This is a genomic window from Nocardiopsis sp. CA-288880, assembly GCF_050955985.1.
GTDB lineage: Bacteria > Actinomycetota > Actinomycetes > Streptosporangiales > Streptosporangiaceae > Nocardiopsis > Nocardiopsis tropica.
This window is the reverse complement of record NZ_CP192105.1, coordinates 7,406,609-7,459,956: the sequence shown is the minus strand read 5'-3', so window position 1 is coordinate 7,459,956 and position 53,348 is coordinate 7,406,609. Positions and strand designations below refer to the sequence as shown.

General features: G+C 69.1%; 66 protein-coding genes (1 of these 66 cut by a window edge). 22 read left to right on the top strand and 44 right to left on the bottom strand.

The genetic code is table 11. The features are described from left to right. Positions 1 to 69: 69 nt before the first annotated feature. The 3 genes from ACQPYD_RS32285 to ACQPYD_RS32275 all read left to right on the top strand — a co-directional run bounded on the left by ACQPYD_RS32285 (position 70) and on the right by ACQPYD_RS32275 (position 3,681). Complete coding sequence (locus ACQPYD_RS32285) at positions 70 to 732, top strand: TetR/AcrR family transcriptional regulator (RefSeq protein WP_433699136.1); 663 nt, start codon at positions 70 to 72, stop codon at positions 730 to 732. A gap of 48 nt (positions 733 to 780) precedes the next feature. Further along, a complete protein-coding gene (locus ACQPYD_RS32280; RefSeq protein ID WP_433699135.1) occupies positions 781 to 3,309 on the top strand; it encodes an MMPL family transporter in 2,529 nt (842 codons plus the stop codon). 177 nt (positions 3,310 to 3,486) lie between these two features. Next, entirely contained in the window at positions 3,487 to 3,681 is a 195-nt protein-coding gene (locus ACQPYD_RS32275) for a hypothetical protein (RefSeq protein WP_433699134.1), read from the top strand. A gap of 422 nt (positions 3,682 to 4,103) precedes the next feature. Here ACQPYD_RS32275 and ACQPYD_RS32270 read toward each other — a convergent pair whose 3' ends face one another. Next, positions 4,104 to 5,105 carry an HNH endonuclease gene (locus ACQPYD_RS32270; RefSeq protein WP_433699133.1) on the bottom strand — a complete coding sequence of 334 codons (1,002 nt, stop codon included), beginning with the start codon at positions 5,103 to 5,105 and terminating at the stop codon, positions 4,104 to 4,106. Positions 5,106 to 5,358: 253 nt separating this feature from the next. Continuing rightward, positions 5,359 to 5,565, bottom strand: a complete 207-nt coding sequence (locus tag ACQPYD_RS32265; protein WP_433699132.1) for a hypothetical protein — start codon at positions 5,563 to 5,565, stop codon at positions 5,359 to 5,361. Between the two features lie 553 nt (positions 5,566 to 6,118). Between ACQPYD_RS32265 and ACQPYD_RS32260 the strand changes: the two genes are divergently transcribed. Then, the gene (locus tag ACQPYD_RS32260) at positions 6,119 to 6,991 is read left to right on the top strand and encodes an SLATT domain-containing protein (RefSeq protein ID WP_433699131.1); all 873 of its coding nucleotides are present in this window, start codon (positions 6,119 to 6,121) and stop codon (positions 6,989 to 6,991) included. A gap of 210 nt (positions 6,992 to 7,201) precedes the next feature. Further along, positions 7,202 to 7,600 (top strand): hypothetical protein, encoded by a 399-nt coding sequence (locus ACQPYD_RS32255; protein ID WP_433699130.1) that lies wholly within the window; start codon positions 7,202 to 7,204, stop codon positions 7,598 to 7,600. Here the strand turns inward: ACQPYD_RS32255 and ACQPYD_RS32250 are convergent. Next, positions 7,597 to 8,346 carry an XRE family transcriptional regulator gene (locus ACQPYD_RS32250; RefSeq protein WP_433699129.1) on the bottom strand — a complete coding sequence of 250 codons (750 nt, stop codon included), beginning with the start codon at positions 8,344 to 8,346 and terminating at the stop codon, positions 7,597 to 7,599. The genes ACQPYD_RS32255 and ACQPYD_RS32250 overlap by 4 nt on opposite strands. 973 nt (positions 8,347 to 9,319) lie before the next feature. On the opposite strand from ACQPYD_RS32250, the gene ACQPYD_RS32245 reads away from it, so the two are divergent. The 3 genes from ACQPYD_RS32245 to ACQPYD_RS32235 all read left to right on the top strand — a co-directional run bounded on the left by ACQPYD_RS32245 (position 9,320) and on the right by ACQPYD_RS32235 (position 10,778). Further along, entirely contained in the window at positions 9,320 to 9,517 is a 198-nt protein-coding gene (locus ACQPYD_RS32245) for a BldC family transcriptional regulator (RefSeq protein WP_433702197.1), read from the top strand. 213 nt (positions 9,518 to 9,730) lie between these two features. Further along, a complete protein-coding gene (locus ACQPYD_RS32240; RefSeq protein ID WP_433699128.1) occupies positions 9,731 to 10,216 on the top strand; it encodes a GntR family transcriptional regulator in 486 nt (161 codons plus the stop codon). 124 nt (positions 10,217 to 10,340) lie between these two features. Next, positions 10,341 to 10,778, top strand: a complete 438-nt coding sequence (locus ACQPYD_RS32235; protein WP_433702196.1) for a phosphohydrolase — start codon at positions 10,341 to 10,343, stop codon at positions 10,776 to 10,778. A gap of 4 nt (positions 10,779 to 10,782) precedes the next feature. On the opposite strand, the gene ACQPYD_RS32230 is transcribed toward ACQPYD_RS32235, so the two are convergent. Together ACQPYD_RS32230 and ACQPYD_RS32225 are read right to left on the bottom strand one after the other, a co-directional pair. Further along, the gene (locus tag ACQPYD_RS32230; RefSeq protein ID WP_433699127.1) at positions 10,783 to 11,256 is read right to left on the bottom strand and encodes an NUDIX hydrolase; all 474 of its coding nucleotides are present in this window, start codon (positions 11,254 to 11,256) and stop codon (positions 10,783 to 10,785) included. A 14-nt stretch (positions 11,257 to 11,270) separates the two neighbouring features. Next, entirely contained in the window at positions 11,271 to 12,008 is a 738-nt protein-coding gene (locus ACQPYD_RS32225; protein ID WP_433699126.1) for a DUF5919 domain-containing protein, read from the bottom strand. 285 nt (positions 12,009 to 12,293) lie between these two features. On the opposite strand from ACQPYD_RS32225, the gene ACQPYD_RS32220 reads away from it, so the two are divergent. The 8 genes from ACQPYD_RS32220 (at position 12,294) to ACQPYD_RS32185 (ending at position 19,749) form a co-directional block, all read left to right on the top strand. Next, entirely contained in the window at positions 12,294 to 12,698 is a 405-nt protein-coding gene (locus ACQPYD_RS32220; protein ID WP_433699125.1) for a plasmid replication, integration and excision activator, read from the top strand. Positions 12,699 to 12,805: 107 nt separating this feature from the next. Beyond that, positions 12,806 to 13,057, top strand: coding sequence for a hypothetical protein (locus ACQPYD_RS32215; RefSeq protein ID WP_433699124.1), 252 nt, complete (start codon positions 12,806 to 12,808; stop codon positions 13,055 to 13,057). Continuing rightward, positions 13,057 to 14,484 carry a cell division protein FtsK gene (locus ACQPYD_RS32210; RefSeq protein ID WP_433699123.1) on the top strand — a complete coding sequence of 476 codons (1,428 nt, stop codon included), beginning with the start codon at positions 13,057 to 13,059 and terminating at the stop codon, positions 14,482 to 14,484. The genes ACQPYD_RS32215 and ACQPYD_RS32210 overlap by 1 nt, the downstream gene beginning before the upstream one ends. A 228-nt stretch (positions 14,485 to 14,712) precedes the next feature. Beyond that, positions 14,713 to 16,395 (top strand): replication initiator, encoded by a 1,683-nt coding sequence (locus ACQPYD_RS32205; RefSeq protein WP_433699122.1) that lies wholly within the window; start codon positions 14,713 to 14,715, stop codon positions 16,393 to 16,395. Then, positions 16,392 to 16,589, top strand: a complete 198-nt coding sequence (locus ACQPYD_RS32200; protein WP_433699121.1) for a helix-turn-helix transcriptional regulator — start codon at positions 16,392 to 16,394, stop codon at positions 16,587 to 16,589. The genes ACQPYD_RS32205 and ACQPYD_RS32200 overlap by 4 nt, the downstream gene beginning before the upstream one ends. Before the next feature lie 21 nt (positions 16,590 to 16,610). Continuing rightward, complete coding sequence (locus ACQPYD_RS32195) at positions 16,611 to 17,810, top strand: tyrosine-type recombinase/integrase (protein WP_433699120.1); 1,200 nt, start codon at positions 16,611 to 16,613, stop codon at positions 17,808 to 17,810. Between the two features lie 389 nt (positions 17,811 to 18,199). Continuing rightward, a complete protein-coding gene (locus ACQPYD_RS32190) occupies positions 18,200 to 18,439 on the top strand; it encodes a hypothetical protein (RefSeq protein WP_433699119.1) in 240 nt (79 codons plus the stop codon). Beyond that, positions 18,436 to 19,749, top strand: a complete 1,314-nt coding sequence (locus ACQPYD_RS32185) for a DUF2637 domain-containing protein (RefSeq protein WP_433699118.1) — start codon at positions 18,436 to 18,438, stop codon at positions 19,747 to 19,749. The genes ACQPYD_RS32190 and ACQPYD_RS32185 overlap by 4 nt, the downstream gene beginning before the upstream one ends. Before the next feature lie 168 nt (positions 19,750 to 19,917). Here the strand turns inward: ACQPYD_RS32185 and ACQPYD_RS32180 are convergent, their stop codons facing one another. Together ACQPYD_RS32180 and ACQPYD_RS32175 are read right to left on the bottom strand one after the other, a co-directional pair. After that, positions 19,918 to 20,106 (bottom strand): DUF397 domain-containing protein, encoded by a 189-nt coding sequence (locus tag ACQPYD_RS32180; RefSeq protein ID WP_433699117.1) that lies wholly within the window; start codon positions 20,104 to 20,106, stop codon positions 19,918 to 19,920. 20 nt (positions 20,107 to 20,126) lie between these two features. Continuing rightward, positions 20,127 to 20,960, bottom strand: coding sequence for a helix-turn-helix domain-containing protein (locus ACQPYD_RS32175; protein ID WP_433699116.1), 834 nt, complete (start codon positions 20,958 to 20,960; stop codon positions 20,127 to 20,129). A gap of 416 nt (positions 20,961 to 21,376) precedes the next feature. On the opposite strand from ACQPYD_RS32175, the gene ACQPYD_RS32170 reads away from it, so the two are divergent. The 3 genes from ACQPYD_RS32170 to ACQPYD_RS32160 all read left to right on the top strand — a co-directional run bounded on the left by ACQPYD_RS32170 (position 21,377) and on the right by ACQPYD_RS32160 (position 22,214). Next, positions 21,377 to 21,724 (top strand): hypothetical protein, encoded by a 348-nt coding sequence (locus ACQPYD_RS32170; RefSeq protein ID WP_433699115.1) that lies wholly within the window; start codon positions 21,377 to 21,379, stop codon positions 21,722 to 21,724. Between the two features lie 66 nt (positions 21,725 to 21,790). Further along, positions 21,791 to 21,931 (top strand): hypothetical protein, encoded by a 141-nt coding sequence (locus ACQPYD_RS32165; RefSeq protein ID WP_433699114.1) that lies wholly within the window; start codon positions 21,791 to 21,793, stop codon positions 21,929 to 21,931. 22 nt (positions 21,932 to 21,953) lie between these two features. Continuing rightward, positions 21,954 to 22,214 carry a MerR family transcriptional regulator gene (locus ACQPYD_RS32160; protein WP_433699113.1) on the top strand — a complete coding sequence of 87 codons (261 nt, stop codon included), beginning with the start codon at positions 21,954 to 21,956 and terminating at the stop codon, positions 22,212 to 22,214. Here the strand turns inward: ACQPYD_RS32160 and ACQPYD_RS32155 are convergent. Further along, entirely contained in the window at positions 22,211 to 23,029 is an 819-nt protein-coding gene (locus tag ACQPYD_RS32155) for a phosphotransferase (protein ID WP_433699112.1), read from the bottom strand. The genes ACQPYD_RS32160 and ACQPYD_RS32155 overlap by 4 nt on opposite strands. Positions 23,030 to 23,534: 505 nt before the next feature. On the opposite strand from ACQPYD_RS32155, the gene ACQPYD_RS32150 reads away from it, so the two are divergent. Continuing rightward, a complete protein-coding gene (locus ACQPYD_RS32150; protein WP_433699111.1) occupies positions 23,535 to 24,083 on the top strand; it encodes a hypothetical protein in 549 nt (182 codons plus the stop codon). A gap of 70 nt (positions 24,084 to 24,153) precedes the next feature. On the opposite strand, the gene ACQPYD_RS32145 is transcribed toward ACQPYD_RS32150, so the two are convergent. From ACQPYD_RS32145 to ACQPYD_RS31970, 36 genes are all read right to left on the bottom strand, one after another. Continuing rightward, positions 24,154 to 24,393: a hypothetical protein gene (locus ACQPYD_RS32145; protein ID WP_433699110.1), complete on the bottom strand. Its 240-nt coding sequence runs from the start codon at positions 24,391 to 24,393 to the stop codon at positions 24,154 to 24,156. A 2-nt stretch (positions 24,394 to 24,395) separates the two neighbouring features. Next, a complete protein-coding gene (locus ACQPYD_RS32140) occupies positions 24,396 to 25,088 on the bottom strand; it encodes a peptidoglycan-binding domain-containing protein (RefSeq protein ID WP_433699109.1) in 693 nt (230 codons plus the stop codon). A 62-nt stretch (positions 25,089 to 25,150) separates the two neighbouring features. Further along, complete coding sequence (locus tag ACQPYD_RS32135; RefSeq protein ID WP_433699108.1) at positions 25,151 to 25,564, bottom strand: hypothetical protein; 414 nt, start codon at positions 25,562 to 25,564, stop codon at positions 25,151 to 25,153. After that, positions 25,561 to 26,076, bottom strand: a complete 516-nt coding sequence (locus ACQPYD_RS32130; protein ID WP_433699107.1) for a hypothetical protein — start codon at positions 26,074 to 26,076, stop codon at positions 25,561 to 25,563. The genes ACQPYD_RS32135 and ACQPYD_RS32130 overlap by 4 nt, the downstream gene beginning before the upstream one ends. Before the next feature lie 13 nt (positions 26,077 to 26,089). Next, positions 26,090 to 29,791 (bottom strand): hypothetical protein, encoded by a 3,702-nt coding sequence (locus ACQPYD_RS32125; RefSeq protein WP_433699106.1) that lies wholly within the window; start codon positions 29,789 to 29,791, stop codon positions 26,090 to 26,092. A 12-nt stretch (positions 29,792 to 29,803) separates the two neighbouring features. Further along, positions 29,804 to 30,184, bottom strand: coding sequence for a phage tail fiber protein (locus tag ACQPYD_RS32120; RefSeq protein WP_433699105.1), 381 nt, complete (start codon positions 30,182 to 30,184; stop codon positions 29,804 to 29,806). A 26-nt stretch (positions 30,185 to 30,210) separates the two neighbouring features. Next, positions 30,211 to 32,529, bottom strand: a complete 2,319-nt coding sequence (locus ACQPYD_RS32115) for a phage tail protein (RefSeq protein WP_433699104.1) — start codon at positions 32,527 to 32,529, stop codon at positions 30,211 to 30,213. Between the two features lie 26 nt (positions 32,530 to 32,555). Further along, positions 32,556 to 32,888, bottom strand: a complete 333-nt coding sequence (locus ACQPYD_RS32110; RefSeq protein WP_433699103.1) for a phage tail assembly protein T — start codon at positions 32,886 to 32,888, stop codon at positions 32,556 to 32,558. Then, entirely contained in the window at positions 32,885 to 33,274 is a 390-nt protein-coding gene (locus tag ACQPYD_RS32105) for a hypothetical protein (protein WP_433699102.1), read from the bottom strand. The genes ACQPYD_RS32110 and ACQPYD_RS32105 overlap by 4 nt, the downstream gene beginning before the upstream one ends. Positions 33,275 to 33,285: 11 nt before the next feature. Then, complete coding sequence (locus ACQPYD_RS32100) at positions 33,286 to 33,702, bottom strand: phage tail tube protein (protein WP_433699101.1); 417 nt, start codon at positions 33,700 to 33,702, stop codon at positions 33,286 to 33,288. Between the two features lies 1 nt (position 33,703). After that, entirely contained in the window at positions 33,704 to 34,105 is a 402-nt protein-coding gene (locus ACQPYD_RS32095; RefSeq protein WP_433699100.1) for a DUF3168 domain-containing protein, read from the bottom strand. After that, positions 34,105 to 34,479 (bottom strand): HK97-gp10 family putative phage morphogenesis protein, encoded by a 375-nt coding sequence (locus tag ACQPYD_RS32090; RefSeq protein WP_433699099.1) that lies wholly within the window; start codon positions 34,477 to 34,479, stop codon positions 34,105 to 34,107. Before ACQPYD_RS32090 ends, ACQPYD_RS32095 begins: the two co-directional genes overlap by 1 nt. Next, complete coding sequence (locus tag ACQPYD_RS32085; protein WP_433699098.1) at positions 34,479 to 34,820, bottom strand: head-tail adaptor protein; 342 nt, start codon at positions 34,818 to 34,820, stop codon at positions 34,479 to 34,481. Before ACQPYD_RS32085 ends, ACQPYD_RS32090 begins: the two co-directional genes overlap by 1 nt. Further along, on the bottom strand, positions 34,817 to 35,410 hold the full coding sequence (locus ACQPYD_RS32080; RefSeq protein ID WP_433699097.1) for a hypothetical protein: 594 nt from the start codon (positions 35,408 to 35,410) through the stop codon (positions 34,817 to 34,819). The genes ACQPYD_RS32085 and ACQPYD_RS32080 overlap by 4 nt, the downstream gene beginning before the upstream one ends. A gap of 2 nt (positions 35,411 to 35,412) precedes the next feature. Then, positions 35,413 to 35,679, bottom strand: coding sequence for a hypothetical protein (locus ACQPYD_RS32075; protein ID WP_433699096.1), 267 nt, complete (start codon positions 35,677 to 35,679; stop codon positions 35,413 to 35,415). 2 nt (positions 35,680 to 35,681) lie between these two features. Next, positions 35,682 to 36,548 carry a coat protein gene (locus tag ACQPYD_RS32070; protein ID WP_433699095.1) on the bottom strand — a complete coding sequence of 289 codons (867 nt, stop codon included), beginning with the start codon at positions 36,546 to 36,548 and terminating at the stop codon, positions 35,682 to 35,684. Between the two features lie 18 nt (positions 36,549 to 36,566). Then, on the bottom strand, positions 36,567 to 37,313 hold the full coding sequence (locus ACQPYD_RS32065) for a hypothetical protein (RefSeq protein ID WP_433699094.1): 747 nt from the start codon (positions 37,311 to 37,313) through the stop codon (positions 36,567 to 36,569). A gap of 99 nt (positions 37,314 to 37,412) precedes the next feature. Next, on the bottom strand, positions 37,413 to 37,598 hold the full coding sequence (locus ACQPYD_RS32060) for a hypothetical protein (RefSeq protein WP_433699093.1): 186 nt from the start codon (positions 37,596 to 37,598) through the stop codon (positions 37,413 to 37,415). Between the two features lie 10 nt (positions 37,599 to 37,608). Then, complete coding sequence (locus ACQPYD_RS32055) at positions 37,609 to 39,528, bottom strand: hypothetical protein (RefSeq protein WP_433699092.1); 1,920 nt, start codon at positions 39,526 to 39,528, stop codon at positions 37,609 to 37,611. 18 nt (positions 39,529 to 39,546) lie between these two features. After that, positions 39,547 to 41,010 (bottom strand): phage portal protein, encoded by a 1,464-nt coding sequence (locus ACQPYD_RS32050; RefSeq protein ID WP_433699091.1) that lies wholly within the window; start codon positions 41,008 to 41,010, stop codon positions 39,547 to 39,549. Between the two features lie 15 nt (positions 41,011 to 41,025). Beyond that, positions 41,026 to 42,660, bottom strand: a complete 1,635-nt coding sequence (locus tag ACQPYD_RS32045) for a hypothetical protein (RefSeq protein WP_433699090.1) — start codon at positions 42,658 to 42,660, stop codon at positions 41,026 to 41,028. Further along, complete coding sequence (locus ACQPYD_RS32040; protein ID WP_433699089.1) at positions 42,644 to 43,093, bottom strand: hypothetical protein; 450 nt, start codon at positions 43,091 to 43,093, stop codon at positions 42,644 to 42,646. The genes ACQPYD_RS32045 and ACQPYD_RS32040 overlap by 17 nt, the downstream gene beginning before the upstream one ends. Positions 43,094 to 43,307: 214 nt before the next feature. Further along, on the bottom strand, positions 43,308 to 43,673 hold the full coding sequence (locus tag ACQPYD_RS32035; RefSeq protein ID WP_433699088.1) for an HNH endonuclease signature motif containing protein: 366 nt from the start codon (positions 43,671 to 43,673) through the stop codon (positions 43,308 to 43,310). Between the two features lie 10 nt (positions 43,674 to 43,683). Next, complete coding sequence (locus ACQPYD_RS32030) at positions 43,684 to 43,914, bottom strand: hypothetical protein (RefSeq protein ID WP_433699087.1); 231 nt, start codon at positions 43,912 to 43,914, stop codon at positions 43,684 to 43,686. 946 nt (positions 43,915 to 44,860) lie between these two features. Further along, complete coding sequence (locus ACQPYD_RS32025; RefSeq protein WP_433699086.1) at positions 44,861 to 45,064, bottom strand: MerR family transcriptional regulator; 204 nt, start codon at positions 45,062 to 45,064, stop codon at positions 44,861 to 44,863. Beyond that, the gene (locus tag ACQPYD_RS32020) at positions 45,061 to 45,723 is read right to left on the bottom strand and encodes a hypothetical protein (RefSeq protein ID WP_433699085.1); all 663 of its coding nucleotides are present in this window, start codon (positions 45,721 to 45,723) and stop codon (positions 45,061 to 45,063) included. The genes ACQPYD_RS32025 and ACQPYD_RS32020 overlap by 4 nt, the downstream gene beginning before the upstream one ends. Before the next feature lie 63 nt (positions 45,724 to 45,786). Then, positions 45,787 to 46,185 (bottom strand): hypothetical protein, encoded by a 399-nt coding sequence (locus tag ACQPYD_RS32015; protein WP_433699084.1) that lies wholly within the window; start codon positions 46,183 to 46,185, stop codon positions 45,787 to 45,789. Positions 46,186 to 46,278: 93 nt separating this feature from the next. Then, positions 46,279 to 46,614, bottom strand: coding sequence for a hypothetical protein (locus ACQPYD_RS32010; protein WP_433699083.1), 336 nt, complete (start codon positions 46,612 to 46,614; stop codon positions 46,279 to 46,281). Next, positions 46,611 to 46,802: a hypothetical protein gene (locus ACQPYD_RS32005; protein WP_433699082.1), complete on the bottom strand. Its 192-nt coding sequence runs from the start codon at positions 46,800 to 46,802 to the stop codon at positions 46,611 to 46,613. Before ACQPYD_RS32005 ends, ACQPYD_RS32010 begins: the two co-directional genes overlap by 4 nt. Next, positions 46,799 to 47,146, bottom strand: a complete 348-nt coding sequence (locus tag ACQPYD_RS32000) for a hypothetical protein (RefSeq protein WP_433699081.1) — start codon at positions 47,144 to 47,146, stop codon at positions 46,799 to 46,801. The genes ACQPYD_RS32005 and ACQPYD_RS32000 overlap by 4 nt, the downstream gene beginning before the upstream one ends. Beyond that, positions 47,143 to 47,400, bottom strand: coding sequence for a hypothetical protein (locus ACQPYD_RS31995; RefSeq protein WP_433699080.1), 258 nt, complete (start codon positions 47,398 to 47,400; stop codon positions 47,143 to 47,145). The genes ACQPYD_RS32000 and ACQPYD_RS31995 overlap by 4 nt, the downstream gene beginning before the upstream one ends. Beyond that, positions 47,400 to 47,684, bottom strand: a complete 285-nt coding sequence (locus ACQPYD_RS31990; RefSeq protein WP_433699079.1) for a hypothetical protein — start codon at positions 47,682 to 47,684, stop codon at positions 47,400 to 47,402. Before ACQPYD_RS31990 ends, ACQPYD_RS31995 begins: the two co-directional genes overlap by 1 nt. Positions 47,685 to 47,914: 230 nt before the next feature. Further along, positions 47,915 to 49,012: an AAA family ATPase gene (locus ACQPYD_RS31985; protein WP_433699078.1), complete on the bottom strand. Its 1,098-nt coding sequence runs from the start codon at positions 49,010 to 49,012 to the stop codon at positions 47,915 to 47,917. After that, positions 49,009 to 49,950 carry a bifunctional DNA primase/polymerase gene (locus tag ACQPYD_RS31980; RefSeq protein ID WP_433699077.1) on the bottom strand — a complete coding sequence of 314 codons (942 nt, stop codon included), beginning with the start codon at positions 49,948 to 49,950 and terminating at the stop codon, positions 49,009 to 49,011. The genes ACQPYD_RS31985 and ACQPYD_RS31980 overlap by 4 nt, the downstream gene beginning before the upstream one ends. Before the next feature lie 81 nt (positions 49,951 to 50,031). After that, a complete protein-coding gene (locus ACQPYD_RS31975) occupies positions 50,032 to 50,625 on the bottom strand; it encodes a hypothetical protein (RefSeq protein WP_433699076.1) in 594 nt (197 codons plus the stop codon). A 116-nt stretch (positions 50,626 to 50,741) separates the two neighbouring features. Next, positions 50,742 to 50,858: a hypothetical protein gene (locus ACQPYD_RS31970; RefSeq protein ID WP_433699075.1), complete on the bottom strand. Its 117-nt coding sequence runs from the start codon at positions 50,856 to 50,858 to the stop codon at positions 50,742 to 50,744. Between the two features lie 693 nt (positions 50,859 to 51,551). On the opposite strand from ACQPYD_RS31970, the gene ACQPYD_RS31965 reads away from it, so the two are divergent. Next, positions 51,552 to 52,349 carry a helix-turn-helix domain-containing protein gene (locus tag ACQPYD_RS31965; RefSeq protein ID WP_433699074.1) on the top strand — a complete coding sequence of 266 codons (798 nt, stop codon included), beginning with the start codon at positions 51,552 to 51,554 and terminating at the stop codon, positions 52,347 to 52,349. Continuing rightward, positions 52,333 to 53,348, top strand: partial view of a tyrosine-type recombinase/integrase gene (locus ACQPYD_RS31960; protein ID WP_433699073.1) — the 5' portion only. Its footprint extends 241 nt past the window's final position; only the first 1,016 of its 1,257 coding nucleotides appear in the window; it begins with the start codon at positions 52,333 to 52,335; its stop codon lies off the right edge, out of view. Before ACQPYD_RS31965 ends, ACQPYD_RS31960 begins: the two co-directional genes overlap by 17 nt.

The following is a 53,348-nucleotide window of genomic DNA, read 5'->3' as shown; positions in this document are numbered from 1 at the left end:
CCCCGAGTGTGACTAGGTGCACCCAGTGCTTCGTTGCACTTAGTGCACGCTGATGTCTAGCGTGAAACCGTGAACGACCAGCACCGACAGCCCTCACGCGACCGGCGTGCGGCCCTCAAGTCGCGCCACCGTCGCGCCATCGTCGAGGCCGCCGCCGCGCTGATGACCGAGAGCGGCGGGACCGGATTCACCGTCGACCAGCTCGCGGAACGGGCCGACGTCTCCCGCCGGACCGTGTTCAACCACTTCAGGTCCCTGGACGACATCGTCCTCGAGGTGTTCGGCCAGATGCTGGAGGCGATCATCGACAGCATCGAGGCCAACCTCACCGCGGCGGACGCCGACCGCCCGGGGAGCATGTTCGACGAGTTCGCCGCGGCGATACGCAGCACCGACCTGCTCACCCCGATCACCCGGCTCAAGCAGTTCCTCAAACAGGAGGGGCACGAACCGGCCCCGAGCCGTGCGGCGCTGTTCGAGCGGGCGATGAACGACGTGAGCGCCCGCCTGGCGGCGATCATGACGCGCCGTCACCCGCGTGTCGACCCGCTCGTGGTCGACCTCATGTGCGCCGCGCTCATCAGCGGCGGCGCGGTCACGGTCCAGCGCTGGGAGCAGACCACCGGGGGAGTCGTCACCGCGTCCTCCCGCCGGGTCTGGTCCGAGCTGCTGGACCGCATGATCGCCGTGAACCGGGACGGGTACGGCTCGGTCGGCCCCGCCTCCTCCTGAGCGCACGACGCGCTCCCACCACCCATCTCCGTTTGGCAGACAACAACCATGGCTGAATTTCTCTACAGACTCGGGCGCGCGTGCGCACGCCGCGCCAAGACCGCCATAGCGATCTGGCTGGCACTGCTCGTGGCGGCCGGTACCGCCTTCTTCCTCTTCTCCGGGGAGCTGGAGGACAGCTTCTCCATCCCGGGGACGCCCACAGACGAGGTGGAGCAGCTCCTGTCGCAGGAGTTCTCCGGTATGGGCGGCGGCGCGGGCACCGTCGTCTACCAGACCGAGGACGGCTCGGCCTTCACGGAGGAACAGCAGGACGCGATCGCCGACCGCGCGGAGGAGGCCGCAGAGGTCTCCGGCGTCGAGGCGACGGTGGACCCGTTCGCCACCGAGGACCAGCGCGCCGACCAGCAGCAGGAGCTGGAGGACGGCCGCGAGGAGCTCGAGTCCGGTCTCCAGGACCTCGAAGCCGGCCAGGCGGAGCTCGACGCGGGCCGCGCCCAGGCCGAGGCCGCCGGGATGCTCGACCAGGCCGAGGCCGGGCTCGACGCCGAACAGGCCGTGATCGACCAGAACCTCGAGGAGATCGAGACGGGCCTGGAGGAGCTCGAACGGGGCGAGGCCATGCTGGAGATGGCCTCCGGGATCCGCACGGTCTCCGAGGACGGCGGCACCGCCCTGGTCAACATCGCCTTCACCGACAGCCAGACGGAGATCTCCCAGGAGACCCGCGACGCCGTCATGGCGGTCTTCGAGAGCGACCCGGTGCCCGGCACCACCGTCGACTTCGGCAACGACATGGCCATGGCGATGCCCAGCCTGGTCAGCACCGCCGAGGTGATCGGCGTGATCGTGGCCGGCGTGGTGCTGGTGGTCATGCTGGGAACCCTGGTGGGCGCCGGCCTGCCGATCCTGACGGCGCTGATCGGCGTCGGTGTCGCCACCCTGATCGCTATGTCGCTGTCCGGGGTGCTGGAGATGGCGTCGGTGACGCCGATCCTCGGCCTGATGCTGGGTCTGGCCGTCGGCATCGACTACGCGCTGTTCATCGTCAACCGCCACCGCCGCCAGCTCAAGCAGGGCGCCGATGTCGGTGAGTCCATCGGCCTGGCCAACGGGACCGCGGGCAACGCCGTGGTCTTCGCGGGAACGACCGTGCTCGTCGCGCTGCTGGGGCTGAACCTGACCGGGATCGGTTTCCTCGGCCTCATGGGCAGTGTGGGCGCGATCTCCATCGCCGTCGCCGTGTTCATCGCGATCACGCTCGTCCCGGCGCTGCTGTCGCTGATCGGCATGCGCATCCTGTCGCGCCGCGAGCGCGGACGCCTCGCGGAGAACGCCGCCGCGTCCGCCGGGGGCGGGAACACGGGCGGGTCCGAGAGCGTCCGGCCGATGTCGACCGGCCGGGCCGTGCTCCAGGCCGCCGTCGCCGTGATCGCCCTGGGCCTCATCGCCCTGCCCGCCCTGGGCCTGCGACTGGGCATGCCCGACGGCTCCGCGGAGCCCACCGACTCCACCCAGTACCGGGCCTACACCGCTGTGGAGGAGAACTTCGGGGCGGGACAGAACGGCACGCTCCTGGTCGTCGCCGAACTCACCGGCGGACCGAACGACGAGGCCGCCGAGCAGAACGCCCTGGACGAGCAGGCGCAGGTCGCGGAGGAGCTCTACTCCCACGACGACGTCGCGGCGGTGGCGCCCATCGGTATCTCCGACGACCACACCCTGGCCATCTTCCAGGTCGTGCCCGAGGACGGCCCGTCCAGCGAGACCACCGAGGAACTCGTGCACACCCTCCGCGACATGGAGCCGATCGACGGCGCCGGGCCGCTGGGCGTCGCGGGCATGGCCAGCGGAAACATCGACATCTCGGAGACCCTGAGCGAGTCGCTGCCGACCTACCTCACCGTGGTCGTGGGCCTGTCCCTGGTGATCCTGCTGCTGGTGTTCCGGTCGGTCTTCGTGCCGGTCGTGGCCACGCTCGGGTTCGTGCTGTCCTTCTTCGCCTCGCTGGGCGGAGTGGTGGCCGTCTACCAGTGGGGATGGCTGGGAGGCCTCTTCGGGATCGAGAACACCGGGCCGGTGCTGAACTTCCTGCCCACGCTGCTGGCCGGCATCCTGTTCGGCCTGGCGATGGACTACATGCTCTTCATCGGTACGGGCATGCGCGAGGCATACGTGCACGGCGACCCCGCCCGGGTGGCCGTGGTGCGCGGGTTCCACGCCGGCCGCGCCGTGGTCACCGCCGCGGCGATCATCATGATCTCGGTGTTCGGCGGGTTCGTCTTCTCCCACAGCGTCATGATCAGCTCGATCGGGTTCGCGCTCGCCTTCGGCGTGCTCATCGACGCCTTCGTCGTGCGCATGGCGCTGATCCCCGCGCTCATGCACCTGGCGGGGAACGGCGCGTGGTGGCTGCCCAAGTGGCTCGACCGGATCCTGCCCGACATCGACGTGGAGGGCGCCGCCCTGGAGAAGCGCCACCCGCACGAGCGGGGGGCCGAGGACGGCGACGCCGCCGAGGACGCGGGCTCCACCCCGGAGAAGGAAGCCGACGAGGTGTCCTCCCGACGGGGCTGAGGCACCTGTCCCACCAGGGCCCGGAGGCGGTCACCGCCTCCGGGCCCTCGTCGCGTCCGGTCCGGGAAACCGGCCTGCGGCCGGGCGCGATGTCGCCGGGCGCGTTGCCGGAGACGTGCACCGTCCGCGCCCTAAGCTGGCATGACTGTGCGTTCGACGAGAACACCGGGGGTAGCGATGGGGTTCACGGACACCGGGATCGACCACTTCGTGGACAAGGCGGTCGCGGCCGAGGAGAGGGGAGACCTGGAGAGTGCCCGGTTCTTCGCCTCCCTGGCGAACGCCAAGGCCCTGTCCGACATCTCCAGGGCCCTGCGCGGCCTGAACCTGGAGCCGGTCGGACGGTTCACCGACGGCCAGGTCGACGACTAGGGGCGCCCGCCGGACGCGCCCCGGTGGCGCGGTCCCGGAGGGCTCCGAGGCCGACGGAAGACGGTCCCGGCCATGTGCGCTGCATGTGCAACGTGCCCCCGACGGGGCTCTTCGGGGCAGGCGCACAAAAGAGAGCGCCCGGCCTGTGGTTAGCAGGTCGGGCACGAGTTGTGGGGACACAAAGAAGCTGCCGACCCGTTGGTGGCGGGTCGGCAGCTTCTCCACTGTCTCAAGGTGGTGCACTCGGGAGGACTCGAACCCCCAACCTTCTGTTCTCCCGGTGGGGGCTCCTGGCTTGCTGACGAGACCTCGAATCTCTCCCTGACCTGCACGAATGTTCCCGTCGCTTCCCAGCGCTTCTGAGCGCTCCCCGAAGCCATGTGCACTGAATGTGCACTGACCCCGGGGCCCGGGGTCTGGGGTCAGTCTTCCTTGGGGCGCTGCTTCGCCACGAGGGTTCTCAGCTGGTCGACGGTCAGCCAGGGTTTGGCCACGTGGACCATGCAGTGGCAGTTGGCGCACAGCAGGGCGAGATCCGCAAGGCGTGTCGTGCTCTCCCCTGCGTGGTGGAGAGGGACGATGTGGTGCACCTCGATGTAGCCGTCTCCGCGGTCGCCGTAGATCTCGGCGAAGTCGAAGCTGCACGCCTCGCAGGCGATGGGCTTGCCCTGAGCGCGGATCTGCTTGATTTTCTCTGTCCGAAGCGTGCGGCTGCGTTCGCGGGCGTAGTGCTTGCGGATGAGAAGACGGCCCTCGGAGGCACTGATCTCCTCCTCTGTTTCCTCCTCGAAGGGGGGAAGCTCGGCAAGCTCCCCGGAGAGAGCGCCTTCGCGGATGCTCCTGGCCGCGGCGTGCATCCGCTCGGGGTCTTCCGCGAAAGCCTGGTAGATCTTGCGGTCCAGGGTGCTGCCGTTGGTCTTCTTGTTCGTGTTGACCTTGTACCAGTTGCGGATGTTGGCCATCTTCAGACGGACACTGGAGGGGCTACGGAAGTTGGCGGGGCGCTTCTCTTGCGGGTGCAGGGGGAGGAGTTGCAGGATCCTGGACAGCTCGACCACTTCGGGCCTGGCGGTGTCCAGCGGCGTCCAGTCGTGTTGGGCCAACAGGTCGCAGGCCAGGATCAGCTCGTCCCAGGCCCAGGGGATGCTGGGATTAGAGCGGACCTCGAAGCCGAGTGCGTTGAGTTTTTTCCCTACGGTGGCCGCGCCACCGGAGAACTCCGCGGCGGGGAGTGCCTGTCCGGAGACGTATTTGTGGGCGACGCCGCAGATGGCTTTGGAGTCGTACGTCCTGCCGTTGTGGACGAGGTCGTAGGAGACAGCGCGCTTGAAGCCGTAGGTACTGAGGAAGTGGTCCTGGCCGAGGGCGTCGTACTCCGCGATCGCCTGGAGGACCGCGTCCCGGGTGATGTCCGTCAGGGGCATGGCGTCAGCCTAGAGGCGGTAGAGGACACCTGAAGATGTGCACCTGGGCCGCATGCGCTACCGCGTGCCATGGTCTTTCGAACGTGTCTACGTAGGCCGCCCCGGGATCTGAGCACGTCCTCAGCTTGGGAAGCCGAGAAGGCTCCGAACGACTGACCTTGTACTACGTCTACCTGCACGTTTGCCGTCCGGCTTACCGTGATTCCCCGGTGTTGACCGCCCGGTGTGGCACGTGTGTGTGGCACGGCAACGACTACGAGTAGAAGCCGTCCCAGTAGTCACCGAGGCTCACCGTGAAGTCTTCGGGGCGGGTAGCGCGCAGGTGCTCGAAGCGCTCGCTCAGAGCCTCGATGGTGGCCCGTAGGGGCATGGGGCCGAACTGCTCCCTGATCGCGTGCGCCGCCTGGATCGTGTGTCCGTGGAAGAGAAGCTCGTCGATGCGGTCCCACTCTTCGGGCACGGTCACTCCTTGGTGTTCGGTCGGCACGAGGGCTCTCCTCGGGCGGGGGCCGGTGCGCTCAACCTGTACACCACCACAGCGGCCATCTGGGGCGGGTCACCACGGTTATGGTCCCGCGCGGGTTCTGGCGCGATCGGGCGGCACTTCCGCACGTCCTGTGTCGCGCCAGGTCCCGTGCGGGTTCGGGGGGGCCAGGGGGCGCGAGCCCCTTGGTACCACCAGTCCCTGACCGAGTCCGCTGATCGCGTGCGGTCGTTGTAGAGGCCAGGAGGATACGGCTGCCGACCGAGCGAGGGACCGGGCGGCAGCCCGCAGCCCTCGCCGGCGGCGAGCCGCCGCGACGGCGCTCGCGCCGTCGCCTTGATTCCATACAGCCCAACTCGGCAACGGGTTTGTGCACTTGATGATGGTTAGTCGGTGATGTTCAACGAGAGTCCAAGGCCAGGTTCGAGGGGTGCGATCCAGGAGCCATCTGTCCGGATGTGGCCAAGGGAATTCGCCAGTAAGGCCAACAGGCGATAGATGACTCCTATAGCATGTCAAATATTTCGCAATGTACTTAAAGGAGATAATTGTGGATTCGGGCAAAAAGGATATCGCCAAGCTCAATGAAGAGATCGTTCTCATTAGAAGCTACATTGATTATGCAAATAGCAAGGCGCGCTACAGCATCTTGCTAATTTCGATTGGCATACTCGGTGGGCTGGCTTATCTTGTTGACTATTTTGGATTCCAGTGGGATGGCATTGCGCCTTATGTAAAACTGTTGATGCTTGCTGTTTCTGTTCTTCTGTTTCTCTGGGGGGTTTTTCTTAGGTTTGTGCCTGGGGTTGAAGTTCAGGAACAATCAATCATTGACGACATGGTGACGTCTGGTGGGTCGGGGTATAGGACTGTCGGTCAACTTGAGATTGAACTACGTAGGATTCGCGATAGCAAAAAGAAGGAAATTTCTGAGGAGGCTCAGGGAGACGCGAAAGACAGAAGGAAGGCATACAGGGAAGATGCGGTTTTCTACGTCGAGGAACTTCGAAAAGAGAGCGACTTTTACAGGAAGGTGAGTAACATTGTCCAGGGGGTGGTAATTGTTGGATCGCTGATCGGTTCTTTTGCTGCGGCAAGCTCTTTTTTTGTCAGGGAGTATTCTTGGTTTGTTGCTGCCAATAGTCTGGCAATTGGGATTGCTTCAGGTTTTGCTGGTTACTGGAAGTATAAAGAGCGTAGTTTCTATTCCCAACAGACGGCTGATCTAATTGAGCATGAGATTGAGTCCTTTGATCTGGAGGTCGGGAGGTACAAGGAAGGAGAAGAGGAGAAAAATATACTTGCTTTTTCAAAGGAAATCTTGAAGCTGAGGCAGGATCAGAAAATGAGGCAGCAGAACCTCGATCAGCCCTCTTCTGGGGGGGAGGATTCGAGGAAATGAAAATGAACCATGTAGGTATACCCGCAGCGTTCCTTTCTGTGCTGTTTCTGGCAAGTTGCGCTTCCTCTTATGGAGATAAAGTCGGTTATCTAGAGGAAGTAGCTCAGCGGGGGGTGGAAGTCCATAAAATCATTGAAGACCTGGAGGGTGAGGAGGCTAGTGAGGAGCAGTGCGCTGAATCTAGCAGGTTGCTGAATACGGATCTTCCCCGTGTTGATCCTGATGAAAGAGAAGACTGGGAGAATCTTGTGGAAGGAGTTTTTGTCAGTGCTTGCGTTTCGGGAAGGTACTAATAAATCTGGGTTTGGCAAGCTGCTATTCACTCGGTTTTTTATTTCTTTTGTACTAATATCTTTCGCATCGGGCTGTGCGGCTGACTACGAGGAGAGGAATGATTACCTGTTGGAAATGGCCCAGAGGGGGGTTGAGGTGAATAAACTATTTCGGGGTCAAGGTCAAGAAATCACAGACGAACTGTGCATTTCTGCAAATCTTGCCTTGAATGATGATATTCCCTCAAATCGTTCCTGGGGGTACGGTCCGTCAGAGGAATGGGAAGAGCTTGTTCGAGAGACTTTTGTGAATGCCTGCATTTCGGGTGAATATTAAAGAGTTTGAATTCCTGGAATGGTGGGGTTGGAGTTTAACCAAACTCGGTCGAAGCTGCGTGCGTAGGTCTCGGCCATGTCGGGGGACAGCTCGCGGTTAACCTCGACCACGGGGGACTTCGCCGCTGGCACTCCATAAATGTGCTGATTGACAAGGAGTCTCTTCTCCGTCAGGTAGACGGAGTTGTACAGCACGGTCGAATGGGTTCGGAGTTCGAGACCGTCGACGTCCAGGAGCGTTCGGAATAGCAGTAGGGCGTTGCTAGCTCTTGCGGACAGGGCCTCTCCGATCCGCTCGTCTCTCCCGCGCTGTTTCACCGGCTCTGACTCCGGATCTCCGAGGAGGATGCGGACGCTCACACCTTCGCGTGCCCGCGCTTCGAGGAGACGTAGGATTCCCGCGTCGTCAGCGAGAAATAGGCCGCTGTAGACCAGGATGCCGATCTCCTGTTCCGCTTCGCTGAACAGGTCATGCCAGACCTCCCGGGGCACCTCCCAGCGGTGCGGATAGACGCGGCAGGCATGCTCGGAGAACGGGGCTCGCTCCTCGGTGGGCTGGCTGGCCTGCGACCAAAGACGGTTCTCCTGGACCTGGAGGAGGTCAGCCAACGCCCAGCGGTGTCGGGGGTAGGGCCGTTGGCCGGAGAGCCAGCGGCGGACGGTCTTAGGGTCTACGCCGAGGTGCGCGGCCACATCGGTCTCGGTGAGTTGGGCTGCGGCTAGTGCCTTACGCAGTGCAGCGTTCACGTCGGTGCCCTCCGGAGTGCGGGAACCCGACGATAACAGAAGACGTCCCTAGACGTCCCTCAAGTTGTCCGATACGTGGTACACATGTCCGCTCACTCAGAGCATCGTTTCCGCATGTACGAGGGCTCCGGAGCATCCCGCGATGTCGCCGTGAGCCTCACCCGATCTCAGCGGGGAGGAACATGCGGAACCTGATCCCACACCTTTGGACACGCGGGCCGACAGGACGTCGGGGCGTCAGGCTCGTGAAGCTGCCCGTGACGGAAGCTGCTGCGCCATGAGCGCGCGCTACCTGAACCCCTCGACCCTGCTGGCAGTCCGCTTCCTGGCCACGGAGACGTTGCGCCACCGCCGACCTCGTCGGGCCTCCAGAGTGCGGGCCTACAGCAACTCGTCCCCCGCACTCCGTTCGACTCCAACCGAAGGTGTGTTGGGCGCGGTCCTGGAGGGTCTACGCGGCCTGGAGGTGTCCTGGTGATGCCACCCCTGTGTTCAGAGAGCCGCCTGGACGAATCCGGATGCCGCTGCACCTGCGTCCTTGAACGAGGCCACGAAGGTGACCACCAAGACCTCAAAGGTGAGTACTGGGAACCGCCGGGGCTAACCCTGGCGAGGTTGAACCAGACCTGGGGGCGTACCCACCAGATCGCTTGGACGGGGTCGTTCTGGGTCGCCACCGCCCACTCGCGCGCCTCGCCTTGGCGCACCGAGGTCGAACCCACGCCGGCCCAGCTGGAGGAACGGCTACGCACCAGGGGAAAGGTTCAGCCCGCGGTTCCGACTCCTCGAAGGTCGTTGTGATCAGCCCCGATGACGCACCCCTAACCGCTGAGGAGGCGGCGGCTGTGGAGCAGCAAGGCTGCTATCTGAGCTGGCAGAACGAACAGGACATACGTCGCACCCGCTCGGCCCAGACCAGAGACACCAAGCTTCCCAAGGAGGGTGAGAGCACGTGAGCGAGCCGCCGCCGCTGATGTCCACAGCTGAAGAGTTGCTTACCCCGGGAGAAGTTGCCCGGATGTTCCGGGTGGACCCTAAAACGGTCCGCAAATGGGGTCAGCTGGGGAGGTTGACCTCGGTACTCACTCCAGGCGGGCATCATCGCTACCGCGAGAACGAGGTCCGCGCCCTGCTCGACCACGGCAGGACCACCGTCAACAACCCCAGCTGATCCCAACGACAACCAGGCTCATGCGCGGTCGAAGGCCCTTGGTCTCTCCTCGTCTCTTCGGCCGCGCGCAGCCGGGCCTGCCTCTCGCGCAGCTTCAGGAAGGTCCTCAAGTCTGGCTGACACTGGTGGACGTTTGGAGCAGCCATACTTTTGGTGCAGCCATATAGAGAGCGCATCTATTGCTCCGCTGTAGACCTTCCTGGAGGAACACGTTTGAGTCCGCGAACCCCGTGGGGGACGTACCACCAGATCGCGGACGCCCTGCGCTCCCGCATCACCAGCGGGGACCCGGCACCGGGTGACGGGCTTCCCTCCGAGGCTGCTCTGGGTAAGGAGTTCGGCGTCGCTCGCACCACCGTGCGCCGGGCCCTGGCCGAACTGGAGTCGGAGCGGCTGATCAAGGCCGTCCCGGGGACCGGCCGCGTCGTGTGCACCACCGAGGAACGCGAGAGCACACCCGGCGACGGTCCGCCTCCCTCCCAGTACCGGCGCATCGCCGCCGAACTACGGGAAAAGATCGCCGCCGGTGACCTCGCCCCCGGAGACGCCCTGCCCAGCGAGGCCGCCCTCGTCCGCCAGTACCGCGTCTCCCGGGGAACGGCCCGCCAAGCCCTCTCCGAACTGGAGGGAACCGGGCTCGTCATCGCCGTCCACGGCAAGGGCCGGTTCGTCCAAGGGCCCGAAACGCCCACAAGCTAGCCTGGTACATGTGGGACATGTTCACTGGGCGCGGGATCTCGCGCGAGAACTGCTCGAAGGACCCCTTCCCCGTCGCTGGGCGCACTCCCAGGGGGTAGCCGAACAGGCGCGCTCCCTGCGTCCGGTGCTCGGTGATGACGCCGACCTGGTCGAAGCCTCCGCCTGGCTGCACGACATCGGGTACTCCCCGGACCTGGCGACGACGGGCTTCCATCCCCTCGACGGCGCCCGGTACCTGCTCCACGTCCAGGAGGCAGACGAATCCCTGGTCTCCCTGGTCGCCTATCACTCCTGCGCCGTGGTCGAAGCCGAGGAACGCGGACTGCTGGCTCTCCTCAAGGACGAGTTCGCCGCTCCACCGGATGACCTGTTGGACGCCCTCACCTACTCGGACATGACCACCGGCCCAGACGGCACACACCTGCCTGTAGAGCGCCGACTGTCGGAAATCCTGGAGCGCTACGCCCCCGAGGACCTGGTCCACCGCTCCATCACCCGCTCCTCACCGCTGCTGACGACGTCGGTGCGATCCGTGGAACGGCGCCTGGCCGAGGTTCGGTGACCGCTCACCCGATGTGGGGAGGGCCTCCGGCAAGGAAGTGCTCGACGCGCAGCCGCATGGACCGGTCCATCCGGTAGCCGGTCAGCTCGTGCTTGGGCACCCAGACGACCTCCCTGGACTCGTCGCTCGGTGTGGGTTCACCGGAGAGCGGGCGCGCCGCGAACACCAGGGAGAACTCCTGCCGCGCTTCGCCGTCGCTCGTGTAGTAGATGATGTGCCTGGGGTCGCTGTAGATGCCGATGGTTCCGGTGATCTCGCAGTGGATCCCGGTCTCCTCCAGCGTCTCCCTCACCGCTGCCTCGGGAACGGATTCGCCCAGGTCCAGTGCGCCCCCGGGCACCGCCCAGTTGTCGTTGTCGGTGCGGCGGATCATCAGCACCTCGTCGCGCTCGTTGACCACGAACACGTTCACCGATGGGACGAGGCTGTTCGCCGCCGGGGCCCCGGGGTCGTCGTAGTAGTCAATCCGCTTGCCCATGCGTTCAGCCTTCCTCAGTCGAGCGGGGTCGCCTGCCCCCACACCTTCTCGTAGCTCTCCAGGTAGGTGCCGAACAGGGTCCCGCCGGGGATCTTGCGCAGGTGGAAGACCGGGGCCTCGGACGCCATGGCGCCGTACACGTGCGTGTTGACGATGAGTTGGTCGTCCGCACGGTAGAGGGAGTTGTACAGGGTCGTCCTGTGCAGGCGGAACTCCGTACCCTCGACGGCGCGCAGCGACCGGTACAACAGGATCACGTTCCGGATCTTCGCGGCCAGAAGTTCGTCTATGCCCTCGTCCCGTCCGCGCTGGGCGACCGCTTCGCTCTCGGGGTCCCCCAGCAGGAAGCGCACCCGCACGCCGGCCCTGGCCTTGTCCGCCAGCAGTTTGATCATGCTGGGGTCGTCCGCGAGGAAGAACCCGCTGAAGACGAGGACCGAGATCTCCTGCTGGGCGTTCTCGAAGACGCGCTTCCACAGGTCCTGCGGGACGCTCCACCGGTGCGGGTAGATCTCCACGATCTCGCTCTGTGAAGCGGCCTTGCTCTGGTCCGGGCTGAGCGCCTCCGGCCAGATGTAGGTCTCCTCCACGCCGAGGAAAGCCGCGACCGCGTAGCGGTGACGACGGTAGGGGGTGCGCCCCTGTGTGATCCAGCGCTCCACGCTCTTGGCGTCCACGCCGACCTCGTCGGCCACATGGGCCGGGGTGACCCCCCGCTGGAGCAGCGCGGCTCGCAACCTCTCGTTCGGCATGTACCTCAGGTTCGCAGGATGTCTGGGGACGCGCTCACATTATCGAGACGTCCTGAACACGTCCAGCCATGTAGTGATCTCGTCCCGGCCCTGCGGGCCACAGTGGGACCGTACCGATAACCCGTCCAGGGGGCGGAGACGACAACAGCAGACCACGGCGTCCGGTGAACTCTGGTCGCCAGATTCGATACATGCTATACATGTATCGATTCCTGGTCGGGGGAGTCGGATCTGATTCCGACCAAGGGTCATGACCTGCGTGAACGATGAGAAAGGACTGGCCAGATGGCTATTCAGGGTGCGTTGCCGGTGGCGTTCGGGGCGGTGTTCCCGCACGGTGCGTTCGCGTTGGGGGTGGAAGCGATCACCGACTTCGAGACCAAGCGTCCGCAGACGGACAAGGACTCGGGGTTGCCGCTGTGGGCGGTGGACGTGATCGACGCCGACCCCGAAGCGCGCGGTAAGGCCAAGTCGGTGAAGGTCAAGGTCGCCGCCGAGGTGTGCCCGACTCTGCCGGACGAGGTTCCGGGGCTGCCGTTCCGCCCGATCGAGTTCGAGTCCATGGCGGTCATGCCCTACGTGGACGACTCCGGTCGCCGCCCCCGGGTGGCGTACTCCCTGCGCGCCCGTGGCGTGAAAGCTCCCGGTGCTGGTGGTCGCCGTGCTGTTCCGGCCAAGGAAGCCGCCTGACCCTGGCTCAGATGTGAAAGCGGGGCGGCCTGGTGCGCCAACACCGAGCCGCCCCTGTGAACCCCTACCCGAACCCTGCGAAAGCTTCGTGAAGAGGTGTCTTCAGTATGTCCGATTACCCCCGTGACCTGTCCGGCCTGAGCGGCCCGGAACTGGTCCGCCTGCTCCTGGATGCGACCAACCCCCCGCCCACCACGGACGCCGAACGGGCGGACTTCTTCGACTTCAAGGCACGGGTGTTCGCGACCCTCGCCCACCGGGAGGAGAACCCGACCGCCGAGGCGATCGCCGCCCGTGCCCGCTCCGACCGTGACCGGCTCCTGGCCCGGCTCGAGGACCAGAACCGGAGTGGTCGGTGATGCCTCAGTCCAAGGTGGGCTCCGCCCAGACCTCTCCGACCCTGCCCACCCCCGCCCACGGGGTGCGGTGGACGACCCCGATCGTGGAAACCCCCGGCATCGTGGTGCTGGGCTCATGGATCTGGCGCCTGATCCGGTTCCTGGTGACGCTGCCGTTCCGGTTCCCCGTCATGGTCGCTTGCCTAGCCTCCTCGGCTGGGGCCTGGTGGTGGTTCGAGTGGCCCGGACTCGCCACCCTGTGGGGCCTGGCCGCTGCTGCCTCCCTGGCGTGGTGGCGCGTCTGGCCCGACTCCTACCGGCCCTGGGTCACCCTGCGCCTGCTGGCCTGGTGGCGGCACGTGTTCGTCTACCGGCGCCACTGGCAACCCGTCCTGGTCATCTCCGGCCTGGCCGAGTCCTACCAGGAGCGCCGCTACCTGCCCAGGATTCGTCGCGTCACCTGCTCAGAATGGGCCGACTACGTCCGTGTCACCCTGGTCGCCGGCACCTCACCGGCCGACTTCGAGACCCGCGTGGCTGAACTCGCGCACGGCTTCCAGGCTCCCTCCTGCCGCGTGGTGGTGAACGGACCCCGCAGGATCACGCTGGAGTTCCCCCGACACGACACCTTGGCCGAACCCCTCGACGCCCTGGACGTCCCGGACACGGCGGACCTGACCGCGCTGCCCATCGGCCACCGGGAAGACGGCTCACCCTGGCTGCTGCGCCTGCACGGAACCCACGTCCTCGCAGCCGGGGTGACCGGCTCCGGGAAAGGATCGGTGATCTGGTCGGCCATCCGCGCGATGCTCCCCGCGATCGCCGACCGGACCGCGCAGGTGTGGGCGCTGGACCCCAAGCGCATGGAACTGTCCTACGGACGGGACCTGTTCGCCCACTACACCGACGACGGCGAATCCGCGGTGGCACTCCTCGAACTGGCTGTGGCCGACATGCAGAACCGGGCCCGCCGCTACGCGGGCAAGCAGCGCTCCCACATACCCAGCAGGAAGGACCCCTTCGTCCTGGTGGTCATCGACGAGGTCGCGTTCCTGACCGCCTACCACCCCGACCGGGACGTGCGCCGCCGTGCTGAGAACGCCATCGCCACCTTGACCTCTCAGGGGCGCTCGGTCGGGTTCTCGGTCCTGGCCGCACTCCAGGACCCCCGGAAGGAGGTCATGAACCTCCGGAACCTGTTCCCCGACAAGGTCGCCCTGAGGTTGGACGAGGCGTCGCAGGTGGACATGGTCCTCGGGGAGGGGGCGCGGGACCGTGGGGCGAACGCGCACCTGATCGACCCCACCCTTCCCGGGGTGGCCTACGTGCGCATGGAGACTTCTCCGGCCCCGGTGCGGGTCCGTGCCGCCTACGTCTCGGACGAGGACATCACCGCGATGTCCAACGCCTACGGCTCAGTTTCCTCCTCGGGTGGTGAATCCTGTTGATGCGCGCGGTACTGGGACCACATCGCACGGTGCACCATGACCGCGAATCCCAAGATGAGGCCCCACGCGACAGTCATTCCGTACGGCTTGCCGCCAATGATCGGTGGCGTCAAGACGAAGACGACGTTCATCACGAAAACGGCGGTCAAGCCCACCAGTGGCCACGACTTGGGACGTTCGGGCTGCATGGGGTGGGGGCTCCCGCTTTGTGGTTGTGGGGGTGGGCTGATGCCGACGCCTACCGGTAAGTCAACGAGGGCCGAGCGGCTCGCGCAACCCCTGGCCCGTGAGGTGGCCGAACAGGTCGCCGCCGACCACGGCGTGTGCATCCGCCCGGTGTCCCTCCGACGTACGAACATCGCCACCGGTGCCACCGAGGTCATCGACGTCCCCTGCGGGTCCACCCTGGAATCCCGGTGCCCTGCCTGCGCCCGTCGTAAGAGGTCGCTGCGGCGGACCCAGTGCGAAGAGGGCTGGCACTTGACCGCCGAACCTGTCGTGAAGCCCGACCCTCCGACTGAACAGCAACGGGCCTGGGTGGAACAGCGTGCGATGGTGACCGCTGAACGGGACCGGATTGCCTCCACAGGCAACACTGACCCCGAACAGCTCGCAGCCCTGGACGCGGCCATCGCCGGGCTGGACGAGGACATCACCGCGTCGGGCCTGCGGGGCTCCGTCACACGCTTTGGTGATTCTTCGGGCTCGCGCCGGGTGCGCTCGACCAGGCGTCGTCAGGACGCACCGGATCTGCCCAAGCGGCCCATGACGAGAAAGACGGTCGGCCGTGCGTTCACCGATCCCGACTCCGGGAAGGTGTTCCGGCCTTCCCTGTTCCTCACCCTGACCCTGGACTCCTACGGGCGGGTGCGCTCGGACGGAACCCCGGTCGTCCCGACCACGTACGACTACCGGCGGGCCGCCCGGGACACGCTGCACTTCTCCAAGCTGGTGGACAGGTTCGTGCAGAACCTGCGCCGGGTCGCCGGGTTCGACGTCCAGTACTTCGCCGCCGTCGAACCCCAACGCCGCCTGGCACCCCACCTGCACATGGCCACCCGGGGAACCATCCCCCGGGCCGAACTCCGGCAGATCGCCGCCGCGACCTACCACCAGGTCTGGTGGCCGGCCGCCGACCGCGTCGTCTTCGAGGGCGACTGCCTCCCGGTCTGGGTCACCGATGCCGGAACCTACCTCGACCCCACTACCGGGGAAGTCCTCCCGACCTGGGACGAGGCGTTGGACGCCCTCGATAAGGCCCCGGACGCCGAACCCTTCCACGTGGTCCGCTTCGGAAAGCAGGTGGACGCCAAGGGGGTCGTGGCCGGAACCGAGGACGCCGCCCGGTGCGTGCGCTACCTCGCCAAGTACCTGACCAAGGACATCGCCGACTGCCACGCCACCGAGACCGTCCGGCAGGAACAGCACGCGGACCGGCTCATGCAAACCCTCCGGTACGAGCCCTGCTCGCCCCGCTGCGCCAACTGGCTCCGGTACGGCATCCAGCCCGACCAGGCCAAGGCAGGTCTGCGCCCCGGGTTCTGCCGCTCCAAGGCCCACCGCCGCGAACACCTGGGCTACGCCGGACGCCGTGTCCTGGTCTCGCGCAAGTGGTCCGGCAAGACCCTCGCCGACCACAAAGCCGACCGACTCACCTGGGTCCTCAACACCCTCGGAGTCGACCCCGTCAACGAGGACCAGGGCGACGGGGACAACCCCCGCCCTCCGGCACTGGCCTCGGTCGCCTCCGGCTCCTTCGAGTGGGAGCTGGCCAAACCCACCGACCCCGACGTGGCACCCCGCGAACGGCGACTACTCCGGGCGGTCGGTGAAGCCCTCCGACGCCTGGCCCAACTCGACGCCGCGCGGCGGGACGACCTGTCGGCAATGGACGAGACGAGGGCCGCATGATCCCACCCACCGCCCCCTTCTCCCGCCCCGAACCGGGCCTGTGGTCGGTCACCGAGACCGCCGCCTACCTCCGCATCCCGCCCAAGACCCTCTACGAGTGGCGCTACAAGGGCGACGGACCGCCCTCCCACCGCGTCGGCCGGTACGTGCGCTACGTGCCCGCTGAGGTCCACGCCTGGGTCACCTCTCGCTGAGCTGTCCGAAAGGAATCCCTCATGGCCCGTGCATGGGTCTACGACCGCACCAACGACAAGGCGTACGTGGAGGCAGTGAAGAAGGCGAAGGCCGCCAAACGCACGCCTCCCGCCCGGTGGCTGGTCCGCTACTACGACCCCTCCGGGAAGATCAAGAGCGGCGGCACCTACAAGAAGAAGCCGGACGCCGAGAAGCGGCAGACCGAGATCGAGAACAGCCTCCATGAAGGCTCCTACCGCGACCCCTCGGCCTCGAAGGTCACCCTCGGACAGATGGCTGAGAAGTGGCTGAGCACCCGGACCGACATCAAGCGGTCCACCTGGTGGAAGTACCGCTCTCTGCTCGACTCGCACGTCCTTCCCCGCTGGGCGGATCTCCCGCTCTCGGCAATTCACGGGGAGGACGTCGCCGTGTGGGTGGCCCAACTCCAGAAGCCGCGGGAACAGGGCGGTGCCGACCTCGGGGCTTCCCAGACCCGGCGGGCGCACGGGGTGCTGTCGATGGTCTTGCAGTGGTGCGTGCCCCGGCGGCTGTCCGCCAATCCGGCACGGGGCGTTCCTCTCCCCAAGTCCTCCGAGGCCGAACACGTCTACCTCGACCACACCCAGGTCGAGAGGCTGGCAACCGCCGCGGGTTCCCTGCGCACCCGGTACGACCAGTTCACCGCGACCGCGCACGTCAACCGGCCGCTGATCATGCTCCTGGCCTACACGGGGCTGCGGTGGAACGAGGCCGCTGCTCTGCGGGTGGGGAGGGTCGACCTGGACGGGCGGCGCATCCGGGTGGTGACGGCCTTCGCGGAAGTGGAGGGGGAACTCATCGAACAGCTCCCCAAGTCGGGGAAGTTCCGCACGGTGCCCCTGCTGCCGTTCCTGGTGGACGAACTCCGTCCGTTCGTCCAGGGGCGCGGGGATGACGACCTGCTGTTCACCACGCGTCGGAACGCTCCCCTGCGGCTGCGCAACTGGCGCAACCGGGAGTTCGGCAGAGCCGTCAAAGCGGCGGGGCTGGACGAGACCGGGCTCACGCCCCACAAGCTCCGCCACACGGCGGCGTCCCTCGCCATCGCAGCCGGCGCCGACGTGAAGGTGGTGCAGGCGATGCTCGGGCACGCGACCGCCACAATGACTCTCGACCGGTACGGGCACCTGTTCCCGGACCGTCTGGACGAGGTGGCCGAGGCGATGGACTCCGCGCGGCTGCGGATGCTCGCCGCCTGAGGCCGGACCGAAGACAGGCCCGGCCAATGTGCACTGAATGTGCAACGCACCCCTGACAGGGCTCTTCGACGTGGGCGCACAAAAGAGAGCGCCCGGCCTGTGGTTAGCAGGTCGGGCGCTCTTCTCCACTGTCTCAAGGTGGTGCACTCGGGAGGACTCGAACCCCCAACCTTCTGATCCGTAGTTGCGCGCCGGTAGATCGCAGAAGCTCGTGATGGTCCACTGACCAGCGGTTTTGATCTACGGCGAACAACCCCGAATCACCACGGTTTTACGCCAGTAGCTACACCCGTTGCTACACCTGACCCTCAAAATGAAGCGGCCCCGAGCGGTGTCCTACCACCGCGCCAGGGCCTGGTCCACCACCTGAACACAGCAGGAGAAGACCTATGTCCACCGTACCGCGCCCCGTGCGCGCCGGCTTCGTTCCACTCGCCGATGTCCGTACCCTCCTCGACGCGATCGAGGGCGTGCTCGACATGCCGACCGTCGACATCCCGGACGCGCTCCGCTACCGGCTCGCCCACGCCTCGGGCGTGGTGTCCACCGTCACCGACGAGCGAGGCATCCGGGCCGCGGCCCCCGTTCTCCGCCGCGTGGTCGACAGCGCGAAGGACGGTGTCCAGTGAGCGCCCCCAGCACCCCCGAGCGCGCGCCGCTCTCCGACGGGCAGAAGTTCGGCCTCGGCCTGGCCGTGACCGGGATGCTCGCCGTCGGCGCCTACGGCCTGGTGATCTCGTACTGGACCGTCCGGGAGCTCGCGGTGAAGCTCCACATGCCGCTCCCGCACATCTTCCCGATCGGCATCGAGGGCGGCATGATCGCGGTCCTTGCGATCGACATCATGCTCACGTGGATCGGCCGGCCGATCGGGTGGCTCCGCCAGGTCGCCCGCGCGCTGTCGGCGACGGCGATCTCGATCAACGCCTACGCGGGCGCCGAGTACGGCCTGGCGGCGGTCGTCATGCACGCGCTCGCCCCGGCGATCCTCATTGTCGGTGTCGAGGCGCTCCGCCATCACCTCCTCGTCGTCCTCCAGGTGCCCGAGGAGCGGGAGCCGATCCCGCGCGGCCGGTGGGCGCTGGCACCCCTGTCCACCGTGGCGATGTGGCGGCGGATGGTCCTGTGGCAGCAGCCCCGGTACTCCGACGCGCTCGACACGCACCTGGACCGACACGAGGCCATCGCCGAGTTGAAGCGCGCGTTCGGGTGGCGGTGGAAGAAGGCGATCCCCGCCGGCCTCGCGTACCGGCTGTCCGTCGGCGTCCGCCTGGAGCAGTCCACGGCCGAGGTCCGCCAGCTGCTCGCCGACCACTACGCGCACACCGAGGAGGACGTGCGCACGCTCACCGTGCGCGAGGTCCCGACCGCGCGCACGCCGCTCGCCCCCGTGCCGTGGACCGAGCCCGCGCGTGTGCCGCTGAGCGCGCGCACGCACATCGTCGTCGGCGGCGACCGCGCGGACGGGCACGTCGACCCCGGGGTGCGCGCACTGCTCCCGATCGAGTGCGCGGCGAACGCTCGTGCCCGTGCGCAGGCGCACGCCGAGGGGGCGCGCGCGGTCGCGCAGATCGAGGACTGGCGTGCACGCGAGCAGGCCGCGAGCATGCGCACGAGGATGCGCGCCGAGGCGCTCGCCACGGCCGCCGGAGGATCCCCGCGCGCACTGTCCGCGCGTGAGCACATCGTGCCTGAGCAGGGATCTGACCGCACCGCGCGCACTCCGGAGGGCGAGCACGCACACAAAGGCGGGGCCTCCCCCGGGCGCGTGCTCCCCGCCGTCGAAGCGCGGCGCCGGGCCGGGCTCGCCACCCGCGAGCGCATCGCCGCGCACATCGACGCGCACCCCGAGCATGACGCCGAGCAGATCGCGAGCGTCGTGGGGGTGAGCGCGTCCACGGTGCGCCGGCACCTGCGCGAGATCCGCACGGCCGCGTAGCCTGGCCGCGTTCCGTCGGCGGCGGGCGCCCCGGGTGCTACGCGGCACCCGGGGCCTTGGTCCCTTCCCGGTGTCGGCGCGCCGGGGTACAGTGCTCGTGGGACATGCATCGGGTATGCATGACGAAGAACCCCCGGCTTCGGCCGGGGGTTCTTCGTTTCCAGGAAGCTACCTGCGGGTCGTGGTCAGCAGAGCGGCCCACTCGCCGATGGGGAACGAGATGTGCCCCTGGGCGCGGTTCTGGGTGTCACGGACAGCTGCGCCGGTCGGTGCGCCGGCTACCTCGACGCAGTTCTCCTGCCGGGCGCTGCTGTAGCTGGACTTGCGGAAGGTCAGGGTGTGGGACATGTCGAGCATCGGGTGTGCTCCTTCTCGGGTCAGGTCACGGACTCCAGCACCTCGGTGATGAAAGCGGTCGAATCATCCACCGAGAGCGCGGATGCCTGGGCGTAGTCGTACAGCAGCTCGTGCTGGCGGATGTCGCCTTCCTCTTCGAGGAAAAGGGTGTTGAGGCCGCTGGTCTCCAGGTATACACAGCTCGGGTCCTCTGGGAAGTCCATGATGGTGAATCCGCCAGGCATCACCGCGTGCGGCCCCAGACGATTCGGGAGCACCTGGACACGAAGGGTCGGGCGCTGTACGTCGAGCAGGTACTGGAGCTGGTCGGCCAGATCCGGAGTGATTTTGCGGAGGGCGGCCTCGTCGATCACGGCCCACAGCTTCGGGGCGTCCGGCCGCGCGAGGATCTGCTTCCTAATCATCCGGGCTTCGACGCTGCGGGCGATGGTGTCCTCATCGGTGATGCCGTGGCCGCGGATGACTGCGCGGGCGTAGCTCTCCGTTTGGAGCAGACCGGGGATGAGCAGGGTCTCGATGGTGCGGATGGATGAGGTCTCCATCTCCATGCCGACGTAGGCACCCTTGCCGAGCACGTCCGCGTAGCCGACCCACCAGCCCTTGAGCCGGGACTGTTCGGCGAGCGTGATGTAGGCGCCGCGCTCTGCCGGGTCCGTGACCTTGTAGACGTCCAGGAGCTTCTCGATGTCGCGCGGGTTCGGGAGGACCCACTCGTCGCGCTCCATGCGGGTGAGCTTGCCCCGCGAGAACCCTGCCTTCTGGGTGGCGGCGTCCGAGGTGAGTCCGGCGGCTTCTCTCAGCTCGCGTAGCTTCCGCGCCAGGCGACGCCTGCGCACGGTCGGGCTGCCTGCCACGTCGTCGTCTCCTCTCGGGTCTCCTGCGGTGCCTCCTGATCTTACGTCCGGGCGCTGAGAATCAGACATTTCACTCACCTCTCACATTGGGGTTGACGAATCTTCTCAGGTTCAGCAATCAGTCTCCATGTGAGCATTGCAGATTTCTAGTAGATGAGTGACTATGGCTGCACCCGATGTTGTCCGCCGGACTTCCCATCCGGCACCACACAGGAGGTGTGCGCCATGTCGCGCTACCTGCATCCTTCGGCTTTTGAGGCCGTTCGCACCATCGCCTCGGAGGTCATGCGAACCCGTCGGCCCCGTCGCGCCGCCCGAGCCCGGGGATACATCCCTGAGCCGCTGCCCGCCCCCGACGCCCTCGACGTCCTGAACTCGGTCCTCGGCGGCCTCCACCGCCTGGGGGTGAGGGCCGCATGACGCTCGTCTGCGACCTCCGCGAACTTCCGACCATGGCGGCGCTCACCGCATGGGCCGCCGCTCACGGGGCCCGCGTCACCTACCTGGGCCCCGACCTGCAGGGGCACGCGGTCTACGCGGCCCGGCGCGGCCCCGTGATCCGGGTGGCGGTCGCTCCGGTCCGCGACCCGCACCCGCAGCCGGTGTCCTGGGAGAGCCCGCTGGAGACCCTCCCTGAGGACCCGCCGCCGCTGACGGCCGCCGAAGCGGTCGGCCGGGCGCTGGTCGCTCCGCCCGGGTCCCTCGACGGGCCCGCCGGCGCTCTCCAGGCGGTCCTCACTGCGGCCATTCGCGCCGCCCTCTGAGACTGGGCGCGGCCCCTACCAAGGGGGCGGGGCCGCGCCCTTCCACACCTCCCCGAGGAGTACGGCGTGGACGGTTCCACCAGGTGCGAGAAGACCGCCAGCGGCAGTCACGACTACATCCCGGACCCGGCTGACCCGAAGTACCCCGACATCCGAACCATGCGGTGCCGCCACTGCGGCGACACCATCACCCACACCCGTGGGTGACAGACCAGAGAGAGCAGGCACGATGACCGAGAAACCATCCCTCATGGCAGACGGGCGCGTCGGGACGGGCGTGGTCGCGTCCATCCTGGGCGTCGGCACGGAGACGGTCCGAAGGTGGAGCCTCGAAGGGAAGCTGGCTGCGGTCACGACCCCGGGCGGGCACCGCCGGTACGACCCGGCCGAGGTCCGAGAGCTGCACCGGGTGCGCGCGGCCACGGCCGTGAAGAAGTGCGACACCTGCAATTGGCCGGTGGACGACTGCAAGTGCCCCCCGCGCCGCTAGGCCAGGAGGTCGGCCACGTGGGCGCGGAGCGGATCCGCGAGGTGAGGGTGGTGCCCGTCCTGCACCGCTGTCCACACTTCGGCCGCGGCGAACAGGAGGGCAAGCTGCCCGGTGTCGCCCGAGAGGACGTCCGAGAACAGGTCTCGAACCCGGGCGGCCACGGACGGCACGGCCAGGCTGTACGTCAGCAGGGTCGCGGCGTCCGTCCCGGCCGGGGCGAGTGAGAAGCCTTCCCAGTCCAGGACCGTCAACCGCGGTGAGAGGAGGTTCGACCAGTGGAAATCGCAGTGCGAGGGAACCCACGTGATGGGGACGTCCGCGTACCGGTCACCCGCCATGGCGGCCACCCACCGGCGGACCCGGCGCGCGGTCCGGCCGGGCCCCGCCCAACCGGCGGAGGCGATTTCGTCGTGAGCGGCGCGGAGGTCCTTCCACCACGTGTCGTCAACGTCTGGGGCGCAGGTGAGGGCGGGGTCCGCGGACGGCGGGGACCCGGCGACACGCTCGAACACATGGGCGCGGGCCTGCCGGGCCTGGTCCTCCTCGACGTCCCACACGTCCCACGTGGCCGAGTCGAGGAGCCTCGGCATCGGCACCCGGTGGCCCAGCTGTGCCGCGGCCTCCTCGATGGCGTCGGGGCGCATCCACACCACGGAGTCGGCCACGGTGCCGACGCGCACCCACACCCGGTCGCCCTTCGCGGTGCGGGCGGGGCCGGTGACCGTTGCCGCCGCGTACCCGATCCGCTCGGGCCCGTCCGGGACCAGGGCGAGGCGGTCAAGAGCCTGGTGAAGATCCTGCTCGGTGTACTTCATCCTCGCGCCCCTCCTGTCGGCCAGGGCCGCGAAGGTAGCACAGGAAATCTGATCACTTCATAGGAAGAGAGATTCGATGCTGACGCTTACCGGAAAGCACGAGAAGCAGGACGACGATTTCCCCGCCCCGTTCGGGTTCGGCGGTGGGAAAGGCGGCGAAGGCGACTTCCCGTGCGAAGGCGAGATGACCCACTAGGGCCCTTCACCCCGCGCGCCCGGCTGGCCTCCCGGTACCGGCTGGGCGCGCGGGACCCACAGACCACCACCCATGGCCCGGCCTCTGCGCGCCGAGGCCACCGGGGCCGCCGGACCGGAGACCCGGCGGCCCCGCACGCGGACGGCTGCTCTCCTGAGATCGCAGCGGCCAACGCGAAGACCGCCCCCGCCCACCGTGAGGTGAGCGGGGGCTCCCCAACTACGGCTGAGCAGGCCGCGTGTTGTCAGGCACTTCGCGCTACGGTGCGTCAAGCTGGGCAGACGCCATCTCGATATCCATGGGGAGCCCATGCGCTCACGCTCTATCCTTGCTGTCGCCTTCGCCGTAGTTCTTGCTGTCGGCTGCACATCCGACGAGGAAGCGCCCGCCGACGAGGGCATGGAAGGGACGGAGGAGTACGAGGAGCCGGACACCGAGATGGATGACGGTACCGCCGAACTGGGCAGCACCCACGACTTCGGTGACGGCGTCACCATCGCCATGGTGGACCTGCGCCGCGAGGTTGCTGAGGACGCGTACAACCCGACCACCGGCGAAGACGGGGCTTTGCCGTATGTGGCGTGGTCGTGGGAGCTGACCAACGGCACCGGTGCTCCACTGCAGTTGGGTGGGATGACGGGCACCTGCCATGTCGGTGACCCTCTGGAAGAGGTCGAGCAACCGCATCTGGGTCAGTCGTTGAACCCGCCGGATAGGCTCTCCAGCGGGCAGACCGCGACGTGGGAAGCGGACTGCTTCATGAATGAGGACGAGACGGCACTGCAGTACACCCTGGAGCTGTACGACCTTGACAGCGTGCCGCTGTACTCGGTGACGTTTGCTGGTGACGTGCCGTAGACCGATCCCTGGACACGACGAACCGCCCCCGCTCTCCCGGAGGAAAGCGGGGGCGGTTCGCGTGCGGGGCCTACTGGCCAGCGCCCTCCAGGCGGCGCCACACGTAGGCGGCCACCGGCGGCACGAGCGCCTGGACGGCCGCGGCGATCGTGACGGCCTCGCCGGTGGAAAGCAGGTCGGTCAGCACCGTGGCCACGACCAGGAGCAGGCCGGCCAGCCCCGACCCGATCACGGTCTGGGCGAGGGTGCGGAGCCCGCGGGTTCGGGCGTCACGCTCGGGTGTGGGGGCGGGAGCCGGGGATGCGTGCATGGTCACTTCCCTCCCTGCTTGCGCGCGACGGCGGCGATCAGCTGGGCCAGGGCGTGGCCCGTGATCGTGTCGCCGTAACCCTTGGCCGCCTTCGAGCCGACGTCCTTGCGGCACAGGCGGACCGCCTCGGCGGTGCCCCGCCCGTACTCGCCGTCGACCCCGGCCTCGCCGAGCGCGGAGCCGCGGCCGGCCAGCCGCGCCAGTTCCTGGACGGCCTTGACGCCGTCGCCCTTGTCGCCGATCTTCAGTCCGAGCAAGTCGTCCTCCATGGTGTGGGTGGAGCTGATGCCCCACGAGCTGGTGTTGTCGTAGGGGCCCGTGGACCGGCCGTCGGAGCCGACGCCCACGGACACGTGCATGTGCGAGGAGTGCGGGTTGGACCCGCCGTAGGACCGCCACCCCTCGCCCGCGCGGGTGCGCGACCAGATGCGGCGGTTCCAGATCAGGTACTTCAGCGCGGGGTGCCCGCCGGTGCGGAGCCGCTCGGCGAGCTGGTTCATGTCCGCGCCGCCGGCGGGGTCGTGGGTGATGTCGATCGCGCACACGACACCCGCGCTGTTCGGGTTGTGGTCGGACGCGGTGCGGGAGTGTGCGGCGTCGCCGATGCTGCCGTCGCTTCTCTTCGAGCGGCGGGGCGCGGTGGCGTTCACCTCCCCCCGGAGCTGTTCCAGGGAGCGGGCGAGTCGCCAGGACATAGGGCCTCCAGGGCATGACGAAGGGCCCGGCGTAAAACCGGGCCCCGGGAATGGGTGGGTGGTCAGTCGGTGGGGTCGGAGGACGGCGGGGTGACGAAGGTCTGCTGGACCGTCGGCACCGTCGGCGGACGGGGCTTGCTGACCTCCCGTTCGACGCGGTCCAGGGCGTCACGCATCGAGTGACCCGAGTTCGGGTGCAGCTCGTGCTCCACCCGGGCGACTCGGCCGTCGACCCGGGCGACCTGCTCCTCGACGCCGCCGACCCGCTGGTCGAGGTCGGCTAGGCGCTCCATCGCCCCCGGTCTGGCGGGGTGACCCGGCCTTGGGGGTTCGCCGCCCCAGTCGTCCAGGAAGTGGCCGACCCGGCGGGCGAGTCGCCACCCGGCGGCGGTCAGCTTCCAGAGGCCGAGCAGCGCCCCGACGACGGCGCCGGCCCCGATGATCCACGCGCCGAGGGTGGTTGCGTCCGGGGTCATCCGGTCCTCGTGACCTTCAAGAACGACTCCGGGGCGACCCAGGACTCAGCGGCGTTGGATGTCTTCTGGGCCCAGCAGAACCGGATCTCGCCGCGTGCGGTGACCAGGGCACGCCACCGTTCCGAGCCCCACCCGCGCTGTCCGGACCCGGAGGTCAGGCCGTAGACGGCCTCCGTGGCGAGCCCGTTGGCGGTGTGGCGGCCCGGGTCGGAGTTGCGGCCCGTGGCGTCCGCACCGGTGCCGCGCGTGAACCGGATGCCGGAGATGGCGACCACTCCGCTGTCCACGGACCAGTTCGTGCGCACACCTCCGGACCCGGCGGTGCCCGCGTACCCGAACTCCAGCTCGATGTCGTAGGTGCCGGGGTCCAGGGTGATGCGCAGGTCCGGGTCGGCCGTCGGGGTGCCGGTCGACGTGCGCGCCTGAAGCTCCGTCTTCTGGACGTAGACCGGGGCGGACTCCATGAGCCTCTCGGCGGTGATCCTCTGCCCGGCCAACCAGGGGAACGGCATGGGACTCCTCTCTTTACAGGGCGACAATCAGGGGCTGGGCCAGACGCACGTCCGTACCCGTCCCGTGTCCCTTGACGATGTTGTTGATGGAGCGGATGACGGTGAACGCCTGCCCCGCGGCGCTCGGCGCGATGCCGGTGACGCGGACGACCTCCCCACCCAGGACCACGTCGAGCGGGAAGTCGCCGGGGTGGGCGGACGTGGTGATCCAGGGCGGTCCCTGGACGGTGGCCACGTCCAGGACGGTGTCGGTCGCGGAGACGGGGGCGGCCAGGACGGACCCCGCGGTGTCGGCCCGGTCCGGGGCGGACGGCTCCACCACGGCCGGGCCCGTCTCGGGCACCTCCCCCACCGTCCACGGGGACGCCGGTGTGCAGGTGAGCACCAGGTCCCACGCGAAGGCGTTGATCCGCTCCTCGTAGCCCTGCACGATCAGGTCCAGGGCGCTCGACTGGGTCCAGAGCGGGGGGTTCAGGATGCGGATCCGGTCCCCGGTGTCCAGGCCGATCAGGTCCGGGATGTGCTCCCGCATACGAGGATTCGCGAGGTTCAGGTGGATGGTCGGCCACCGCAGCTCATCGACCGTGCCCAGGTGCAGCCTCCACCCGGCTTGGTCGGGCAGCTGGGCGTCGTCGGCCAGGCTGAGCGTGACGGACTCGTCGTAGCGGCCCACCCGGTTCACGCCGAGCGGCCCGTCCTCGTCCACCACCTGGTAACTGGACCCGGACGCGCGTTTGACCTCGACGTCGTTGCGCGTGTTCTGGTCGTCGTCCTGGGGCTCCACCGGATCGGAGATCGTCCCGGCCCGGTAGTCCAAGGTGATGACGGGCGGCTGGTTGTACAGCGTCGACCGGGCCCGGTACATCAGACCGAGATCGTCCCTCGGTTCGCCGGGCACGCCCAGGTCTGCGTCCGTCGCCGCACCCACGCCCTCCAGCAGAGTGCCGGCGGGCTCGGGGCCCAGGGCGGTGTTGGCGTCCCCGGTCACGAGGATCGGCACGCCCTCGCTGGTGCCGAGCCGGGAGAGCCGGGTGGCGGTCGTCTCCCCGGCGAAGCCGCTGAACGAGGTGAAGTAGCCGTTGGAGTAGCGGGCGCCCCACGCGGTGATGTGTCCGATCGCGACGTCGCCCAGGGCCGCCCCGAACACGGTGTTGATCCGGGAGAGCGTGCCCACGCCGGGGCTGTAGGTGTAGGTGTGCTGCCCTCCCCGGTACTGCTCGGCCGCATCGGCGATGTCCAACCGCGTCACGCACAGGGGGCCCGTCCACGCGATGATCCGCAGTCGCGCCCACTGCCCGTAGACCAGCGGGGCGTCGGTCTGGTCGGTGTACATCGACCAGGAGCCGAGCAGCGCCCCGTCGGGGTCGTAGGTGTAGGCGGCGATGATCGGCCGCCCGTCGGTCCACTGCCGGGTGATCACCCGCACCCGCACCGTTGATGAGGTGACGTCGAGTAGGTCCTGGTTGGTCGTGGCCTCGGTCGGCTCGGCCATGCGCACGAGCATGTCGACCTCCCACGAGCCGGTGCCGATCGACCGGATGGGGCCCGACTGGATCCGGGCGCCGGGCCGCACGGTCGGTAGGGCCTCGGACGTGGCCAGGCTGTCCTCCTCGGCGAACACGAGTCCGGACGTGAGGAGGGGGCCGGCCGTGCCGGAGACCTCGGCGGCCGAGCCCGCGGCGGACCCGTCCTCCATCGGCCAGTAGGCGAGTGGCCGGTAGGTGGGCAGCACCCGGCGCAGCGTGCTTCGGAGCGGCTTCGCACCCTGACCGAGACGGCGGCTGATCCCCGCCGCGGCCACGGGCACCCACACGTCGGTGTCCGACAGCGACCACCGCGACGGCCAGCTGCTCACCTCCCCGTAGAACCGGCACGCGGACGACACGGGGACGGGCTCGCGGATGGTGATGCCCCGGAACGCCACGGTCAGCGGCAGCACGGTGGCGTCCGCCGACGGGCTCACCACGGCCTGGAACTCGACCGGGCCGTCGCCGACGATGTCCTCCACCCACCCCTGGGCCAGCCACGCCGCGGGCTCTGGGGTCCCGGCGGGCCACACCTTGACCTTGATGGAGGGCCCGTCGGCGAGCACCCGCGCGGTCAGCTTCTCCCCGGCGGCGTAGGTCACCGCGGGGGCGACCGCGTCCACCGGTGTGACCGGGGAGATGGCCGCGCCCCTGTAGGCGTTGATGTGCGCGGACACTCGGCACCGGCCGTCCGGGGCACCACCGAAGACGCGCACCGAGATCGTGGTGCGCAGCGAGTACAGGAGCCCCCCGACCATGTGCCTGCGGATCTCCAGGTTGCAGAAGACCGCACCGGGGAGCATGCCGCGCGGCAGGTCGGACAGGGAGAACGTCCACACGGCGTCGAGGTCTGCGGGCATGGGCGGGGTGCGGGCGCCGGGCAGGGTGTTGATGGTCCCCATCTCCATCCGGCCCGCCCCTTCCCCGACCCAGACTCGGTTGGTCGCGTGGTCGGTGAAGACCTGCCAGGGCTGGCCGGTGTCGGCGGTGCCCCACCCGGAGGACACCGTCCGCGAGAACGCATCCCTCAAGATCACGGCCCCCGGCTCGGGCAGCTCGCCGACCCGCACCCGCAACGGCGTGTTCCGGCCGAGCCTCCCGTAGTACGGGCCGAGCGGGTTGCGCGGGCTGTAGCGGCCGTGGCGGTTGTTCAGCATCAGGGACAGCGAGGACGGGTCGGCGCGGGCGGCCTCGTCGGCCCGGCCCCGCCCGATGGCCACGTCCTCCTCCACCCGCACGTCGCCGGTGATGTCCACCCACTCCTCGCCCAGGAGGATCTCCGCGGTGAGCGCCGGCGGGAAAGTGGGCCGGAAGGTCCCGCGCACCACGGCCGGGTGTGCGGCCAGGGGCAGGGTCGCGGATGCGCCGAAGCGCCCCTCCCGCGCAATAGCGGCCGGGGCGGCGGTCAGGTCGCCGACCGTCCCGGCCGCGGCCAGGGTGGCGTGCCGGGTGATGGCCGCAGACCCGGACAGAGGCAGGGAGCCCGTGGCCCGGATCGGCCCGTCGTCCAGAGCGGCAGTGATGGTCGCCGACCCGGCCAGCGGCAGGGCCCCGGACGCGGAGAACTGCTGGTGGGTCGGCCACGGGCCCAGCCACTCACCCTCCCCGATCCTGATCTGGTCGATGTAGGGAGTAGGGGCCGAGGCGATCCCGGCGCCCTGGGTGAAGATGCCGCCGACGGTACTGCCCGCCGCCCTGCCCTCGGAGTACTCGTAGTCCGGGGCCCCGGTGGAGTGGACGTCGGTCCAGTAGAGCCGGTACGCCATCCGCTCCAGGGTCGCGGAGACCTCCACCCGGACCCACCGGCCGATGAGCTGGGCGGCCGTCTCGGCCGGGACGGCATGGGTGCCCAGAAAGTACTGTCCGGACTCGGTGGCCAGGTACAGCTCGGTGATGATGTTCGCGTCCCGGACCCGCAGCCACGTCCCCTGGGGCACCAGCAGATACGCCGAGATCGAGTACTCGTTCAGGGTGGGGTAGTGCAGCCACACGTCGCCGTGCGGCGTGCCCGCGTCGGTGCCCAGGCGCAGGGACGCGCCACCCATCACCGCCTGGTCGCCGTACCTGACGGCGTCCGGCGGCGGGTTGTTGCGCAGCCCCGCGATGGGGTTGCCGTAGGCGGCGCTGTTGGCGACCGTGACGCTCTGCCCCGGCGTGCCGTCGAAGCTGTTGGACCAGACGATCGCCACGAGGGCCTCCTCTCACTCGGAGCTGATGGACGCCACCAGGACGCCCCCGGTCATGTCAAGGGTCAGCGGTGCCACGGTCGCCGTCCCCGGGGAGGGGAACGGCTGCGGCACGTCCGCCGGCAGCGCGCCGAGCCACGCCCCGGCGGCGGTCCACAGACCCACGTGGGTGACCTCGGCCGAGCCCAGGCCGGGCACGAGGAACACCAGCTCCCCGCTGGCGGTGATGGCGCCGTCGGCCGGGGCCTGCCACGTCACCGCCTGGCGGACGTAGTCGCCGCCGGACACCTCCGACGTTCCGGTGGTGCCGGGGTCGCCGGTGTGCAGGGACGCTCGGACGGCCGTGGTCCCGGCCGTGGTGAGCATGGGGTGGAGCAGAGCGTTGCTGAAGGCCACGGTGGGCCCTCCTCTCAGGTTGGGGTCTACCGGCCGAACGCCACCTGGACGTCGCCGCGGCCGTCGGTGCGCACCCACTTGCGGATCATGCGCTTCATCTCGCCGTCGGCTCCGGCCAGGTCCAAGACGATCACCCGCTCGGATCCGCCGCTGTGACGGACGCTCGCACTGACGTTGGACGGGATCTCCTTGGTGACGTCGCCCAGGGTGGAGCGCAGGCCGGGCAGGGATCCCTCGATGCCTCGGGTGAGGCCGCTCATGATGGCCGCGCCCGTCGGCTCCAGGAGTCGCAGGTCGACCCGCATCGGGCCCTTCCAGGACGGGATCATGTTGGTGATCTGGCTGAACTTGCTGCGGAGCGATCCGATCATGCCGGTGACGCCGTTGATCAGGCCCTGGATGATGGACCGGCCGGCGCCGGTGAGCAGTGAACCGAGGTTGCCCAGAGCGGAGCGGATCTTGCCGGGGATGCCCCGGACGGTGGAGATCACCCGCGCGATCGTGGCGACCACCCGGTTGTGCAGGCCCAGGATCGCGGCGATCGCGATGTTCTTCGCGGCGTTGAACCCGTTGGTGATGAACGAGCGGATCTTGTTGATGCCGCCGGAGATGAAGTTGACCAGCCCGTTCCACAGGGCGGACACCTTGGCCTTGATCCACGCCCAGGCCGCGGCTGCTGCCGCCTTGATCTGCTCCCAGTGCGACATCAGGATGCCCACCGGGTGGTAGGTCATGAAGAGCGAGACCAGCCAGTTCCAGGCTGCGGACACGGCTGACTTGAGCCACTCCCAGGCGGCGGTGGCGGTGGCCACGATCGAGGCCCAGATGCCGGTCAGCCACGCGACCACGGCGTTCCACGCGGAGACGGTGGCCTGCTTGATCCACTCCCACGCGATCGTGATCGCTGCGACGATCTCGTCCCAGTAGATGATCACGAGCGCGACCAGGGCGATGATCGCGGCGATGATCCACCCGATCGGGCCCATGCCCAGGATCCACCCGGCGAGCATCCGCGCTCCCATGAGGAGCGCCTGGACGCCGAGCTTGCCCAGGATGCCCACGAGCTTGCCCAGGCCCTTGCCCGCGGAGAGCGCGAGGGAGCTGAGCTTGCGGGTGAACTTTCCCAGGGCGGTGTCGGGGGACTTGATGCTCTGGCCGAGCTTGAGCAGGCCGCCGCTCAGCGACGTGACGATGCCGGACAGCCCGGCGATCTTGCCCGCGATGGGGCCCAGCACCATGGACCAGGCGAGCATCTGCGCCACGGTGGACTGGACCGGCCCGGGGAGGCTGGTGAAGATGGACGCGATCGTGCCGATCACCCCGGCCACGCCGGGCAGGATCGCGAGCAGGTCGGTCGCGACCTGGGTCAGCAGGGCGAAGATCTGCCCGAGCTGCTCCTGGCCCTGGGCGCTGTTCGCCCACGTGGCCCACTGGGCGGTCAGGGTCTCGATGGTGGTGAGCAGGTCCCCGCCGGAGACGGACGCCCCGCCGAAGATCCCACCGAGGAAGCTGCCCAGGTTCGCGGCGATGGAGCCGAGCTGGGCCAGGGTGTCGCCGGCGGTGGTGACGATCTCGGACAGGCGGGCCGCGCCGGCCTCGGACGTCATGAACGCCGCGGCCGAGGAGAGCGCCCCGGCCGCCCACTCGTTGAACCGGGTGATGAGCGGCAGCCCGGCCACGCCGAGCTGGGCCAGGACGGTCAGCAGCGGACCGACCACCCCGGAGAAGGACTCCGTGGCCTTGGCGGTGCCGTCGAAGATGTCGGCGAGCTGCCCCTGGAACAGGGGCGTCGCCATGGTCTTCATCGCCTCGGACCCGAGGCTGTTGAGTGCTGAGGCGACGGCGGTCATCCCCGTGCGCAGGGTCGGCATGGCGCCGGTCGCCAGCGCCGACAGCTCCTCGCCGAGGCCACCGAATAACCGCTGCTGCACGGCCTGCTGGATCGGCGCGAACTGCTGGCGGACCCCGGCGAAGCTCCTCACGAAGTTCTGCGCTGCCGGGGCGAGCCCGGCCAGGGACTCCTCCAGCTCCGCGGCCGTGCCGCCGGTCGCGGCCATCGCGTCGCCCACACCGGACAGGCCGGCGGCGAGCGTGGCCACACCGGCCCCGGCTAAGAGCGCGGCGGCGGGGACGGCGAGCAGCGCCCCGGACGCGGGGCCCGCGGCGGCCGTCAGCGAGGTCAGCGCGGACGCGGCGGTGGCGAGCGCCGTCATCTTGCCGATGTCGCCGACCCGGTCGAACCTCTTGATGAGGTTGTCCAGGCCGCGCGAGACCTTCTTGACGCCCTTGTCGAACCGCTTCCCGTCCAATCCCAGCTTGACCAGCAAGGATGCAACAGTCGCCACGTGGGATCACCTCCCACCAGCTCGGCCTACTCGGTTGTCTCGGCGCCGCCCAGCTGCATGTTGGCCGCGCGGATCGCGTCCCACATCTGGTCCTCGGACTGGTAGTCGTCCCAGACGGGCAGCAGCTTCTCGGGGTCGATCGCCTTCGACCCCTTCTTGCGGTTGGTGTTGTAGATCGCCGCGGAGACGACGGCCATGTGCACGTCGCCGCGGCGTCCGCCGAGAGGGCCGGCGCGGCGCTCGTAGGCGGCCCACTCGGTCAGCTCACGGGAGCTGATCCGGGCCAACATCTCCGCGACGGTCATGCCCAGGTGCGCGGCCAGCCGGAAGTAGAACTCCCGCTCCGGCCGCGCCCTCATTCCCCCAGGAGTTCGTCCACGTCCTCGTCGGTGAGACCGGACAGCTTCTGGCAGGCCTCGAACACGCGGTTCAGCGCGGACGCGTTCTTCTTGCCCAGGGCGGCGATGTCCGCGCCCGAGGAGCTGAACACCTGATTGCCCTTAGCGTCGATGATGCACTTCGCGACGAACTTCGAGCGGACGTTGTCGAGCCGCAGCTTCTTGCCGTTGCCCGCCACGTCCGCCTCGAACCGGTCCCGCTCGGTGCCGGTCAGGGAGCGGATGCGGACCTTGCCTCCCCACTCGGGAACGGCCACCGTGTCGTAGAGCCGGTCGTCCGCGCTCAGGATGGCGTCGCGCCCGAGGAACTCCTCGGTCTCGGCGGTCTCGGTGTTGGTGCTGGTCATCGTGTGCCTTTCTAGACTGCGGGGGTGATGGTGGGTTCGCCGGAGACCTGCCAGGTCAGGGTGGCGGTCATCTGCCCGTCGACGGGCATCTCCCGCTCGAACCCGGTCAGGACCGCGGAGAACGCCCAGACCTCGCCAGCCGGCGACTCCATCTCGTAGTTGATGGGGTCGGGGGTGCGGTAGTCCGCGCGCAGGGTGTCGTGGTCGGCCGGGTCGTAGTTGACCTCCACCGACACCTCGCCCTCGTCGACCAGGCCGCCGATGAATTCCCTGCTGTTGCCGGGGGTGTCGTGGGTGGTGACGTCGTAGGCCTCACGTTCGGAGTTGGGACCGCCGAAGGTGGTGACGTTCGCGATGGGGATGAAGACCTCGGGGTCGGCACCGTCCCCCCTGCGGAGTTCGGTGCCCTTGGCGTCGATTCCAGGCATGTCATGCCTCCTTGCTGAGCCAGACCCGGAAACGAGTCGGGCAGTGTCGGATGTCGGGGTCGGGGTCGCGCATCATCCGGTGGTGCTCCCGGAAGATCGAGATCACGTGGAAGCCGTCGACCTCCAGCGGCTGCCGGTCCAGCAGCCGGTCCACGTGGGAGAGGATCCGCGCCGCCTCGGCGTAGCCGCGGTACTTCGACCAGATGTGCAGGATGAAGGCGACGTCCAGGCCCTGGGCGTCGTGGGTGTCGAGGCGCTCCTCGATGACCTCGCCCACCGTGATGTGCGGGTACGGGGCCGGTTCGGGGGCCTCGTCGTACACACCGCACATGGCGGTCAGGGCCGGGTCTGCGCGAAGCCGGGTGATGATGGCCTGCTGGAGCGGCCAGGCAGCGACCGCCATCAGCCGGGCAGCCGCTTCTCGATGCCCTCCTTGACCCAGCCGGGGACCTTGCGGTTGGCCTTGCGGGCGTTGGGATACATGAAGGGCTGGGCCTGCATCTTCGAGGTGCCGAACTCGACGAACTGGCCGTAGTAGGCGTCCTTGTCCCAGACGCCCACCTGGCCGTCCGCCGTCGCACCCTCGCCCTTGACGCGCTTCTCCAGGGCGGCGCCCAGGTCACCCTCGCGGACGGGCACGTCGGCGAGCGCGCCGGCGTACATGTCCTCGGCCCACTTCTGCGCGACCTCCTCCTGGACGTCGTGCATGTCCCTGGTCAGCTTCGTGATCGCGCGGCGGGCGAGACGGCCGCCGATCACCCTGGCGCTGAACCCCATCAGGGCCCACCTCCTTCTTGTCGGGATGTGCAGTCCGCCCGCAGGTAGGTGCCGCGCACGCTCGGCTCGAAGACCGCCACGACCTCCAGGACCAGGTCCTGTTGGCGGAGCTGGTCGCTGCGGTGCACGTCCGCCCCGGGGCGCAGGTAGACGACGTGGGTCAGGCGGGCGCCGTCCTGGTCTCCGGCCTCGCGCTGGGCGGCGGTGGGCTGGGACAGGCGGGCGCGCTGGGCGGAGACCTCGGACCAGGTCTCGGTCTGCCCGCCCCCGCCGTCGTCGGCGAGCACGACCCGCCACACGGCCACGGTGGTGTTGAGCAGGTGGCCGGTGCCGCGCCTCATCGCGCCCTCACCAGACCGACCCCACCGCCGAAGCGGGCGGCCAGCTTGCGGGTGAGCCGGTCGGACAGTTCGAGTTCGGTGATCTGCCCGTCCCCGCCGTAGGTCACCGAGTAGTCGCCGATGCGCTCCTGGCGGACGTCCCCGGCGGCCAGGCCTGAGCCGTCGGCCTCGGACCGGTAGGCGAGCAGGGTCGCCGCGGCGATGCGGCACACCAGCATGACGATGTCGGCGGGCACCTCCGGCAGCCCGTGCGTGTAGGTCACGGTGACCTCGGACGGTGCACCGGTACGCGCCCACCCGTCCGGCCGCCACAGCGCACCGGAGGCCAGCCGGTAGTCGGTGACCTCCTCGCCGTCCATCAGCACGGCGGCCACGGAGGTGACGGGCGGGGCCGGCAGGTGCAGGCGCTGGGAGCGCTCGCCCTCCAGGGCGATGGTGGACGTGGTCTGGGAGATGGGAGCCCCGGCCGCGTCCCGGACCGCAGCGGACGCGGCGGCCAGGTACGCGGTCAGCAGGGTCGCCTCCTGGCCCTCCACGACCAGTCCCAGGGCGGCGGCGTCAGCGACGGTTGCCAGCGGTGGCAGAGCCACGGCTACTCCTCTTCGGCGGCCAGGGCGACCAGGTCGGCCTTGGTCAGGTCCGCGGCCTCGGCCTCGGACAGGGCCGTGGTCTGGGCGATGTAGGCCACCCAGACCTCCTTGGCCGCGGACTGGGCCGGGCGCTCCACCTCCGTCTCCGGCTCGGGACGCGCCACCTGGATGAGCATGCGGTTGGCCAGCTGGGCGGCCACCCAGGGCACGTCCGGGTCGACGGCGAACGTCGCCCCGGCCGTGCCCGCAACGGTGATCAGTTCAGCCACGGTCAGCTCCCGAAGGTGACGGTCGCGACGGCGATGCCCTCGGGGCGGAACAGCTTCGCGCCGTACACGTGCAGCCCTCGCACGATGTCGGCGAACCGCGACTGGGACCGGAGTGCCTCGGTCTCGGTGATCTGCTCGGCGACGCTGATCGCGTCGGGGATGCCCGCCTGGACCACGCGCTGACCAGCCGCGGGCGACGGGGCGTTGTTGGTCTTGAGGATGTCGAACCCGGCGGCCCGGCCCACGATCCCGTTGCGCAGACCCTCGCTTGTGCCCGAGGCGTCCACCCGCACGAACCGGTCGTCCAGCAGCAGCTTGCCGTGGAACTCCGGGGGCGCGGTCACGTACCGGCCCACGCTCGGGCAGCCCGCCTTGTCCAGCGCCACCGCCAGGTCGATCAGGACCTGGTAGGCGTCCGCGCCGGTGGCGATGTCGATCGGCGTCACGCCGGTGCCCGGGTCGGGGGTCAGGTTGTTCGCCGCGGCCACGCCGGTGTAGAGCCCGGCCACGTGCCGGTCCAGCCCGTCGGACATCTTGTACCCGGCTCGCTGGGTCGCCGGGGCCTGGAAGTCGCCGGCGGCCTGGACGCGGTCGACGTCGTTGACGCGGAAGCTGAAGTACTGGCCCTGGTTGATCACCAGGGAGATCTGGTCGTCGTCCAGGTCCTCGGTGGTCAGGTCCGTGGTCTTGTCGTAGGCGCGCACGGTGGGGTCGGCGATGGAGGTGACGTGGACGGTGTCGCCCATCTGCCGGATCTGGCCCTCGTACTGGCGGTTGGACACGGTGCCCTGGGCGTAGACCAGGGCGTCCTCGAACGGGACCTGCACTGCGGCGGACCAGAGTTCGGGGATGAAGTTGGTGATAGCCATCTGGCTGCTCTCCTCGGGTTAGTTCTGCAAGAGGTTCTTCAGGCGCCCGTCCTGGTGCGCCTTGAGCCGCGCGGCGGGCGTGAGCTTCGCCAGTTCCTCGCGGCTGGTGATCTGCTTGGGTCGGCTCCCGGTGCGGGTGCCGCCGTCGCCGGTGCCCTGGAACCTCTTCGCCGGTGCGGCAGCCAGGTAGGGCTTGCGAGTGATCAGGTCGGTGATCGCGTCGGCGATCTCGTCGCTGTCGACATCGCCGTTCTCGTCGACCTCGAACTGGTCCAGGTCGATGTGGAGCAGCGCGTCCTTGGGGTCGGCGAGCTTCCCGGCCGCAACCGCGCGCACCTCGGCACGCAGGAGCCGGGTGTTGGCCTTGGCCGTTGCGGCCTGCTCGGCCTGGCGCCGGATCTGGTCGGGGTCCTCCGCCTTGCCGCCGTTCTTCAGCTGGGCCAGTTCGGCCTCCAGCTCGCGGCGGCGCTTGGCCTCGGCGCGGCGGCGCTCCTTCTCCGCGGCCAGGGCCTTGACGCCCTTGGGCCCGAGCGGGGCGTCCTCCTCGTCCTCGGCATTCTCGCCGTCGGAGGTGCCCTCGGGGGCCTCGTCGGTGTCGGTGTCCTCGGCCGGGGCGTCCTCGTCGCCGGCGTCCTTCTCGTCCTGGTCCTCGTCGTCGGGGGCGCCGCCCAGCACCGGCCACACGGGGCGGCCACCGATGACGGCGAGCGCGGTCAGGCCGGTACGGGGGTGGACGGGCAGGTCGGTGTCGAGCGTCTCGGTCATGGTGGTCTCCCGTTGCGGGTCCAGGGGCCCGTGGTGCACGGGCGTCAGGGCATGAAAAAACCCGCCACGGCGGGCGGGTATGGGGATCGGTCCGGTTGGTCAGCTCTCGTAGTCCACCGGGAAGGGTTTCACCGAGTCGTAGCCGGAGTTCCAGGCGAGCCAGAGCATCCGCTCGCGGGCGGTCCCGGCGTCCGACCGGTAGGGGCTGGCGGTGCGCGGCTCGTCGGCGCGGGCGGCGCGCACCCCGGCCGCGCGGGCGCGGGCCAGGTCCAGGGCGACCGACACAGGGGGCTCCTCAGCGGTTGAAGTCACGGCCCGGTTCGCGGGTGTCGCGTCCGGCCTCGATGGCGGCGACGTAGTCCTCGAAGTTCATTCTGCCGTTCGCGTCCCACCAGCGCTTGAGTTCCTCGCTGGCGTGGGCCTCGGCGCGGGCGCGCGGCCCGGAGAACAGGGACTGCGGGTCGACCCCGGCAGCTTGGGCGGCGGGCGTGAGGAGGAACCCGTTCGTGGCCTCCTCTGCGGCCTGCCACTGCTGGGTGACCTGGAGCTTGTACTGCTCCCGGGCCAGTTCCACAAACGAGCGGCGATCGGTCTCGCCGACGCGGTGCTGGAGGACGTAGTCCTCTCGGCGGAGCGCTTCCAGACTGCGGCCCTGCACTTCGGCCGCAGCCTCCTCCCAGGCGTAGCCCTGCTCCTCCACCAGCACGCGCATGCGCTCGTACTGGGCGTCCTCCAGTTCGCGGCGCGCGCGCTCGTCCTCGGTCTCGTCGGGGTCGATCCAGGCCTCGGCCAGCGGGGCGTCGGCGAGAGCGGCGCGGCGCTCCAGCTCGGTCTCGATCACCCCGGCGTCGGCCGTCCACCCGCGGGCGAAGGCGTCCATGAGCATCTCGCCCAGGCGGTCGTCGTCGTACCAGGACAGGTCATCGGCGCGCAGGCGGCCGTCCACCGGGGCGGGCGGCTCGGCCTGGGCGCGGCGGTCGATCTCGGCCTCCACGGCGGCGGCCCGGTCGTAGTCCTCGGCCGCGTATGCCTGCCCGACCATCTCCATCAGCGCGTCCTCGGACAGCTCCGACAGGACCGGCTCGGGTGCGGCCTCGCGGGCGCGGCGCTCGACCTCCTCGGCCAGGTCCCGGCCGCGCGGGGAGTCGGACCCGCCCCCGGCGGTCAGCGTCCTCAGCTCCGCGGCCAGGTCCTCGTCGGACATCTGCGGAGGCGCGGGCAGCGCGGGGCGGAGTGGCGCCGGTGCGGGGGCCGGGGGTTGTGCGGCGGATGCGGACAGGTACCCGTAGGCGATCAGCGCGGCGATCGCGTCCTCGCGCGATTCGGCCTCGGCGAGGATCTGCTCGGGCATCGGCCGGGCGAGGGCCGCGCGCGCGTACCGCTCCCCGGCCGCGCGGGCGGTGCCGGCGGTCGCGGCCATGCGGCCCCCGGCGTAGCCGCGCCGGGTGGTGCCCTCCGTGGTGAACAGACGCCCGGCGGCGGTGGTCAGGCCGCGGCGGGCGTTGACGACCTGGCCGATGTCGGCGCCTTCGCGGATGGCCTCGACGGCCCCGGCACCGAACCGGCGGAGCTGCTCGGCCGGGGACATCGACGCGAACAGCTCGCGCGGGGACAGGGGCGGACTCTCGCCGGAGCGGATGGGCAGGACCGCGCAGTCGCACCGCGGGTGCCGCTCGAATCCCTCGGAGTAGGCGTAGGTCTGTCCGGCCAGGACGATACACCGGGCACAGGCGGGCAGGTCCACCACCCGCGTGTAGGCCACACCAGGCCGGGCGGCGATACCGATCAGGTCCGCCACCCGGCCGGCGTCGTGCACCTGCGTGCCGACGATCAGCTCCAGCATGGCGACCCCGGCGGCCATGGCGTCGCCGACCGCGCGGCCGGTGGCCAGGTAGGTCAGGGCGGTGACCGCGGGCTGGGCGAGCAGCGAGTCGAGCGGGCGCCCGTCCGAGGCGATGCCGGACAGGGCGGCCGGATCCAGGGCGGCGTCGGGCGCCAGTCCCAGGAGCTGGCGCAGGTAGGGCTCGGACAGGCCGGCGGCGGCCCGCTGGGCGGCCACAACCAGGGTCAGCACCCGGGGCAGCCGGGCCTGCCAGGAGGTGCGGATCTGGTCGGGGTCGACCCGGGCCCACTCGGCGCGGGCGGCCTGGGCCGTGGCGGTGGCCAGCCGGGTCGTGTCGGCCTTGTGGTCCAAGGCCAGGGCGGGAGCGGCCACGGGCGCCTCCCCCCGGGGTCAGAGCATCGGGTCGGTGGACCCGCCAGCGGGCAGAGCCACGGGGGCGGGGCTGCGGCCGAGTTCATCGGCCAGGGCGGAGATGGGGTCCAGCTCGGCCTCGCGCTGGCGCATCGCGATGACGTCGACGATCTCGGTCGGGGTGAGCCCGTACCGGGCGGCCAGCCACTCGAAGGGCATACCGATCTGCTTCATCTTGAGCAGCGCGTCGGCGAGCTGGGCCTGCGAGCGCGACTCGGCGTCGGCCCACAGCAGGGTGCCGGCCGCCAGAGCCTGGGCCTTGGCGGTCTCGCCTCGTGCGAGCGCGATCAGCCGGAACACCTCGCGGAGCGCCTGGCCGAACCACAGCTGCTTCTCCTCGGTGCGCTTGACCAGGCCGGTCTCCGCGGCGATCAGCGCGTCCCCGGACAGGTTGGCCATGCGTCCGATCAGGTAGTGCTGGGGGGTGCGGGTCTGGGCGGCGATGTGTCCGACGGCCACCTCGATGACGCCGGTGAACGCGGACAGGTCCGCGGCGGACCACTCGGCGATCTTGGCCTGGTCGCCTTCCACCCACACCACCCGGTCCTTGGTGAACCGGGCCAGCTCCACCGGCCTCTCGCCGACGACCTGCCCCCGATCGTCCAGGATCGGGGTCTTGGGGACCTCGGCGCCGAGGATCACCCGCTGCGGCAGGCTGGCGTAGTCCGAGGCGGTGAACAGGTGCGCCCACAACAGGTTGATCGCGTCCTGCATCGCGACCGTGCCGGCCACGTCCGAGAGCGGTTCCTCAGCGAGCATCGGCCGGTTCGGCAGCTCCACCAGCGGTACCAGCCCCATCGGGTTGGGCTGCGGGTTCGGCTCCTCCTCGCCCGTGTCGCGGGGCTGCCAGTTCAGCACCTCGTCCACCCCGGCCATGTTCACGCTCTTGACGTGGCGCAGCAGCGGGCGCTTGAACTTCCACACCTCGTCGGGCAGGTACAGGGTGGCGTACTCCGAAGAGCCGTCCTGCCACCGCTTGAGCCCGGCCCGGCGGCGACGACGGCTGCCCGGGACGTAGGCCACCACGCACTCGCGGGCGTCCTCGAAGGTGACCTCGGGGGTGTCCTCGTCGTCGGGGTCGCCCCACACCAGGACGAAGCAGCGCCCGGCGATCCCCGCGCCGAGGAACCCCAGCTGGGCGTCGGCGTCCAGGCCGTTGGTCTGCCACACCCGCCACAGGTCCGCATCGGCCCGTTCGTCACCGGCCGCCTTGACGCCGATCGGGGTCAGCCGCTCGACCGGGGAGTCGGCGACCACCTGGGTCCAGTTGTCGGAGAAGCCGCGGTAGCGCTGCCCGAAGTACTCGCGGAACTCCGGCGAAGCGAACCTCAGCGGCTGGTTGCCCCGGTAGATGGAGTTGAGCCGGTCGGCTTCCCCTGACCGGTTCATCAGCTCTGCTTCCAGCAGGGCGACGAGCTGGCGGGCCCGGTCGATGGAAACCACAGTCGGCCTCCTCTCTCACGCGGTGTAGACGTAGGTCTTCTTCTTCGGTGCGGCCAGGCCGGCGGCGGTCACGTCGCCCAGGGCCTCGTGGCAGAGCACGGACGGGATGGCGGCGTCGATCTTCTGGGACGGGCTGGCCTTGCGCAGGACGTAGCGGGCCATGGGGCGGGCGGCCATGCGGGTGTTGGCGATGTGCGTCGCGGTGGTCTCGCACCCGTCGTGCGAGAACATGCTGTCCTTCTTGGTGACGTCGGTCTTGAGCCGCTCGCACGCCTTGTGCATCGGCTTGACCCGGTTGGTGTACCAGCGCTGGACGCGCTTCTCCCCGTACCGGTCGACCCAGGCGTCCACCTCGGTGTCCCAGTACGGCGGGTCCGCGTACAGGCGGACCACGTCGTAGCGGCGGAAGATCTCGTCCACCGCCGCGTCGACCTCCAGGCGCGGAACCTGCCCGCCGTAGTCGGCGGGGTTCCAGATGGACGGCTCCTTGTTCGGGCCCACGAGCGGGGTGAACTGGTGGCCGTCCATCGTCTCCAGGCGGATCGCCGTCCAGTCGTCGATATCGCTGCCATCGAAGCCGCCGACCACGCGGGCGCCATCGGGCACCACGCGCGGGGCGGCCCTCTTCGCCCAGGCCGCGGGGTCCAGCCACGAGGCGGTGCCGGCCACGGCCCGGTTGCCGAAGAACCTCTCGGCCTGGGCGGGGTCGCGCTCCATCAGCTCGGCGGCCTCGGCGTCGATGACGTCGTGGTTCACCCACCAGGAGTCGCCGTAGACGACCTGGTAGATCTTGCGCCGCTCGCGCTTGTTGGCGAAGGACAGGGTCGCGGGGGGCTGCACGTAGTCGCGGTAGATGTCCTTGGCCTTGGCCTCGTATGAGCGTTGGGCCACGGAGCCCTCTGCCGGGTCCCAGGCGTTGGTGGTCTCCACCGCCCGGCCGCCCATACCGGAGAGGCCGCGGCGCTGGGTCTCGGCCACGCGCACCATCTTGTTCGCGGCGGTCCAGATGCCGGTCTCGTCCTGGGCCACGAACGTGACCCGCTGCCCCAACCGGCTCTGCGCGGAGCTGGTCACGGTGACGATCTGCCCCCCGCCCGGAAGCCGGGTGAACTCCTCACCCACCCGCGGGATCACCTCGGCGAGCGGGCCGAGCTGGATCATCGGCTTGAGCGCCGAGTAGATGTTGTCGGTCTGGTCGTCGGAGAAGGCCGTCACCTGGATGAGCGGGGTCGGCCACGGAATGCCCATGGCCTCCCCCGGCTCGTACTCGTACACCCACCCGCAGCCGCACCCGTGCTTGGCACAGCGGTACTTCTCCCCGCCCCGGGCGAACCCAGCGAACACCGCCGGCCCCACACCCTCCAGGCACAGCTGGCTCGCGGTCAGCGGCCCCTTGCCCCACTTCTGCGGGCGGATCAGCTGGGATCGCCGGTAGACGAACGCGCTCGCGGGGGCGTCCAACGACTCGGCCACGTCCGCGTCCGGGCGGACCCGGTAGTGGTTGGCGTAGAACCACGTCATCTCGTCGGTGAGCAGGTACGGGCTCCCCGCGTGGAACTTGTCGGGGATGACGCAGTGCCGCTCGATCCAGTCGATCGCGACGAACAGGGTGGGCCAGGTGACGACCTTGGGCTCAGTCCCCGTCGCCATGGACGACCGTCAGCCGGGATCGGGCCGAGGGGCGGGCGGGCGCCGCGGGGGCGGGCGCATCGTCGGCATCGTCCTGTTCGGGGGCGGTGATCCTCCACCGGTTACGGAGCATCCCCTGCACGGACAGGCCCAACGAGTCGAGGTACTGGCGCACGACCTTCTGGAGTTCCACCGAGGCGCGGGGCTGCTCGGCCTCGGCGAGCTTGCGCACGAACAGCGCCACCTCCAGCTCCTGGCTGAGCCGCTCCCACATGACGGCCTGGGGGCGCGACCACAGGTCCCGCCACAGGTCCCACTCGCGGGGCTGCACGTCGATGAGCGGCCACTCGGGCGGGGCGCCGGTGCGGCCTTCGGCAGGCAGGGTCGACCACGCGGCGGCGTCGCTGGGCCGGTTGCGCCGAAGCGCATCGGGGTCCGGGGCGGGGCCGGACACAGCGCGGGCTCCTCCACTGGGCACGGTGGGTCACCTCCTGCTGTCGCGTTGCGCGACATCGGTGGGCATCACGTTGCGTGACGTGAGGACCTTTTGAACCTGACCGACTTTTTTCAGCCCTCCCCGGCGTTCCCCAGGCCACCACCCAGAGGGGGTATACCCCCAGGTCAGAGCGTTTTTCTTCTGTGTGGTCCGGAGTGACGGCGGGTAGCGGTCAGCTGTGCCAGCCGCCGGGTTCCTCGGCGGCGGTGATGCGTGCGTGGCAACGCTGCGTCAACGCTTCGAGGTTGTCGGGGTCGTGGCCGCGCGGACCGAGCGGGCCGAGGCCGTCGATGTGGTGGACGTGTTCGGCGAGCGGGCGCAGCAGCGGCGGTAGCGCGGCGTGCGTCTCGCATTCGCACCAGGGCTGGTCTTCGAGGTAGGCGGCGCGGGTGCGTTCCCACCGGCGGCCGTACCCCTTGGCCCTGGCGGTGGGGCGGCTGCGGGCGCGGGTCTTGCGGCAGTCGGGGCAGGCGCCCCGCTGGGTGAGGGTCGGGCATCCGGGGGTGGGGCACACCTGGAGGGCCCTACGGCGGGCCATGGGCTTCTCCTCAGGGGCGCGGGCCGGGGACTTCGGTGGGCGGGGGTGTGGGGACGTCGCCTTCGGTGGGCGTGGGCTCCTCCGATGGGGGCGTCCCGATGGGGGTCTCGAACTCGTCGGCCATGGTGCGCATGAAGAGCGCGGTGTCGGCCGTGGCTGTGTCGGGGTTGTCGAGTTCGGCGGTGCCGACTTTGGCGATGGGGCCGTCGCCGACCTGGACGTAGACGTGCACGGGAACCATGGGTGCCTCCGAGGGGGAGAGTGGGATGCCCCGGCCGGCCGCCCCCTCAAGCGGCCAGCCGGGACGTGCCCGGACCGGATCGACGCGCACGACCTCCCAGAGGTGCGCGGACATCGGGCGGGCGGTGCTCGCGCGGGTCCAGGCGGCCGAAGCGGGCTGGAGCAGCGCGGGTACGTGAGGTGCCCGGCGGCTAAGCGGGATCGCCGGGCGGGTCTGGGATTTCGGTCAGGCTCGGGCCGTCAAGTTCTTGGCCGCCCCTGGTCAGTTCCCAGAAGGTCCGTGAACGAAAAATTATCCTGGTTGCTCCGATTAATCCACGAAGGGGAGACCTTGACTTCCAGGATGCGAAATCTCGTTCGCCATGTAGCAATGGTGTTCGCGTTGATGGTGAGCACTGTGGTTATTTCTGCGGTTCCCGCGTCCGCCCACACGCTCGACCAAGCAGTCCGAGCGGGCGATGGTTGTGGCTGGTCCAGCGGCTCGTACACCCTTCAGCACTCGAATGGCATCATGCTCAGAAACAGCACGACACGCTTGGGGACTGCCTATCTCCTGTGGAGCTCCACTTACCAGCAGAACTGTGCGATCGCATTGAAGACACACTCTTCGGTGCATGGGGTGGAGACGTGGACAGAGATCTATCTGTACACCGGACCAGAGGGTCATGGGGGGTACTACCGGGACGGGGGCGGTTATGCGCACTATGCCGCCGCCAGTGGTGACACTCGCGGAGAATGTGTCACCTACCAGGGCTTCATTCGGTCGACCAGTGGGCAAGATGCACTCAGTGGGCTCGTTGACGCGGGGTGGTGTGGCTGACTTCAGCCTGAACGGCGAGGGCCCCGACACCACCAGGTGCGGGGCCCGAAGTCGTTCTGGGCATGGCTGTGGAGTCACAGCGAACCCGTCAGATAGAAGAGTACCACCTGTAAGGGGCCTGGCGCACTCACTCCTTACGGTGTTTGTAGTGGACGCGGCGGGCGGCCTCGGCGGTGTACACCTCGGACAGCCAGAATTTCCGGGGCCTCCCGGTGCCGGGGATCGGGTGGAGCTGTCCGCGGCGCACCCACGTGTCGATGGTGTCCGGGGAGACCCCGACCTCTTCGGCGGCTTCCTTGCCGGTCATCTTCGCGTCGCCCTGGTGGCTCATGCGCTGATCCCTTCGGTGATGGTGTGCCACTGGCTGGCGTGCCACTGGTGGTGGCGGGCGGCGGTCGCGTCGTGGCAGCCGCATGTGGGGTCCATGCACCGGCACGCGATGTTGGAGCAGGTGACCACGGCCCGGTCGGTGAGCTCGCGCAGGCTCTTCGCCCCGCAGTGCGGGCAGCGGGCGGTCAGCTTGCGCACCTCGCCGGAGTCGCCGAGTGCCCACCGTGCACGGGCGCGGAGCCGGCAGGCCTCGGCGAGGACGTGCGTCATCAGGTCGTCGACGGCGCCGATCTTGGGCAGCAGGCTGATGATCCGGCCGATCCGCCGGTTCGTGGTCGCCGCGGGACGCATCTGCGGGGCGACCCGTTCCCGGACGGCCTCTTCGAGGTCGGCGATGTCGGTGTCGATGTCGCGGCGGGTCTGCATGACGGTGAGGTCGCCCGGGGCCGGGGACGCACCGAGGGGCTTGAGCCCGCGGGCGAGCTGGACGAGCGCGTCGTGCCGCTCGGCGGCGTGGAGTCGGCCGGCGTCGGCGACCTGCTCCAGGGTGGGGCCCCATCCGGTGGGGCGGTGGATGGGGTGGGTGGTGTCGGCCATGTCGGCGAGGAGCGCGCGCAGGTCGGAGAGAGCAGCGTAAGCCTGGTTGGTGCGGTCGTTCATCGTTCCCCCGAGGTGGTGCGGGCCGGGCAACCGTGGGCGAGACGCCTACGGTTGCCCGGCGGTCTACTGGTCGTCTCCGGCGAGTGCGGCGGCCTCGACGAGGCACTCGAACTCCAGGACCGTGGTCATGCCGCGGTCGGTGCGCGCCGCCTGGTGGTCGAGGGCGCCTTGGAGGCGGTCCACGGCCGTGAACAGGGTGCCGACGGGGGGCAGGTCGCGGTCGTTGCCGAGTTCATCGGCGGCCCGGACCACCCACCACAGGGGCTCAGCGGGGACCTGGGCGACGGGCTGGCCGTAGGTGCGCGGGATGAGGAGCGCTTCCTTGAGGCGGCCGGCGGCGGCGATGATCTCGCGGCGGAACGGGGTGCCCTCGAAGTGGTGGGCGGCGCGGATGACGGTGACGACGGTGTGGAGCTCGTCGGTGTCGACGGTGACAACCTGGGGCGGTTCGATGATCGGCATGTTCCGGCCTTCCGGGTGGTGTGCGATCCTGGGGCGCGGACCGGGGCGGTAGTGACGCCCCGGTCCTTCTGTGTGCTGCTGTTCGTCACGGGGCTACGACGTGACGCCGAGCCAGTCCGGGCACCCGGGGAAGTGGCCCCGGACGACGGTCCACTCGGCCTTGGTGTCCACGGCCAGGTACAGGCCTGCGGTGCAGTCCGCGCAGCGGGTGAGTTCGGCCGCGCGCGCCTTCAGGTCGTCGAGGGGGATGACGGCGATCGTCTCGGGCTCGGGGGCCTGGTGGCCGTTGGCCATGTGGACTTCGAGGTCGGTGACGGTGTGGTCGACGTGCACGAAGCGGCCGGTGCAGTTCGGGCACGTGGGGTCGCCGAGGTCGCCCCGGTAGACGTGCTTGACGAGCGTGTCGACGGACACGAAGGTGGTCGTCATCGCCTGTTCCTCTTCTCGTTGATCAGCGCCATGACCTCGCCCGCGTGGCGGATGCAGATCTGGACGGCCTTGGGGTCGGGGTCCAGGGGCTCGCCGGTGCAGCGGTTGCCGCGGGCGGTGGTCATCCGGCAGGTCGCCCGACTGGTGGGCGGGGCAGCCGCCGAGGGGCGGGTGGGCTTCGTGGTCACGAGGTGCTCCTGTCGGTGATGGGGGTGGCGTCCTTCGGAAGCGGGTAGCCCGCTTCGCTGAGCCTCCAGGCGAGGTCTCCGGCGTTGATCCCGCCGACCTCCCACGACTCACGGCACCACTCCGCGACCACCGCGAGAATTGCGTCGGCGGAGCGGCCGGGCAGAGGGCGGTCGTTCGCGCGCTCCTGCTCGATGCGGTCGATGGTGGCGCGCATGTTGTCCGCGGCGGTGCCGGCCACCGTGGCGACGGTGGAGAGGCGGTCTTCGTGGGCGAGGACCAGGGCGGCGAGTTCGCTCGGGTCCTTGGCGGCGAGCTGCGCGGCTCGTTCTTCTCGGGTGGTCATCGGGTCGGCTCCTTGGTGTGGGGCTGACTCCCCGCGTGTCGCGCGGAGAGTTGGTGGATGAGGTCGGCGGCCTGGTCGCGTAGGTCGTCCGGAAGGGCGGAGGCGGCGAGCATCCGCAGGGCACCGGGGACGGTGCGGGCTTCGCTCAGGACCACCAGGGCGCACCCGGCGGCCTTCCGCGCCGGGCTGTTCGCGGGGGCGGAGGTGTGTCGGACCTTCGCCGCGGCCACCAACGGCGCGAGCGGGGCGGTCATCAACGGCACCAGAAGCAGCGGGGGGATCCTTCGGAGTTCCACTGCGGGGTTCCGCAGCAGGAGCAGGGGGCTTTCCAGCCGGGGTGGTGGTCGTTGAGGTGGCGCAGTGCGTAGGTGTTCACGTACTCGGCCGGATGTCCCAGCTCCTCCTCGTACTCGCTGGGGCAGTTGGGGTCGGAGCAGATCCACCCGCTGGCGTGGATCTCGAACCAGGCGGGGATCACTCCGGAGCCGCGGGGCGGGGTGGTGACCATCGGTGCGGCGGGGAGGGTCTGGTGGGGCATCGGGAGCCTTCCGTGGGGCCCACCGCGCACGTTCTCCCCCCTCTTAAAGGGGGGAGAGAACGTGTAGAGCGGGCGCGTGTAGAGCGTGTAGGAGTGCGTGAAGCTGTGATCTGCACGAATGCCGTCGTGCGTGTAGGGCGTGAGGGATGCGTGTACGGAAATCCCTTCACGGAGTGCGTGAAGCTGTGAACTGCGCAAACGCGAAAACCGTGTAGGGAGCGTGTAGGCATTCACGAGACGTCCCCGGGGCGTGCGGCAGCCCGGTACTCGACAGGCAACTTGGGGTTGTCCGGGTTCGGGATGCGCACCAGCAGCCCGTCCTTGGCGAGCTTCTCCAGCCGCCGTCGCACCTTCTCCAGCTGCGCCGCCGTGGTCTTCTCGCTGTTGTGGACCTCGGACGCTGCCTGCTTGGCCGTGAGCCCGTTCATGGTCCTCACGAGGGTGAGCAGGTCCGTCGCGTCGTACAGGGAGCTGGTGCCCGCCTCGTGGTCGTGGAGGATCTGGAACGGGCCGACTTCCTCGGACGGCTGCTTGAGGTGGGTGAACTTCACGATCGGGTCGCCAGCCGACCCGGCCAGCCCGATGACCGAACCCGCCCCCGCGGTGAGCCACGCGGACCCGTACACGGCGTCCAGGGTCTGGGCGCCTGGCCCGTCCGCCCCGGACTTGCGCGGGTGATGGAGCTCCAGCACCTGGACGCCCTCGGTGATGGCCCGCTGCCGGGCCCGGTTGTAACCGGCGCCGGTCTCGTCCTCGGAGAGCTTGAGCGCGGCGTCCTTGAGGGAGTCCACGACCACGGTGTCCGCGCCGACGTGCGCGCACATCTGCGCCATCATCGCCGTGTTCTGGGCGAAGTCCTTGGGCGGCGGCCCCTTCCACACGACCAGGCGCTCGTCGAGGACCTGGCGGGATTCGGGTGTGAACAGGCGTCGGAGCGCGCGGGCGGCCTGCTGGGGCCGGTCCATGGCGAGGTACAGGACCTTCCCCTTGCCGGGCATCACCGGGTAGCCGAGGACGGTGGGTATGAGCCCCAGCCGCCCGGCGAGGACCTGGCCGGCGAGCGTGGTCTTGCCGACGCCGTTGGGGCCGAAGATCATGAGCGCTTCGCCTTCGGCCCACAAAACGTCGCCGTCCCTGCCCCAGATGGCGGGGGTCTTCTCGGGGACGTCGAGGATGAACGATCCGCCGGAGATGAACCGCGCGAACGGGTCGTCTTCGAGCTGCTCGTCCTCGGCGGAGGGCGGTTCCTCCGCGGGGGGCGGCGGCTCGAACCCGGCGCGCGCGAACCCCTCGCGGAGGATCTCGTCCTCGGGGCTGGTCGTGGTCACTTGCGCATCCCCTTGCGCATTCCGGAGCCGATGGTGCCGCGGTGCGGTGCGGACCCGTACTCGCTCGGGGGCAGACCGATGCGTTCGGCGGCTTCGGCGAGCACCTCGTAGGCGGCCTGCTCGGTGATCTCGCCGGACGCGACGAGTTCCCCGGCCTGGGCGGCTGCCCAGTGCAGGGTGTCGTTGCGGTGGCCGTTGTCGGCGTTGAGGAGGGTCCGCACGATGCCGCGCAGCCGGTTCTGCGTGATGGTGCTGTAGTCGCGCGGGACGATGGGGCGACGCTCGGGCTCGGGCGGCTGAATGTGTGCGCGCAACCGCGGGTGGAGCACGTCCCGGGGGGCGGTCGGGAAGTCCCAGTACCAGGTGTAGGGCTGGCCGGTGCGCGGGTGGATGGACGGTGGGGCGACGACGTACCCGCCGTCGGCTTTCACGTCGACCTTGGGCCCGGCCTTTCCGGCGCCGGAGAGGACCTTGCCGCCGGGGTGCTGGTAGAAGAGGTGCCATCCGCCGGAGCCGGTGCGCACGGCGGCGGTCTCGCGGATGACCCCGGCGCGCTTCATGTTCGCGAGGGTCGCCAGGCCTTCGGGCGGGTCCACGTCGATGACGACGAGGTTGGACACGGCCCCGGTGCGGATGGCGAGGAGCCCGTCGGGGTGGCGGGCGAGCATGGCGTCGATGCGGTCGAGGTCGTCGGTCGCGGCGTAGAGGGCGTGGCACGTCAGGCAGGTGCACGCCTCCTTCTCCTCGACGGTGTCGTGGTATCCGGGCTGGGCGCACTCCTCGCAGTTCGCGACGGGCACCTTGCTGGGGCTGAGGACGAACACCTTCCACCCGTTGTCCACGTAGATCCGCGCGTAGTCCTGGCGGGTGGTGGGGTCGGGAAGGTGGGGGCCGTCGGTGGTGACGACGGCTCGAACGGTGATGTCTGGCTGGGTCATGCGGTCTTCCCCCGAAGTCCGTGTGCGGTATTGGTCCGGTCCGGGGCGGGGCCTCCAGGGCGGAGGCCCCGCCTTCGGGGGTCAGTGCCGGGATCGACTGTCGGCGAGCTGCTTGAGCACGTCGGTGGTCGTGACGTCCGTGGACAGGATGGGCACGACCATGCGGCGATCGGTCCCGTCACCCAGGAGCGCGGTCATGCTGTTGAGGTCGCCGTCGTTGAGGTCGATGAGCGCCTGGTCGACGCGGGCGATCACCGGGAACGGGCCGAGGTGGTCCTCGATCGTCGCGATGGTGGCCTCGCGGATGGTGTGGCCGCTCTCTAGGAGGCGGGGCTTCCACTCCGGGGTGCCGGCCAGGTTCGGGAATCGTTCGGCGAGGAACGCGGGGGCGTGGAACAGGAGGCGGGAGACGTGCTCCGCCTCGTTGCGGACGGGGTAGGTGACGATGTTGACGCCGGGGGCCCGGAGAGTGTCGGGCATCGCGGCCAGTTCGCGGTTCGTCGCGTACTTGTGGAACCGGTCCGCGTTGGGGGAGGCGTGGATGGACCATTCCTGTCCGCCGAGGTCGACCCATCCGAGGTGGGCAGAAGTGACCGTCTCGCCGTTGGTGGCGGTGATGGTTGTCCAGGTGAGCGCGGTTGCCTGATCGGCGCTGGTGAGCGTGGTGTGGGACACGAGGTCCTCCTGAGCTGGGTATGCCTCACAGCTCGACGGCGCGGTGCGCGGTCGGCGAGGCGGGGAACGGTGAAGGGGTCGGCGGCTCAAGGCCGACGGGGCCGCTGTGGGCAACCTCAGGAGGCGTTCGCGAGCTTCGCGTTGACGAACTCGTGCAGGCTCTCGGCGACGATGCGCCGGGCCTTCCCGATCTTCACGGATCGGATGTCACCCGACTTGATCAGGGCAAACATGGTTGTGCGGGAGACTGAAAGTCTGCCGCACCCTTCCTCAACGGTCAGCAAAATCTTGCTGCCGGAGCGGGAGTCCGGGGTCCCCTCGATGTGACCAGGGGCGGATTCCGGAGTACTGTGCATGACAGCATCCCTTCCTTGTCCGCTTCTTGAGCGCTGCGGTCGTGACGGATGCTCAGCTCCCGGTGCGCTAACACCAGGGGGCACTCCTCCGGTGCGCTAACACCGGGGGCTCAAGCCCGTCGACGCGCTAACGTCGGCGGGCTTTTCTCGTGCCCCAAAGCTGAACTGCTTCACCATGGGGTGACGAATCAGACGATACCGCAGCTGACGGTCGCATGCGACGGCGTACCAGTACGGCCGCGTGTGTAAGCGGCGTAAGTTTTACACCGGCGTACAGGCCTTCTCCTGGTCCCACCTGCGGGTTTGCCACATGTGGCAAGTTTCGCGTGGTCAGAAAGATTTTTCCCACCGTGTGTTCGAAGGGGGGTGCCGGTGGCGCGATAGAGGCACGGAGGTGCGAGGAGGGGCGAGACGGGGTCAACCTGGTTCAGAACCGGCCAGACGGGGGCAGATGGGGGTCAAGCTGGGTCGATCCGTGGCCAAACTAGGCCACCCATCCATGCGTCGGCGCATCGACATGCTAATGTCCGTTCGTTCGTGAAAGTTCGCCATAGACCACTAAGGACCGTCGTGTCAGAGCCCGCTCCCACCTTTGCTGACTGGCTTTTCAACACCGGCAGAGCATTGGGGTACACCACCAACTCCGCACTCGCGCGGGCTCTCGGTGTGCCCCAGCCAACCGTGAGCCGCTGGAAGACGGGATCGAAGCCGAGCGTCGAGCACCTCGTGAAGATCAGTGAGCTGTTCGGAGTCGAACTGAAGCTGCTCCTGGTCCTTGCCGGGTACATGAAGGGTGACGTCCGCGATATCCCCCTTGAGGCGCCGACCAGCAAGGCGGAACGCCTCATAGCTGAGAGTGAGGTCGGGGAAGCAGCGGAAGCGCTGCTGTCGTCCTTCTGGGGGCGGCGCCAGGACGAGGAACTCAAGAGGCTTGAAAAGCTGGTGGCGGGCATCCAGGAATCGGTCCGACTGACCGGCAGTTACGACCTGCGGTCCATGGAGAAGTCACTCGATGACGCCCTACAGACCGAGCTGCCGCAACATGTTCATCACCTGGTTCGTGGCCTGACCAGGAGGAAGCTTGCCTACCAGGCGCGGTGGGTGCTCTACAGCAAGGAGCTACCGAAGGACGGCGAGCCGGACGCCTTCGCGGAGTCCGAGGAAGCGCACGCGAGCCTCACCGCGCGGGTGTACGAGACCCCGAATGGGTGGGGTTTCGAGGTAGTTCCAGGAAACGGGGCGTGGGCCCTGGTCGGTTCCCCCTTCGACTCCAGAACAGCGGCGGAGGAGTCGCTGGCACTGTGGGCCATGGATCACCCCAATTTCGATCTGAAGCTGAAAGAGGATGAGGATGCCCCCGAAGCGTAAGGCTCGTGCTAACGGTGAGGGTTCGCTGTACCAGCGGTCCTCCGACGACATGTGGGTCGGTTCCGTGACCCTGCCCGACGGGAAGCGGAAGCCGGTCTACGGCAAGACCCAGGCGAAGGCGCGCGCGAAACTCAAGGAGCTTCAGGCGAAGATCGACGCCGGCCTTCCGATCACCACCGGCAAGGGGGTGACGCTGGCGAAGTGGCTCACCGAGGAATGGGTGGGCAGGATCCTGCCCACCCGGGTGAAGGCGGAGAAGATCAGCCAGAACACGATGAACTCGTATGCGGACAACGTGCGGCTGCACATCGTTCCGCACATCGGCCACCACGAGATCGGCAAGCTCGCGCCGGCGCACCTGCGCACGTGGCTGGAGGAGCTGGCGGCCAAGCCGTCCGGGCGCCAGAAGAAGCCGACGAAGGCCGACCCCTTCCCACCGGTGGCGCTGCTGTCCGGCCGGGCTCAGGCCTACGCGCACACCGTGCTGCGGATCGCGCTGAACGACGCGATGCGCGAGGAGATCGTCACCCGCAACGCGGTGCTGCTCGTCGACCCCCCGTCGGGCAAGTCCAGCCGCGGGCGGGCGCTCACCGAGGAAGAGGTCAACGCGGTGTTCGCCGCGGCGACCGAGGACCGCTACGCCACGGTGTGGACCACGATCCTCGGGCTGGGCCTGCGGCGGGGGGAGGCGCTCGCGCTGCGGTGGTCGCTGCTCGACCTCGACCAGGGCCTGGCGGAAGTCGGGCAGTCCCTCCAGCGGGTGCGCGACGCCGCGCCGGGGGCGGACGGGCGCCGGCGCGGTCGGCTGGAGGTGGTCAAGGGCAAAACGGAGAAGTCCGAGGCGACGATCCCGATCCCGCCCGTCGTGGTCCAGGCGCTCAAGGACCACCGGGCCGCGCAGGAGATCGAGCGGGGCGACGCCGAGGTGTGGGTGGATCCGGACCTGGTGTTCACCACGGGCATCGGTACGCCGATCGAGCCGCGCAACCTGAACCGCGC

What these genes read in the sequence shown, in the direction of transcription:
- ACQPYD_RS32280 (WP_433699135.1), top strand. Translation starts at nt 781, where the DNA reads ATGGCTGAATTTCTCTACAGACTCGGGCGCGCGTGCGCACGCCGCGCC.
- ACQPYD_RS32275 (WP_433699134.1), top strand. Translation starts at nt 3,487, where the DNA reads ATGGGGTTCACGGACACCGGGATCGACCACTTCGTGGACAAGGCGGTC.
- ACQPYD_RS32270 (WP_433699133.1), bottom strand. Translation starts at nt 5,105, where the DNA reads ATGCCCCTGACGGACATCACCCGGGACGCGGTCCTCCAGGCGATCGCG.
- ACQPYD_RS32260 (WP_433699131.1), top strand. Translation starts at nt 6,119, where the DNA reads ATGTACTTAAAGGAGATAATTGTGGATTCGGGCAAAAAGGATATCGCC.
- ACQPYD_RS32245 (WP_433702197.1), top strand. Translation starts at nt 9,320, where the DNA reads ATGTCCACAGCTGAAGAGTTGCTTACCCCGGGAGAAGTTGCCCGGATG.
- ACQPYD_RS32230 (WP_433699127.1), bottom strand. Translation starts at nt 11,256, where the DNA reads ATGGGCAAGCGGATTGACTACTACGACGACCCCGGGGCCCCGGCGGCG.
- ACQPYD_RS32225 (WP_433699126.1), bottom strand. Translation starts at nt 12,008, where the DNA reads ATGCCGAACGAGAGGTTGCGAGCCGCGCTGCTCCAGCGGGGGGTCACC.
- ACQPYD_RS32220 (WP_433699125.1), top strand. Translation starts at nt 12,294, where the DNA reads ATGGCTATTCAGGGTGCGTTGCCGGTGGCGTTCGGGGCGGTGTTCCCG.
- ACQPYD_RS32215 (WP_433699124.1), top strand. Translation starts at nt 12,806, where the DNA reads ATGTCCGATTACCCCCGTGACCTGTCCGGCCTGAGCGGCCCGGAACTG.
- ACQPYD_RS32210 (WP_433699123.1), top strand. Translation starts at nt 13,057, where the DNA reads ATGCCTCAGTCCAAGGTGGGCTCCGCCCAGACCTCTCCGACCCTGCCC.
- ACQPYD_RS32205 (WP_433699122.1), top strand. Translation starts at nt 14,713, where the DNA reads ATGCCGACGCCTACCGGTAAGTCAACGAGGGCCGAGCGGCTCGCGCAA.
- ACQPYD_RS32200 (WP_433699121.1), top strand. Translation starts at nt 16,392, where the DNA reads ATGATCCCACCCACCGCCCCCTTCTCCCGCCCCGAACCGGGCCTGTGG.
- ACQPYD_RS32195 (WP_433699120.1), top strand. Translation starts at nt 16,611, where the DNA reads ATGGCCCGTGCATGGGTCTACGACCGCACCAACGACAAGGCGTACGTG.
- ACQPYD_RS32190 (WP_433699119.1), top strand. Translation starts at nt 18,200, where the DNA reads ATGTCCACCGTACCGCGCCCCGTGCGCGCCGGCTTCGTTCCACTCGCC.
- ACQPYD_RS32180 (WP_433699117.1), bottom strand. Translation starts at nt 20,106, where the DNA reads ATGCTCGACATGTCCCACACCCTGACCTTCCGCAAGTCCAGCTACAGC.
- ACQPYD_RS32170 (WP_433699115.1), top strand. Translation starts at nt 21,377, where the DNA reads ATGACGCTCGTCTGCGACCTCCGCGAACTTCCGACCATGGCGGCGCTC.
- ACQPYD_RS32160 (WP_433699113.1), top strand. Translation starts at nt 21,954, where the DNA reads ATGACCGAGAAACCATCCCTCATGGCAGACGGGCGCGTCGGGACGGGC.
- ACQPYD_RS32155 (WP_433699112.1), bottom strand. Translation starts at nt 23,029, where the DNA reads ATGAAGTACACCGAGCAGGATCTTCACCAGGCTCTTGACCGCCTCGCC.
- ACQPYD_RS32150 (WP_433699111.1), top strand. Translation starts at nt 23,535, where the DNA reads ATGCGCTCACGCTCTATCCTTGCTGTCGCCTTCGCCGTAGTTCTTGCT.
- ACQPYD_RS32145 (WP_433699110.1), bottom strand. Translation starts at nt 24,393, where the DNA reads ATGCACGCATCCCCGGCTCCCGCCCCCACACCCGAGCGTGACGCCCGA.
- ACQPYD_RS32140 (WP_433699109.1), bottom strand. Translation starts at nt 25,088, where the DNA reads ATGTCCTGGCGACTCGCCCGCTCCCTGGAACAGCTCCGGGGGGAGGTG.
- ACQPYD_RS32135 (WP_433699108.1), bottom strand. Translation starts at nt 25,564, where the DNA reads ATGACCCCGGACGCAACCACCCTCGGCGCGTGGATCATCGGGGCCGGC.
- ACQPYD_RS32130 (WP_433699107.1), bottom strand. Translation starts at nt 26,076, where the DNA reads ATGCCGTTCCCCTGGTTGGCCGGGCAGAGGATCACCGCCGAGAGGCTC.
- ACQPYD_RS32110 (WP_433699103.1), bottom strand. Translation starts at nt 32,888, where the DNA reads ATGAGGGCGCGGCCGGAGCGGGAGTTCTACTTCCGGCTGGCCGCGCAC.
- ACQPYD_RS32105 (WP_433699102.1), bottom strand. Translation starts at nt 33,274, where the DNA reads ATGACCAGCACCAACACCGAGACCGCCGAGACCGAGGAGTTCCTCGGG.
- ACQPYD_RS32100 (WP_433699101.1), bottom strand. Translation starts at nt 33,702, where the DNA reads ATGCCTGGAATCGACGCCAAGGGCACCGAACTCCGCAGGGGGGACGGT.
- ACQPYD_RS32095 (WP_433699100.1), bottom strand. Translation starts at nt 34,105, where the DNA reads ATGGCGGTCGCTGCCTGGCCGCTCCAGCAGGCCATCATCACCCGGCTT.
- ACQPYD_RS32090 (WP_433699099.1), bottom strand. Translation starts at nt 34,479, where the DNA reads ATGGGGTTCAGCGCCAGGGTGATCGGCGGCCGTCTCGCCCGCCGCGCG.
- ACQPYD_RS32085 (WP_433699098.1), bottom strand. Translation starts at nt 34,820, where the DNA reads ATGAGGCGCGGCACCGGCCACCTGCTCAACACCACCGTGGCCGTGTGG.
- ACQPYD_RS32070 (WP_433699095.1), bottom strand. Translation starts at nt 36,548, where the DNA reads ATGGCTATCACCAACTTCATCCCCGAACTCTGGTCCGCCGCAGTGCAG.
- ACQPYD_RS32065 (WP_433699094.1), bottom strand. Translation starts at nt 37,313, where the DNA reads ATGACCGAGACGCTCGACACCGACCTGCCCGTCCACCCCCGTACCGGC.
- ACQPYD_RS32045 (WP_433699090.1), bottom strand. Translation starts at nt 42,660, where the DNA reads ATGGCGACGGGGACTGAGCCCAAGGTCGTCACCTGGCCCACCCTGTTC.
- ACQPYD_RS32035 (WP_433699088.1), bottom strand. Translation starts at nt 43,673, where the DNA reads ATGGCCCGCCGTAGGGCCCTCCAGGTGTGCCCCACCCCCGGATGCCCG.
- ACQPYD_RS32030 (WP_433699087.1), bottom strand. Translation starts at nt 43,914, where the DNA reads ATGGTTCCCGTGCACGTCTACGTCCAGGTCGGCGACGGCCCCATCGCC.
- ACQPYD_RS32025 (WP_433699086.1), bottom strand. Translation starts at nt 45,064, where the DNA reads ATGAGCCACCAGGGCGACGCGAAGATGACCGGCAAGGAAGCCGCCGAA.
- ACQPYD_RS32020 (WP_433699085.1), bottom strand. Translation starts at nt 45,723, where the DNA reads ATGAACGACCGCACCAACCAGGCTTACGCTGCTCTCTCCGACCTGCGC.
- ACQPYD_RS32015 (WP_433699084.1), bottom strand. Translation starts at nt 46,185, where the DNA reads ATGCCGATCATCGAACCGCCCCAGGTTGTCACCGTCGACACCGACGAG.
- ACQPYD_RS32010 (WP_433699083.1), bottom strand. Translation starts at nt 46,614, where the DNA reads ATGACGACCACCTTCGTGTCCGTCGACACGCTCGTCAAGCACGTCTAC.
- ACQPYD_RS32000 (WP_433699081.1), bottom strand. Translation starts at nt 47,146, where the DNA reads ATGACCACCCGAGAAGAACGAGCCGCGCAGCTCGCCGCCAAGGACCCG.
- ACQPYD_RS31995 (WP_433699080.1), bottom strand. Translation starts at nt 47,400, where the DNA reads ATGACCGCCCCGCTCGCGCCGTTGGTGGCCGCGGCGAAGGTCCGACAC.
- ACQPYD_RS31990 (WP_433699079.1), bottom strand. Translation starts at nt 47,684, where the DNA reads ATGCCCCACCAGACCCTCCCCGCCGCACCGATGGTCACCACCCCGCCC.
- ACQPYD_RS31980 (WP_433699077.1), bottom strand. Translation starts at nt 49,950, where the DNA reads ATGACCCAGCCAGACATCACCGTTCGAGCCGTCGTCACCACCGACGGC.
- ACQPYD_RS31970 (WP_433699075.1), bottom strand. Translation starts at nt 50,858, where the DNA reads ATGTTTGCCCTGATCAAGTCGGGTGACATCCGATCCGTGAAGATCGGG.